The organism is Pseudoalteromonas sp. HF66, assembly GCF_011806445.1.
Classification (GTDB): Bacteria; Pseudomonadota; Gammaproteobacteria; order Enterobacterales; family Alteromonadaceae; genus Pseudoalteromonas; species Pseudoalteromonas apostichopi.
The window spans coordinates 1-57,671 of record NZ_JAATOU010000013.1 but is presented as its reverse complement, the minus strand read 5'-3'; the positions used below and the strand labels follow the sequence as shown (position 1 = coordinate 57,671).

General features: G+C 41.9%; 51 protein-coding genes and 1 other RNA gene (1 of these 52 running past the window's edge). 17 read left to right on the top strand and 35 right to left on the bottom strand.

Features of this window, described 5'->3' with window-relative positions:
- The 5 genes in view from murE to mraZ are tightly spaced (at most 30 nt apart) and all read right to left on the bottom strand, a layout consistent with a single transcriptional unit that may run on beyond the window.
- Positions 1 to 25, bottom strand: the 5' end (the start) of a protein-coding gene (gene murE / locus HCZ11_RS13565) for a UDP-N-acetylmuramoyl-L-alanyl-D-glutamate--2,6-diaminopimelate ligase (protein WP_167658659.1). The gene continues 1,454 nt to the left of window position 1, outside the view; the window shows 25 of its 1,479 coding nt (coding positions 1–25); the start codon lies at positions 23 to 25; its stop codon lies off the left edge, out of view.
- A complete protein-coding gene (locus HCZ11_RS13560; RefSeq protein ID WP_130050544.1) occupies positions 18 to 1,835 on the bottom strand; it encodes a penicillin-binding transpeptidase domain-containing protein in 1,818 nt (605 codons plus the stop codon). The genes murE and HCZ11_RS13560 overlap by 8 nt, the downstream gene beginning before the upstream one ends.
- Positions 1,832 to 2,158, bottom strand: coding sequence for a cell division protein FtsL (ftsL, locus tag HCZ11_RS13555; protein WP_130050543.1), 327 nt, complete (start codon positions 2,156 to 2,158; stop codon positions 1,832 to 1,834). Before ftsL ends, HCZ11_RS13560 begins: the two co-directional genes overlap by 4 nt.
- Entirely contained in the window at positions 2,158 to 3,093 is a 936-nt protein-coding gene (rsmH, locus tag HCZ11_RS13550) for a 16S rRNA (cytosine(1402)-N(4))-methyltransferase RsmH (RefSeq protein WP_130050542.1), read from the bottom strand. Before rsmH ends, ftsL begins: the two co-directional genes overlap by 1 nt.
- A gap of 30 nt (positions 3,094 to 3,123) precedes the next feature.
- The gene (gene mraZ, locus HCZ11_RS13545; protein WP_167658658.1) at positions 3,124 to 3,582 is read right to left on the bottom strand and encodes a division/cell wall cluster transcriptional repressor MraZ; all 459 of its coding nucleotides are present in this window, start codon (positions 3,580 to 3,582) and stop codon (positions 3,124 to 3,126) included.
- Positions 3,583 to 4,043: 461 nt separating this feature from the next.
- On the opposite strand from mraZ, the gene HCZ11_RS13540 reads away from it, so the two are divergent.
- The 4 genes from HCZ11_RS13540 to HCZ11_RS13525 all read left to right on the top strand — a co-directional run bounded on the left by HCZ11_RS13540 (position 4,044) and on the right by HCZ11_RS13525 (position 5,760).
- Entirely contained in the window at positions 4,044 to 4,385 is a 342-nt protein-coding gene (locus HCZ11_RS13540) for a DUF883 domain-containing protein (protein WP_130050540.1), read from the top strand.
- A gap of 5 nt (positions 4,386 to 4,390) precedes the next feature.
- Positions 4,391 to 4,828: a hypothetical protein gene (locus HCZ11_RS13535; RefSeq protein ID WP_130050539.1), complete on the top strand. Its 438-nt coding sequence runs from the start codon at positions 4,391 to 4,393 to the stop codon at positions 4,826 to 4,828.
- A gap of 9 nt (positions 4,829 to 4,837) precedes the next feature.
- Positions 4,838 to 5,095, top strand: a complete 258-nt coding sequence (locus HCZ11_RS13530) for a hypothetical protein (RefSeq protein WP_167658657.1) — start codon at positions 4,838 to 4,840, stop codon at positions 5,093 to 5,095.
- Between the two features lie 89 nt (positions 5,096 to 5,184).
- A complete protein-coding gene (locus HCZ11_RS13525; protein ID WP_233786762.1) occupies positions 5,185 to 5,760 on the top strand; it encodes an AAA family ATPase in 576 nt (191 codons plus the stop codon).
- 41 nt (positions 5,761 to 5,801) lie between these two features.
- On the opposite strand, the gene HCZ11_RS13520 is transcribed toward HCZ11_RS13525, so the two are convergent.
- From HCZ11_RS13520 to HCZ11_RS13510, 3 genes are all read right to left on the bottom strand, one after another.
- Positions 5,802 to 6,773, bottom strand: coding sequence for a glutathione S-transferase family protein (locus tag HCZ11_RS13520; RefSeq protein ID WP_130050536.1), 972 nt, complete (start codon positions 6,771 to 6,773; stop codon positions 5,802 to 5,804).
- Positions 6,774 to 6,782: 9 nt separating this feature from the next.
- Complete coding sequence (locus HCZ11_RS13515) at positions 6,783 to 7,625, bottom strand: pirin family protein (protein ID WP_130050535.1); 843 nt, start codon at positions 7,623 to 7,625, stop codon at positions 6,783 to 6,785.
- A 73-nt stretch (positions 7,626 to 7,698) separates the two neighbouring features.
- Entirely contained in the window at positions 7,699 to 8,676 is a 978-nt protein-coding gene (locus HCZ11_RS13510) for a YihY/virulence factor BrkB family protein (RefSeq protein ID WP_167658656.1), read from the bottom strand.
- Positions 8,677 to 8,798: 122 nt separating this feature from the next.
- Between HCZ11_RS13510 and HCZ11_RS13505 the strand changes: the two genes are divergently transcribed.
- Entirely contained in the window at positions 8,799 to 9,878 is a 1,080-nt protein-coding gene (locus HCZ11_RS13505) for a mechanosensitive ion channel family protein (RefSeq protein ID WP_130050533.1), read from the top strand.
- Positions 9,879 to 9,890: 12 nt separating this feature from the next.
- Here HCZ11_RS13505 and tatA read toward each other — a convergent pair whose 3' ends face one another.
- The 3 genes from tatA to agaR form a co-directional block, all read right to left on the bottom strand.
- Positions 9,891 to 10,046 carry a twin-arginine translocase TatA/TatE family subunit gene (gene tatA / locus HCZ11_RS13500; protein WP_082401550.1) on the bottom strand — a complete coding sequence of 52 codons (156 nt, stop codon included), beginning with the start codon at positions 10,044 to 10,046 and terminating at the stop codon, positions 9,891 to 9,893.
- A 71-nt stretch (positions 10,047 to 10,117) separates the two neighbouring features.
- On the bottom strand, positions 10,118 to 12,934 hold the full coding sequence (locus HCZ11_RS13495) for a TonB-dependent receptor (protein ID WP_167658655.1): 2,817 nt from the start codon (positions 12,932 to 12,934) through the stop codon (positions 10,118 to 10,120).
- Between the two features lie 315 nt (positions 12,935 to 13,249).
- Positions 13,250 to 14,014 carry a transcriptional repressor AgaR gene (gene agaR, locus HCZ11_RS13490; protein ID WP_167658654.1) on the bottom strand — a complete coding sequence of 255 codons (765 nt, stop codon included), beginning with the start codon at positions 14,012 to 14,014 and terminating at the stop codon, positions 13,250 to 13,252.
- A gap of 160 nt (positions 14,015 to 14,174) precedes the next feature.
- Here agaR and HCZ11_RS13485 point away from each other — a divergent pair, with 160 nt between their 5' ends.
- Positions 14,175 to 15,503 (top strand): sugar MFS transporter, encoded by a 1,329-nt coding sequence (locus tag HCZ11_RS13485; RefSeq protein ID WP_217702837.1) that lies wholly within the window; start codon positions 14,175 to 14,177, stop codon positions 15,501 to 15,503.
- Between the two features lie 32 nt (positions 15,504 to 15,535).
- Here HCZ11_RS13485 and HCZ11_RS13480 read toward each other — a convergent pair whose 3' ends face one another.
- Genes HCZ11_RS13480 through HCZ11_RS13455 form a run of 6 tightly spaced genes read right to left on the bottom strand, consistent with a single transcriptional unit; the run spans position 15,536 to position 22,236 of the window.
- Entirely contained in the window at positions 15,536 to 16,048 is a 513-nt protein-coding gene (locus HCZ11_RS13480; RefSeq protein ID WP_167658653.1) for a hypothetical protein, read from the bottom strand.
- Complete coding sequence (locus HCZ11_RS13475) at positions 16,041 to 17,735, bottom strand: GMC oxidoreductase (protein ID WP_167658652.1); 1,695 nt, start codon at positions 17,733 to 17,735, stop codon at positions 16,041 to 16,043. The genes HCZ11_RS13480 and HCZ11_RS13475 overlap by 8 nt, the downstream gene beginning before the upstream one ends.
- Before the next feature lie 13 nt (positions 17,736 to 17,748).
- The gene (gene nagA, locus HCZ11_RS13470) at positions 17,749 to 18,912 is read right to left on the bottom strand and encodes an N-acetylglucosamine-6-phosphate deacetylase (RefSeq protein ID WP_167658651.1); all 1,164 of its coding nucleotides are present in this window, start codon (positions 18,910 to 18,912) and stop codon (positions 17,749 to 17,751) included.
- On the bottom strand, positions 18,890 to 19,813 hold the full coding sequence (locus HCZ11_RS13465; protein ID WP_130050526.1) for an ROK family protein: 924 nt from the start codon (positions 19,811 to 19,813) through the stop codon (positions 18,890 to 18,892). The genes nagA and HCZ11_RS13465 overlap by 23 nt, the downstream gene beginning before the upstream one ends.
- A gap of 17 nt (positions 19,814 to 19,830) precedes the next feature.
- Positions 19,831 to 20,949, bottom strand: a complete 1,119-nt coding sequence (locus HCZ11_RS13460) for an SIS domain-containing protein (RefSeq protein ID WP_167658650.1) — start codon at positions 20,947 to 20,949, stop codon at positions 19,831 to 19,833.
- 21 nt (positions 20,950 to 20,970) lie between these two features.
- Complete coding sequence (locus HCZ11_RS13455; RefSeq protein ID WP_167658649.1) at positions 20,971 to 22,236, bottom strand: D-tagatose-bisphosphate aldolase, class II, non-catalytic subunit; 1,266 nt, start codon at positions 22,234 to 22,236, stop codon at positions 20,971 to 20,973.
- A 274-nt stretch (positions 22,237 to 22,510) separates the two neighbouring features.
- Between HCZ11_RS13455 and HCZ11_RS13450 the strand changes: the two genes are divergently transcribed.
- On the top strand, positions 22,511 to 23,971 hold the full coding sequence (locus HCZ11_RS13450) for a Gfo/Idh/MocA family protein (protein WP_055199196.1): 1,461 nt from the start codon (positions 22,511 to 22,513) through the stop codon (positions 23,969 to 23,971).
- Between the two features lie 69 nt (positions 23,972 to 24,040).
- On the opposite strand, the gene HCZ11_RS13445 is transcribed toward HCZ11_RS13450, so the two are convergent.
- The 3 genes from HCZ11_RS13445 to HCZ11_RS13435 form a co-directional block, all read right to left on the bottom strand.
- Entirely contained in the window at positions 24,041 to 26,719 is a 2,679-nt protein-coding gene (locus tag HCZ11_RS13445) for a M14 family metallopeptidase (protein ID WP_167658648.1), read from the bottom strand.
- A gap of 139 nt (positions 26,720 to 26,858) precedes the next feature.
- Entirely contained in the window at positions 26,859 to 29,105 is a 2,247-nt protein-coding gene (locus HCZ11_RS13440) for a S46 family peptidase (protein ID WP_167658647.1), read from the bottom strand.
- Positions 29,106 to 29,286: 181 nt separating this feature from the next.
- Positions 29,287 to 29,529 carry a YdcH family protein gene (locus HCZ11_RS13435; protein ID WP_130050521.1) on the bottom strand — a complete coding sequence of 81 codons (243 nt, stop codon included), beginning with the start codon at positions 29,527 to 29,529 and terminating at the stop codon, positions 29,287 to 29,289.
- Positions 29,530 to 29,775: 246 nt separating this feature from the next.
- Here HCZ11_RS13435 and HCZ11_RS13430 point away from each other — a divergent pair, with 246 nt between their 5' ends.
- Positions 29,776 to 30,405 (top strand): response regulator transcription factor, encoded by a 630-nt coding sequence (locus tag HCZ11_RS13430; RefSeq protein ID WP_167658646.1) that lies wholly within the window; start codon positions 29,776 to 29,778, stop codon positions 30,403 to 30,405.
- Positions 30,392 to 31,957, top strand: a complete 1,566-nt coding sequence (locus tag HCZ11_RS13425; RefSeq protein WP_167658645.1) for an MASE1 domain-containing protein — start codon at positions 30,392 to 30,394, stop codon at positions 31,955 to 31,957. The genes HCZ11_RS13430 and HCZ11_RS13425 overlap by 14 nt, the downstream gene beginning before the upstream one ends.
- Positions 31,958 to 31,967: 10 nt before the next feature.
- On the opposite strand, the gene HCZ11_RS13420 is transcribed toward HCZ11_RS13425, so the two are convergent.
- From HCZ11_RS13420 to rsmI, 3 genes are all read right to left on the bottom strand, one after another.
- Entirely contained in the window at positions 31,968 to 32,489 is a 522-nt protein-coding gene (locus tag HCZ11_RS13420) for a hypothetical protein (protein ID WP_167658644.1), read from the bottom strand.
- A 427-nt stretch (positions 32,490 to 32,916) separates the two neighbouring features.
- An RNA gene (gene rnpB / locus HCZ11_RS13415) (RNase P RNA component class A) lies at positions 32,917 to 33,268 on the bottom strand.
- A gap of 42 nt (positions 33,269 to 33,310) precedes the next feature.
- A complete protein-coding gene (gene rsmI, locus HCZ11_RS13410) occupies positions 33,311 to 34,168 on the bottom strand; it encodes a 16S rRNA (cytidine(1402)-2'-O)-methyltransferase (RefSeq protein ID WP_167658643.1) in 858 nt (285 codons plus the stop codon).
- 61 nt (positions 34,169 to 34,229) lie between these two features.
- Between rsmI and HCZ11_RS13405 the strand changes: the two genes are divergently transcribed.
- The 4 genes from HCZ11_RS13405 to dolP are packed head-to-tail and all read left to right on the top strand — an operon-like array spanning position 34,230 to position 37,704.
- The gene (locus HCZ11_RS13405) at positions 34,230 to 36,107 is read left to right on the top strand and encodes a penicillin-binding protein activator (RefSeq protein WP_167658642.1); all 1,878 of its coding nucleotides are present in this window, start codon (positions 34,230 to 34,232) and stop codon (positions 36,105 to 36,107) included.
- A 39-nt stretch (positions 36,108 to 36,146) separates the two neighbouring features.
- Positions 36,147 to 36,518, top strand: coding sequence for a YraN family protein (locus tag HCZ11_RS13400; RefSeq protein WP_130050516.1), 372 nt, complete (start codon positions 36,147 to 36,149; stop codon positions 36,516 to 36,518).
- A gap of 32 nt (positions 36,519 to 36,550) precedes the next feature.
- Complete coding sequence (locus HCZ11_RS13395; protein WP_130050515.1) at positions 36,551 to 37,138, top strand: SIS domain-containing protein; 588 nt, start codon at positions 36,551 to 36,553, stop codon at positions 37,136 to 37,138.
- A complete protein-coding gene (dolP, locus tag HCZ11_RS13390; protein WP_130050514.1) occupies positions 37,138 to 37,704 on the top strand; it encodes a division/outer membrane stress-associated lipid-binding lipoprotein in 567 nt (188 codons plus the stop codon). The genes HCZ11_RS13395 and dolP overlap by 1 nt, the downstream gene beginning before the upstream one ends.
- Positions 37,705 to 37,931: 227 nt before the next feature.
- Here the strand turns inward: dolP and HCZ11_RS13385 are convergent, their stop codons facing one another.
- The 7 genes from HCZ11_RS13385 to pmbA form a co-directional block, all read right to left on the bottom strand.
- Positions 37,932 to 38,372, bottom strand: coding sequence for a ClpXP protease specificity-enhancing factor (locus HCZ11_RS13385; RefSeq protein ID WP_130050513.1), 441 nt, complete (start codon positions 38,370 to 38,372; stop codon positions 37,932 to 37,934).
- Positions 38,372 to 38,998: a stringent starvation protein SspA gene (gene sspA, locus HCZ11_RS13380; RefSeq protein WP_054554181.1), complete on the bottom strand. Its 627-nt coding sequence runs from the start codon at positions 38,996 to 38,998 to the stop codon at positions 38,372 to 38,374. The genes HCZ11_RS13385 and sspA overlap by 1 nt, the downstream gene beginning before the upstream one ends.
- A gap of 79 nt (positions 38,999 to 39,077) precedes the next feature.
- A complete protein-coding gene (locus HCZ11_RS13375; protein ID WP_130050512.1) occupies positions 39,078 to 39,815 on the bottom strand; it encodes a cytochrome c1 in 738 nt (245 codons plus the stop codon).
- On the bottom strand, positions 39,812 to 41,077 hold the full coding sequence (locus tag HCZ11_RS13370; protein WP_130050511.1) for a cytochrome b N-terminal domain-containing protein: 1,266 nt from the start codon (positions 41,075 to 41,077) through the stop codon (positions 39,812 to 39,814). Before HCZ11_RS13370 ends, HCZ11_RS13375 begins: the two co-directional genes overlap by 4 nt.
- Positions 41,077 to 41,667, bottom strand: a complete 591-nt coding sequence (petA, locus tag HCZ11_RS13365; protein ID WP_063702692.1) for a ubiquinol-cytochrome c reductase iron-sulfur subunit — start codon at positions 41,665 to 41,667, stop codon at positions 41,077 to 41,079. The genes HCZ11_RS13370 and petA overlap by 1 nt, the downstream gene beginning before the upstream one ends.
- A gap of 671 nt (positions 41,668 to 42,338) precedes the next feature.
- Complete coding sequence (locus tag HCZ11_RS13360) at positions 42,339 to 42,755, bottom strand: VOC family protein (protein ID WP_167658641.1); 417 nt, start codon at positions 42,753 to 42,755, stop codon at positions 42,339 to 42,341.
- Positions 42,756 to 42,884: 129 nt separating this feature from the next.
- Complete coding sequence (gene pmbA, locus HCZ11_RS13355; protein WP_130050509.1) at positions 42,885 to 44,222, bottom strand: metalloprotease PmbA; 1,338 nt, start codon at positions 44,220 to 44,222, stop codon at positions 42,885 to 42,887.
- A gap of 137 nt (positions 44,223 to 44,359) precedes the next feature.
- Between pmbA and yjgA the strand changes: the two genes are divergently transcribed.
- Entirely contained in the window at positions 44,360 to 44,881 is a 522-nt protein-coding gene (yjgA, locus tag HCZ11_RS13350; RefSeq protein ID WP_130050508.1) for a ribosome biogenesis factor YjgA, read from the top strand.
- Between the two features lie 289 nt (positions 44,882 to 45,170).
- On the opposite strand, the gene HCZ11_RS13345 is transcribed toward yjgA, so the two are convergent.
- From HCZ11_RS13345 to HCZ11_RS13325, 5 genes are all read right to left on the bottom strand, one after another.
- Entirely contained in the window at positions 45,171 to 45,623 is a 453-nt protein-coding gene (locus tag HCZ11_RS13345; RefSeq protein WP_167658640.1) for a transposase, read from the bottom strand.
- Positions 45,624 to 46,125: 502 nt separating this feature from the next.
- A complete protein-coding gene (locus HCZ11_RS13340; RefSeq protein WP_167658639.1) occupies positions 46,126 to 48,198 on the bottom strand; it encodes a M13 family metallopeptidase in 2,073 nt (690 codons plus the stop codon).
- A 728-nt stretch (positions 48,199 to 48,926) separates the two neighbouring features.
- Entirely contained in the window at positions 48,927 to 49,328 is a 402-nt protein-coding gene (gene mutT, locus HCZ11_RS13335) for an 8-oxo-dGTP diphosphatase MutT (protein ID WP_167658638.1), read from the bottom strand.
- 62 nt (positions 49,329 to 49,390) lie between these two features.
- Positions 49,391 to 52,099: a preprotein translocase subunit SecA gene (gene secA, locus HCZ11_RS13330; RefSeq protein WP_130050504.1), complete on the bottom strand. Its 2,709-nt coding sequence runs from the start codon at positions 52,097 to 52,099 to the stop codon at positions 49,391 to 49,393.
- Between the two features lie 759 nt (positions 52,100 to 52,858).
- Positions 52,859 to 53,332: a DUF721 domain-containing protein gene (locus tag HCZ11_RS13325; protein WP_055022438.1), complete on the bottom strand. Its 474-nt coding sequence runs from the start codon at positions 53,330 to 53,332 to the stop codon at positions 52,859 to 52,861.
- A 390-nt stretch (positions 53,333 to 53,722) separates the two neighbouring features.
- On the opposite strand from HCZ11_RS13325, the gene HCZ11_RS13320 reads away from it, so the two are divergent.
- From HCZ11_RS13320 to HCZ11_RS13310, 3 genes are all read left to right on the top strand, one after another.
- Positions 53,723 to 54,637: an NTP transferase domain-containing protein gene (locus tag HCZ11_RS13320; protein ID WP_167658637.1), complete on the top strand. Its 915-nt coding sequence runs from the start codon at positions 53,723 to 53,725 to the stop codon at positions 54,635 to 54,637.
- Between the two features lie 14 nt (positions 54,638 to 54,651).
- Complete coding sequence (locus tag HCZ11_RS13315; RefSeq protein WP_167658636.1) at positions 54,652 to 55,731, top strand: phosphotransferase enzyme family protein; 1,080 nt, start codon at positions 54,652 to 54,654, stop codon at positions 55,729 to 55,731.
- Positions 55,732 to 56,120: 389 nt separating this feature from the next.
- Positions 56,121 to 57,524, top strand: coding sequence for an MBL fold metallo-hydrolase RNA specificity domain-containing protein (locus HCZ11_RS13310; RefSeq protein ID WP_167658635.1), 1,404 nt, complete (start codon positions 56,121 to 56,123; stop codon positions 57,522 to 57,524).
- Positions 57,525 to 57,671 lie beyond the last annotated feature (147 nt).

Here is a 57,671-nt window from a genome sequence, read left to right as displayed (position 1 = left end):
TAAGAATCGGTTTTAAATCACGCATCGTTATCTTTGCCTTCTACGTACGCAACCGCATCTTTGTCCGGTGCGACGTTTAGAATTCTTAAGGCATTGGAGACAATCTCTGCAAATGCAGGGCCTGCCGTCGCACCGCCGTAATAAACATCTCCACCCGGTTCGTTAATCAATACTACTACTGCTAAACGCGGGTTACTCGCAGGTGCAATACCAGCAAAGTAACCAACGTATTCGTCACCATAACCACCGACAGCCGCTTTCTTAGAAGTACCTGTCTTACCTGCGGCACGATAACCATCAACATGAACTTTTTGTGCAGTACCGCCTTTTTCAAATACGCTTTCCATCATGTGGACAACAGCTTCAACGTCTTTTTGTTGAAAAATACGTTCGCCTTCAGGTACCGAATCTTGTTTAAGTACAGTCAATGGGCGCATGACACCACCTGAACCTAACATGGCATAAAAACGCGCCATTTGTGCGGTGCTTACTGCTAGATTATAACCAAATGATAGTGCAGCAATTTCATGATCAGACCAACGGCGATTTGGGTAAAATAAACCACTACTCTCACCAACCATGCCAGTACCACTATCGCTACCAAAGCCAACTTTTTGATATAGGCCAACAAAGTAATCTTTTGGAAGTTCTTGGCTAACCTTAGTCACCCCCATGTTGCTTGAATATTTTAAGATTTCTCTTAAAGTCATCTCACCATGATTACGAGTATCCTGTACTAGACTACCGCCTACTCGCATCCAGCCGGGGTATGTATCAACGATTGAATCCGGTTGAATTGTGCCGTAGTCTAAACCAGCTAAAATGGCTAGTGGCTTAACAGTGGAGCCAGGTTCAAATAAATCGGTAATCGCTCGGTTACGGCGCTTATGCGGTGCGGCATCATTAAGATTATTTGGGTTAAACGATGGGCTATTTACCATCGCTAACACTTCACCTGTTTTAACATCCACAACCATGGCTGAACCTGAGGTCGCTTTGTAAGATAACACCGCTGATTTTACTGCTTTATAAGCAATTGCTTGAATACGTTGGTCGATACTTAAGTGAATGCTCTCTGGCTCTACGCGCTCACGTTCATCAAGCACCTCTACTTCACGACCTTGGGCATCTTTACGAATAGTGCGCTGACCTTCAACGCCCGTTAACGCCTTTTCATAAAGCTTTTCAATCCCTTCAATACCATGGCCATCAATGTTAGTGAAACCAATAACATGAGCCGTCACTTCACCGGCTGGATAATAACGTTTTGATTCATCCAGTAAATGGATACCCGGTAAACGAAGATCGCCAATATAGTTAGCAACCGCAGGAGTGACTTGACGTTTTAAATAGACAAAGCGTCGCTTTGGATTATCACGAAGACGAGAGTTAATTTTGCTAGGTTCAATACGTAGTACATCCGCAAGCTCACGCCAACGAATATCATTATTGTAATAAGCAGCAATACGTTTGTTTAATTCTGCCGTGTTTTCAGCAAGCGCTTGTTGGTCTTCACCGTTTTTGCGTGCTTGACGCAGTACCTTACTGATCAATGACTTGTTTAACGCTTTAGGGTCGGCATAAACACTCACTACAGGCACACTTACAGCTAGTTCTTTACCATTGCGATCGAAGATCATGCCACGTTGCACATGTTGTTTTTCAACACGTACCGTGCGTTTATCACTTTCTGAGCGCGCTTTATCAGGCTCAATTACTTGTAAAAATGCGGCACGTGCGACCAGCGACATGAATACTAAAAATACGACTGAACACACCAGCGAAAAACGCCATGTGATCAAAGTATTTGTTGGCTTTTTCCCTCTGCTTCTCATTGCAGTATTACCACCTGTTCATCTTTGCTTGTTGGCCGCTTCATTTCTAATTGCATGGTTGCCACTTCTTCAATGCGCGCATGCTGCGAATAAAACTCTTCTTCTACTAGCAAGTAACGCCACTCAAGATCGAGCTCATCGCGCTCTTGCAATAATTTATCTTGCTCTATCAATTGTTGACGCGCTAAGTGCGTCACCTGAACCACACTCAAACTAGAAGCAAGAATCACAACCAATAAGGCCAAGGTCAGCTTATTAGCTCCTAGGCCTTTAAAAATTTCCACAAATAAGTTGGGTTGTCGATTCACCGCTTTAGCTTTCATTACAGCCTCTGTGCAATCCTTAATACCGAACTACGTGAACGCGGATTAGCTTCAATTTCCGCCTTACTTGGCTTAATGGCTTTACCCACTGCCTTTAACGTCAGGTTTTTATTTATTTGTGCATCAGTCAAAGGCAGACCTCTGGGTATCGCCTCTCCCTTACTCTGTTTTTTTATAAACTGCTTAACAATGCGATCTTCTAACGAGTGAAACGAAATAACGACTAAACGTCCACCTGGCTTTAAAACGTCAACAGCGGCTTGCAGTGCAGTTTGAATTTCTTCAAGTTCACTGTTGATATAAATACGGATCGCTTGGAATGTTCGTGTTGCAGGATGCTTATACTTGTCTTTAACCGGCACAGCTTCATCGACTAAATCAGCAAGCTGCTTAGTGCTAGTAATAGGTGTGTGCTCACGAGTCTCAATGATTTTATGGGCAATGCGACGACCAAACTTTTCCTCACCGTAGGTTTTAATCACATGGGTAATATCTTCAAGTTCAGCTTCAGCTAACCATTGTGCAGCACTGCGACCACTGGTTGGGTCCATGCGCATATCGAGCGGGCCATCTTTCATAAAGCTAAAACCGCGTTCAGCATCATCAAGCTGTGGTGAAGAAACACCGATATCTAACAAAATGCCGTCAACCTTACCGATTAAATCATTATCTTCAGCAACGGCTTTAAGATTTGAAAAACGCGTGTGGGCAATCGAAAAACGTGCATCATCAGCAAATTTTTCAGCAGCTTTAATAGCTTGTGGATCTTGATCAATCGCTTGCAAGCGACCTTGTTCACTTAAACGCGCAAGAATTTGCCCTGAGTGTCCGCCGCGACCAAATGTGCCATCCATATAAATGCCTTCGGGTTTAATATCCAAAGCATCTATGGTTTCGTCCATCAGTACAGAGACATGTTCAAATTGCGCTGTCATTAGCTAGTTTTTGCCTTTTTATTATTGTGGTTAGAGTGAGAAGTTATCGAACTCAGGATTCGCCTCAAAATCGCCTTGGCGTTCAATTTCAGTATCTTGGCGCATTTGTTCATGCCAACGATCTTCATCCCAAATTTCAAACTTGTTCATCAAGCCAACCAACATGATTTTTTTTCCAAGTTCTGCGTGTGCTCGTAAAGACGGCGCCAGCAGAATTCGGCCATTTTTATCTAGTTGATACTCTGTAGCGTTACCAAGCAACATACGTTGCATGCGGCGAGCACGTGGATTCATGTTCGAAATCTTTAATAATCGTTCTTCGATTTCGAGCCATTCTGCTAACGGGTATAACCACAAACAAGGTTCGTTTAAGGCCACAGTGCAAATAACCGTTCCCTGATCTTCAGACAAGATCGAATCTCGGTACTTAGTTGGTACCGCAAAGCGTCCTTTATCATCCAAACTCAGAGAGCTCGCACCCCGAAACATAAATTGCCTTAAAAATAGGTTATTAATCGTTAATGATTATTTCCGATCCAGTTTGATCCACTAAAAACCACTTTTTACCACAGTGCTCCAGTTTAGGGCTTGACAAGCCATTTTGTCAAGTAAGCAGATCATCATAAGCGCCTTGTGAAGCCAGAAAAAATAAGGCCTCAGGCAAAGCCTATGAATTACGTGGGAAAAAGTGGAAAACATCGAAAAAAAATTTTTTTTCAATTTTCTTGGTAATGGATTAGGGAAAAATGGTTAATGAATAACCAATGAATAATTACAAAATTATCTTATGCTGTAATTTTTACTTAATCACCCTGCAAGAGTTACGGGAAATATCCATCCTAGAACTCAACTACAATATTAACATATTGAAAAATATACCTTTTGCAATTTGGTATAAAGGTTGCGACAGACTAGCTACCAATTCAATGGCAATTTTTTAAGGAATGATTATGACTACCGCAACTTCAAAATCGAACACAAGTACAGCAACGGACAGCAGTGCAAACTCGAAAGCGGCTCAAGTAGAGGCGCCATTTACAGAAAAAGCAACTGAAGCAGCACATCACGCTGTAGATGCATTATCAACGCGTGCTGCAAGTGCCGAGCAAAGTGTACGTCAAGGTGCGTCTAGCTCTGCCCAAACGCTTTCTGAAAAACAAGCTGTAGCACGTGCTAAAATTAACGAATACAGTGGTAAAACTCGTCAGCTTGCATCAGAAAACCCACTTGCAACAGCGGGTATTGCCTTTGCTGCAGGCATGTTAGTATCTGCGCTTATTCGTCGTAAGTAATTGTTATGCAGCCTTCTCAATCTACAGATGAGAAAACGCAAGGTGCCACTGATCAGCCGCCAAACGCTGATCAGTGGCAAGATCATCTTGCTAAATTATCTGATTACGCCAAACAGCTATACATTGACTACCGTAAACAAACAGGTACTTGCAAAAAGATTGCAGCTGCTGAGTGGCGCCTATCAACACGTTCTCTCGCCTTAACTATTATCTTACTTGTTTGTTTTGCTGGAGGGTTAGTACTGCTTTGGGCTGGTTTACTTGCTACCGTGGGTATCGCCATATTCAGTTTTAGCCAATCATTGTGGCTATCAGCTATCTCACTGATTGCATTACAACTACTTTGCCTTGCTTGGCTTTGGAAAAACATTGGTTATGTAAGTAGTAAGATTGGTTTTGATCACACTCTTAAAAGTGTTCGTCAATTATTGAATATTAAATAAGGATGAGTGATGTTAATTGATTATTTTATCAATAAGCCACAGCATAAAGTAACTGAGCTTAGTCAACAAATGGATCTGCAAGATGAGATTAAACGTCAGCATCATCAGGCATTTAAGTACAGATTAAAGCGATTTGCTGTAAGTAAAGTCGGTATTGCCAGTGCGTTCACTGCAGGTATGGGCTACGAAGCTCTCAATAACTCAGATAACAAAGACGGTAAACTTAAAAAAGTCAGTCGCTTTAGCTGGTTATTACGCTTGTTGTGATCTTTATCATGTAAAGTTTGTTTTTTACTTCTCTTTGCAAGCTATTTTCATTACCTTAAACACAAACTAGTTATGTGTGGAAACTTAAGGTGAAAAAAAGGATTGTATTAACAGGTGGTCCAGGTGGTGGAAAAACAACAGCCATCGACTTGCTAAGACGAGAATTTTCTAAACAAATTGTCGTGGTACCAGAGTCTGCAACCATGCTTTTTGGTGGCGGTATAGAACGTAGTGACTCACCTCATCTTATCAAAGCACACCAGCAAGCCATTTTCAGCTTACAAAAACACCTAGAACATATTCAGCGAACCATGCATCCAAATCGTTTGATGCTTTGCGATCGTGGCAGTTTAGATGGGCTTGCCTATTGGCCTGGTGAACAAGATGAGTTTTTTCAATGCTTAAATACCAGCCTACAAATAGAACTCAACCAATACGATGCAGTGATCTTTTTTGAAACTGCTGCTAAATCTGGGCAAAGCATTCACTCTAACAATCCAGTAAGAAACGAATCTGATCAGCAAGCTATCTTGCTTGATGACAAACTACAAGCAATTTGGTCACAGCACCCTAATTTTAATTTAGTGAAAAGTTCAGAGTCATTTATTCAAAAAGTGATGTTTGGCATCGACACAATTAGCAAGGTCATGGATAGTTATAACTAACAGCTTAATTGCTAAATTAAACTGTTAGTTTTAGTCACTTTTTATCCTCGATTGTGTGGGCGCGAGTAGTCTATTGCTGGCCCTTTAGGCACGATCTGCGTTGGGTTAATCATCGTGTGGCTGAAGTAGTAATGGCGTTTAATATGGTAAAAATCAACCGTCTTACTCACTCCTTCAGTTTGATATAACTCACGCAAATAATTGCTGATCGCAGGGTAACTTTCGATGGTACGCAAATTACATTTAAAGTGACCCACGTAAACACTGTCGAAGCGAATTAAAGTGGTAAACAGTCGCCAGTCGGCTTCAGTCAATGTATCACCCACTAGATAACGATTATCTGTCAAACGCAGCTCAATTTTATCAAGGGCAGCAAATAAGTCGTCATATGCATCTTCATAGGCTTCTTGCGTTGTCGCAAAGCCAGCACGATAAACACCGTTATTGATATTGTTATAAACAAGATCATTAATTTCATCAATTTCAGTACGCAACGACGCAGGGTAAAAGTCGCGCTCATTGCCTGTTAGATCATTAAATGCACTGTTAAACATGCGAATAATCTCTGCAGACTCATTACTCACGATACGCTGAGACTTTTTATCCCAAAGCACAGGAACTGTTACGCGACCAGAGTAGTCAGGTTTATTACGAGTATAAATTTGGTGCAAATAATCAGTATTGAATAATGCATCCCCCGTACTGTGATTATCTTTGTCAAATGTCCAACCATGTTCAAGCATGTCAGGGCTTACTACAGATACACTAATATAGTCTTCAAGGCCTTTTAAATGACGAAATATCAAGGTGCGGTGTGCCCAAGGACAGGCCAAAGATACATAAAGATGATAGCGATCTTTTTCTGCTTTAAAGCCTGCATCACCGCTTTCTCCCGCACTACCATCTGCGGTGACCCAATTACGTAACTGGGCCGCCTCACGCTTGAATTCACCTTGATTGTTATCGGTGTCGTACCATTTATCTTGCCATTGGCCATTTACGAGTAATCCCACAATAACCTCCTATAGAGTGCCAAATTTACCTAACTGATAGTCACGTACTGCTTGCTGTAACTCAGCTTGTGTTGTCATTACAAACGGACCCATATGCGCGATTGGTTGCTTAAGCGGCTCACCAGCAAGCAACAACACGCCCGCACCAGTTTGAGAGTTAAATTCAATATCACTACCAGGCTCCAAAATAAGTAAGCTGCCTGCTTTAACTGGCCCACCCTGCTCAGTATGAATTTCACCTGTGTGGATATAAAGCATCACCTTAGTTTGTGTAAGCGGTGCATGGTAAAACTGTGTTCCAGCCGGTAAAGTCACATCGGCAAGCATGCCGTTAGCGGCGAGATCTTGTAGGCTAGAAACCTGATTTTCATCAGCAAACTCCCAGCTTCCAGCTAACGCTTTTAGCTCAACGCCCTGCTCATTTCGAGTCGTTGGCGCCGGCGCTTCAGTGGTATCTTGGTAACGCGGTTTTCTAAGCTTCTCAGCACTTGGCATATTTAACCAAATCTGAAAGCCATGCATACCCTCTTTGGCATCTGCCAAAGGCATTTCACTGTGGATTACACCAAAACCAGTACTCATCCACTGCACATCGCCAGCACGGATGGCTTTTTTGTTGCCCATTTGGTCTTGGTGCTCGAAGCCGCCTTTAATAATATACGTAAAAGTTTCAATACCACGGTGAGGATGCGCAGGAAAACCACCCATAAAATCACTGTGATCATCTGACTTAAGCTCATCGATCATTAAAAAGGGATCTAAATACTTGCCATCAAAGCCCGGAATACGGCTAATGTTTACGCCATCACCATCTTGTGTGGCATGGCTATTTAACTGTTGAATCACATTCATAACTTTACTCCCGTAAATTGTATGAAATAATTGTAGGAGCTAATTTAGTTAACAACCATGAGTAAAATTCGCGCTAATCATTCTGTTTAAGAGAATGTTTATTTTGCTGCTTGGTTAATTCATCCGCCACAGTCGCTCCGCGTTGACCCACCTCTTTCTCTGGCCCTATAGTGCTATCAACCACAGTTTGCTGCTCGGCACTGGCATTGATTGCTGCACCAAAAATAATGATGTATGCGCTGATATAGAGCCACATCAACATAATCACTACTCCACCTAATGAGCCATACGTTTCGTTATAGCTTGCAAATTGGGAGACATAATATGAAAAACCAATTGATGCGATGATCCACAGCAAAGTAGCCAGTATTGAGCCTGGTGTGATCCAGCGCCATTTTGCCGGAGTTCGATGAGGCGCATAACGATATAAAAATGCCAAAGCGCAATTAAAAGTGATGGCTAACAATGGCCACGTAATGAGCTTGATCAACAAATCAATAAGCTCTGTTAAACCAACTAGGTTAAGCACAATCGGTAAAATACCGATGATCAATAAAGCCACCAGCGCAACAACAATGGCACCTAGCGAAAATAAAAAGCGTACCAGTAAAGCCATAAAAAATTGTCGTTTGTTATGCTGATGATAAGTGATATTACAGGCTGTTATTAGCGCCTGACAGCCCTTACTGCTACTCCAAATCGTTAACAATAAAGTCCCTATGGCACTAACACTTAACACCTTTTGCGATTGCTGAGTCACCTCTGCAACCTGTAGCAAAATAATGTCTCGACTACTTGTTGGTAAAATAGCTGTGACTTTATCAAGCTGCTCATGGATATCGGTCGGGGACGCAAAATAAGCGTAAACAGAGACTGTAGCGGCTAATGCAGGAAAGATCGCAAGCAGAGCATAAAATGCCACACCCGCCGCCACGAAAGATAAGTTGTCTTGTGATAGGTTGTGATAAACCCGCTTGCTAATGTCCCACCAGCCTCGAATTGGGATCTCCATGGGTGAACGAGCTTTGAAACCACGATTATTCTTAGTCATAAGTGACCTAAAAATTTGCCTTAATGGATATAAAGTAGCAAACAACTTGCCAGTAATAATGGCGTCTGATTTGCATTAAGCTAAGCTTATAAAAACTGCAAATAAACCCATGGAGTGGTGCGATGAATTATTATTTAATATTAAAAAATCAAATACATAACTTAGTTACACCAACACTTTCCGTAGCATCGCAACCAGTCTTAGAAAGCTTATCTTGGCAAGACTTAAATTCTCAGGTTACGCATTTTTTACATACTACATGGCAAATGTTACCCGCCCTGACATTAGGTATTGTAGCCATCATTATCTGCTATTTATTGGCCCGTCCTTTATCCTATCTATTGATAAAACCACTTGGTTTTGTAAGTGAAAGCAAACTCTTACATGTCGTCACGAGGCGCTTTTTTAGTATCATTATAATTTTGTTTGGTGTGTACTTATTTTTGCGTCTAGCTGGGCTCACCAGTTTTGCTGTGGCGATTATGAGTGGTACTGGATTAGTCGGGCTTATTTTAGGTTTTGCTTTTCGCGATATCGCCGAAAACTTTATCTCAAGCATGCTGCTCAGTGTGCAACGCCCCTTTCGTATTGATGATGTTATTGAAGTCGATGGTCGTTTAGGGGTAGTTAAAAAGGTTACAGCCCGCGCTACCACCTTAGTTGACTTTGATGGTAATCATATTCAAATTCCCAATGCGACTGTATATAAAAACGTTATTAAAAATCTAACTGCTAACCCTAAAATGCGCGGCCACTTTGCAGTAGGTATTGGTTATGATAATGACATTCGCTATGCCCAGCAATTAGCAATGAAAGTGGTCAATCAACATCCCGCAGTTATTAATGATCCACCCAGCCAAGTTCTGATTGACTCACTAGGTTCAGCGACACTGAATTTAACTATTTATTTTTGGGTAAATAGTGCAGAACATAGTCATATCAAGGTAGCCTCACAGTTGATGCGAGAGCTAGTAAATACCTACTTAGAAGAGCAAATTAGTATGCCAGATGACGCCCGTGAACGTATTATCTTAAATAGCGAGAACGATACAGAGCAACCAAGTATCAATGCAACCGCTGAGCAACAAACACCAAAATCACTCGACGATCATAGCCTTGATGACGTTAGCAGTGACGCCGATGATATTCGCGAACAAGCCGATCAATCTCGCGATCCAGAACAAGGTAGCAATATAATTTAAAATACTTATGGGCTAGGCTTCATCATTAGGTTTATCTTGCATAGCGCGTTTAAACCCTTTGACTGACGTCCCTAAATCTCCACCTATTCGGGATAACTTTTTTGTGCCAAATAACAGCACCACAATTGCAGCAATAATGGCTAATTGCCAAACACTAATTCCTGCCATAACAACCTCATTTTAAAATAAAAGCGCCTTTGCAGGCGCTTGAACAACACTAACAACTGGGAATTCAAAGATTAGAAACTAGCTCGAACACCCAAGGCGACTTGAGTACCAAAGCGCTCAAGATAACTCACTTGGTCAGTACGTTTGGTGTAACCCCAATAACGCTCATTCGTTAAGTTAGTTGCTTCAGCAAACACAGTGAATTGATCACTGATGTTATAGCTCATGCTGGCATCTAACTGACCATAATCAGAGATCCAATAAGGGCCACCCCACGCATCTGGATCCGACAAGAATTTACTACGCCAGTTATAAGCTAAACGCGCTTGGAAACCATATTGTTCATAGTAAACCACAGCATTATAAGAGTTTTTCGACATACCTCTAAATGGTAAGCCTGACTCTTTCAGTTCTGGCTCATCGTAGCTGCTATCAACATAGGTGTAGTTAAGTTGAAACCCTAAACCATTGAAAGGTTCAGGCAGTAAGTTTTCTAGTGATTGCTGATAAGCAAACTCAGCACCTTTGATAGTCGCACCATATTTACTCTTACCCGGGTAAGATGCAAAGTAGCGCACACCTTCAATTTCAACAGGACTTTCAACGTAATCGATAAATGATTTTAGGTCTTTTACAAACACCCCACCACTTAACGAGCTACTGTCTTCAAAGTACCACTCTAGTGTCATATCGGCTTGATTGGCTTCTTCAGGCGTTAACGATGAATCGCCCATAGAAAGTTGAGGTAAACCTTCACGGTAAGTATCAAAGTTTGGCGCAAGCCATGGGCGTAAATAACCTAACGATGGACGGCTAATAACTTGTGCCGCAGAGAAACGGTAAATCAAATCATCAGTAATACTAAGCTTAAAGTTCATGCTGGGTAAAATGTTGCTGTAATCCCCTTTAAATGATTGCTCAACGGTTTCACGCCAACCATTTTCAAGTGGTTTACCATCATCTTGTAAGTCAATTAATGATAAATCGTAAACAGACCCTTTTGAGCTTACTTCAGTTTGCGAGCCGCGAATACCGACATTTAACATGTACGGCATTTTTGCAAGGTTACTTTCGAGCGTCACTTGCGCATATGCAGTCAAGACTTCTTCGGTTACCTCATAAGTACCTGATGAATTAAGCGATGCAACGATACTTTTATCAGTTGCTTCAGCATTAATTGAACGATAGTAAGCAAGTAACTTATCGTAATCAAAACTTGGCCAAGGCTCAGGTGTAATACTACTTTCGCCTTCTAAGAAGTTATCGAAATTGGCCTCAACAAACACATCGCTTGGAATTTCAAATAGGTTAAAGTCACCTACATTCACAACAGTGCTGTCATCAAATTCATAACCATCGCGTTCTAAATATTGACCACCATTACTAAATTGGCTGGCATTTTTTGATGCATATTCAAGTTGGCTCTTAGTTTGCTCAAGATAAGTTAAACCAAAGTCGATACGGGTCACCAAATCACTTTCAGGCACAAACGTACCTGTGAACTTAAAGTCATTAACCGTGTCTTCAACACCTGTACCTGTGTTACGGCTATAGTGAGCTCCGTAAGATTGATCCGCAGTCAAGCCTGGCGATAAGGTAACATCTGGCAGCATGTTGCCAGTGTTGTAATCAATACCTATAGAGTCAATAAAACCACGCGCTACAATAAAGCGGTTATCACCACCGTTTTCGTTTTTCGCTTTTGAATGAGCAACATCCATAGCCAGTGTTAGGCCATCCATTGGATACCATTTTGCATTAAGGGCAAACTGATAAGTATCAGTTTTACGTGGATTCGTTAAGTTGAGTAACTCCACCATAGTGTTACCGGTTTGCGTCATGGAAACAACTCGACCTGTGTCATCAAATTCTGCATCGGTAAAGACTGGCGTGCCTGGCGTCCAGCTTTCATCGTAGTTAACAAAACCGATTTGATAGCGATGACCATCGGTGTTGTAACGTGAATAAAGGGCATCGAAGTTAATATCGAGGGTATCAGTTGGGCGCCACTGCATTGCTAACGTCGCACCGACGCGTTCACGCACATCCTGCGCGTTGGCAAAATACATGTAACTCGGGATTTTTGAGGCAAATATTTCACTTTGCCCATCAATTTCTCCGTTGCCATTCATGTCGACTGGCACACCCGCGCTGTCTGCCCCCCAACCTTCTTCTTCATCAAAAAAGCCGCTTGCTGAGTAAGTATCTGCACGTAAGGTTTTCTTTGAATAAGCACCAGAGAAAAGCACACCAAAGGTATCGTCATTAAAATTGTCACCTATGATGAACGAAGCATGCGGGTGTACATCGCCGGTTCGCGATTCATAAATCCCTTTTGCAGAAGCACTCAAAGTAAAGCCATCTTGATCTAATGGTTTACGAGTTTCGATATCAACAACCGCACCAATGCCCCCTTCAATTAAACGTGCTTCTGGCGACTTATAAACCTGAAGCGCTCCCACTAACTCTGAGGCAATTGTGTCAAAGTTAAAGTCACGTCCTGAGTTTTCAGAAGCCAGTTTACGACCATTCAAAGTGGTAATGTTGTAGCCGCCACCTAAGCCACGCACGAGGATATTTTGCCCTTCCCCCCCATTACGAGTAATCGTAATTCCTGGAATACGCTGTAATGCCTCGGCTAAATTTTCATCAGGGAACTTACCGATGTCATCTGCAACAACAACATCTACTACTGTCGTTGCTTCCTTCTTTCGAAAGTTTGATTCTTTAATACTGCTACGGATCCCTGTGACCTCAATAACCTCAACATCTTCTTCGGCCTTACTATCGTTTTCTTGTTGTTGAGCAGTTGTGGCGAAACTGACTGATGAAGCCAGAATTGAGCTTATCAGCACACTCAAATATTTTTTTCTAGTTGTTGTTGCCATGATGATTTCCTGTTTTTAAATGTTCAGATTTCTTCACCATAAAAATGGTAATGAGTAAGGCCTTACATTTAATTTATAACAAAACGAAACAATCTATCAACAATTAATTACCTAACGAAACTTTCGATAGTTACGAAATGGTATTTCAAAATAATAAAAAAGGCGCTGAACGCCTTTAAAGATAAGGTTTTAATTTCGAAAGTTTCGATAATATTTTTTTTCGAAGATTTTCTGTGAGGTGGGCTAGTTTGGTCTTTTTAGATAATAAAAAAGGCAGCTAAAGCCACCTTTTTGCAATTATTTTTAACTGGAAAGTTAAACTGTAATCACCTCGATACCTAAGCTCATTAATGATTCAATGAACTCCGCTGGCATATTTTTGTCTGTAACCAGCACATCGATTGATTTTAGAGGTAGTACATTATACAAGGCACGCTTACCAAATTTACTTGAGTCGGTCACAGCAATAACTTTATCTGCACGGGTACACATAGTTCGATTCAACATTGCCTCAGGCTCATAATGGGTGGTGATCCCCGCTTCCGAGTCGATACCATCAACCCCTAAAATAACCTTTTTAAAGTTATACTTACTGAGTGCTTGTTCGACTTCATTTGAATAGAAAGACATTGATTTCTTTCGTAATTGTCCACCCAGCATAAACACATTTGCATCATCAATATCAGCCAGCACATGGGCTATATTAAGGCCGTTTGTCATCACCGTAAGGCCCTGCTTATTGGTTAATGCTTTGGCAACTTCTTCTGTGGTGGTGCCAGAATCAATAATTAATGAGTCGCCATCATCAACTAAGTTTGCTACAGCTTTAGCTAGTAGCACTTTCACAGCGTAGTTTTCATTATGCTTATCTTTCACCGAAAGCTCTTTAGCGAGTTTATCGCAAGCAATTGCTCCGCCACGCGAACGAACAACTAAGCCACGCTTACCTAGCTCGTTAAGATCGTGGCGAATGCTAACCTCCGAAATATCAAAGGTTTTAGCAAGTTCTTTAACGTTTACTTTGCCATGTTCCTCGGTCATCAGGACGATTTTTTGTCTTCTTTCTATTGTGGTTAGCATAGCTGGCCTGTTGTTTTAATAGCTGCTTTCAAATTTGTAGTTCAATATTACACAATTTACAGTTTTAAAGCCAAACTTAGTTTCGAAATAAAATAAAACTTTCAAAACTTACGAAATTTGTTTTATGATTGTTTCACAATAAACTTATTTGGTGACAAAAATGACAACACAAAGCTCACTGTTAGAGCAAACAGAACACACCAACCGCACGCAGTTACTGCCGATGTTGATCATTGGTGGCTTGTTTTTCTTATTTGGCTTTATAACTTGGCTTAATGGCTCCTTGATCCCATTTTTACAAATGGTCTGCGATCTCAACCATATAGAAGCCTACATGGTGACTCTGGTGTTTTATATTGCCTATACCGTGATGGCACTGCCAAGCGCTAAGATATTACAAATCTTCAGTTATAAGCATGGTATGTCGTTTGGTTTAGGCACCATGGCATTAGGCGCACTGCTGTTTATTCCTGCGGCACAAACTCAAGCGTATTGGTTATTTTTAGTTGCTTTATTTACCCTAGGTAGTGGCCTCACCTTACTACAAACCGCTGCGAATCCTTACATCGTGCTAATTGGATCTAAAGACACTGCAGCCGTGCGCATTAGTATTATGGGTATTCTTAATAAAAGCGCAGGTGTGGTGGCTCCACTGCTCTTCTCTGCGATTGTGTTTAGCGATATTGCTAGCTTTAGTCCAGAAGCCCTTGCTCAATTGAACAGCATTCAAAAGCAATTACAGTTACAAGAACTGGCAAATCGTTTAATCACACCTTATTTTGTAATGGCAATTGCGTTAGCCATTTTAGCAGCTTTAATCATGCTAGCCCCCTTACCTGATATCGAGCAACCACAATCAAGCAACAACAGCGAGAGTAAATCAGTTCTGCAATTTCCACACTTAGTTTTAGGCGTGATAGCCCTATTCTTTTACATAGGTGCCGAAGTCATTGCTGGCGACACCATTGGCCTTTACGGCAAAGAGCAAGGGGTATTGCAGTTCGCTGAGCTCACCTCTTACACCATGGGCTTTATGGTGCTTGGTTATGTCTTAGGTATTGTGTTAATTCCCCGCTTTTTTAGTCAGCAACAGGCGCTGATATTTTCTGCGTTAAGTGGTTGTGTGTTTTCGTTTGGCATTATTTTGATTGATCCACAACAAACAACGATTGCAAACTTAGTACTCTTTTGGCTTGCTGATAACAGCTTTCCAGATACCGTGTTATTTGTTGCGTTACTTGGCTTATCAAATGCGCTGGTATGGCCAACGATTTGGCCTATGGCCCTTGCAAACCTTGGCGATAAAACCCAAACTGGCGCGGCATTACTCATTATGGGTATTTCTGGTGGTGCTTTGTTACCTTTGGTATACGGTGTATTTGCACAGTACACAGGCAATGCACAACAAGCTTACTATTTGTTGATCCCCTGCTATGCGTTTATTCTTTATTACGCGCTGATTGGTCACAAGCTTACAAGTTGGCGTTAGTAACGTCTTCGCAGGCTCAGTTATTTAGATATTTAACTAGCCTGCAATTTTTCTGATGTGAAATATCCCAATAACAAAAATTCACGCACGGTAAAAATACACTTATAAATTAAATACTCGTCACGCTTGTCAGGGCTTACTTCTGAAATAAATAGGGCTTGCTGCGCCATTATTTGCTGTTGCTGTTGCAACGATATAGAAAATAAACCTTTGAGCTTACATGCTAATTGCGGCAATGAAAGATCACCTGCAGCAATCAGCTCTGCGCCTTTTAAACATGAAGTGCGTTCAGCCGCATTTAGCGTATTTGCTAGCATTAAATCTGTAAATGCGACTAAATCAAAGTACAGCTGCTCATTTGGCTCTAGCTCTAAAATAACCGCCTGCATTTGCGTGACCACATCCCGATGCGCCGCAGCTTTAAGTACCTCAAAATGGCTATCATCCGTTTTATCAAATAATTGAGTCGCAGCCACTGGCGTAATAGCGACACCTAATAATGCTGCTAAACATTTAATCGCATTTCGCCTTTGTAGATCAGCCATTAAACACTCCATTTTGATAATGCCGTACAGCATGATCAGCGGCTCTTGCAGTAAATGCCATATAGGTTAACGAAGGATTCTGATAAGCCGACGAGCACATAAACGAGCCATCAGTGACATAGACGTTACGCACACTATGAATTTGGTTATAACGGTTAAGCACTGAGCTTTTAGCATCATGCCCCATTCGCGCGGTTCCCATCTCGTGAATAGCTTGCCCCGGTGCTGAGCCTTTATCGTAAGCTTGCACATTTTGGTAACCTGCTTTGGTTAGCATCTCGACAGCTTGCGCTTTCATATCCTCGCGCATTCGCTGTTCGTTTTCACCAAACTGGCAATCGAAATTAACTAAAGGTAATCCCCATTGATCTTTTAATACCGGATCTAAGCTCATTTTATTGTGATGATAAGGCAGGCATTCACCAAAACCTATCAATGCAACTTGCCAAGGCCCTGGTTTGGCAAGCTTTTCTCGAAAAGCTTTACCAAAGCTAAGCTCTTTAAAACCGCGTCGCCAATCTTTACGTGTTGCGTATCCTTGATAGCCATAGCCACGAATAAAGCTATGTTGCTCTTTATCATCAAGGTTTCGAAAACGCGGGATATGAAAACCAACGGGTCTGTCGCCATCATTAAAGTCATCAGCAAAACCTTTTGGTTCACCAGTTGCGCCAACCCTAAAATGGTGATCCATAAGGTTATGACCAAGCTCTCCACTATCGTTCCCTAAGCCATTAGGAAAACGTGCAGAGGTTGAATTTAATAACAAGGCTGTTGTGGCTACCGTTGATGCACAGCAAAAAATGATGTTCGCTCGCTCGATACGCTCTTTTTTAGATTCAGCATCTATCACTGTCACACCCGTGGCTTGCCTAGTTTCTGGGTTGTAAATAATCTCTTTAGCAATGGAGTGAGTCTGAATGGTAAGTCGCCCAGTGCGCATTGCTGCAGGCAAGGTCGAGGCTAAACTACTAAAGTAACTACCGGTTGGGCAACCACGCATACAGCGGTTGCGCTTGCTGCATGGGGCACGACCTTGTTCAGGTTTTGCCTTGGTTAAATGCGCCACTCGCCCGATTGTTAGGTGCCGATTAGTGTAGTGGGTTAATAAACTTTGTTTAAGTTGCTGTTCTACTGCATTAAGTGCGAAGGGAGGCAAGTAAGGTCCGTCAGGTAGCTGAGGTAAGTTCAGCGCTTCGCCAATAACCCCAATGTAGGCTTCGACTTTATCGTACCAAGGCGCTATATCTTTGTAGCGCACTGGCCAATCAACGCCGTGACCATCTTGTTTGTTGGCTGCAAAATCAATATCACTGAAGCGTAAGCATTGCCGCCCCCAAGTTAATGAGCGCCCACCAAGGTGATATCCTCGGATCCAATCAAAACGTTGCGATTCTTGATAAGGGTGCTGCAAATCATTCACAAACCAATGTTTTATTGATTGCTTGGTGGCATAGCCAGTGCGTGCTTGTTTAGCTTGGTTGCGCTTTTCTAGCAGGCTAGGCCTGTCACGAAATGGCAGTTGCCAATCTTCTTTAAAGGCAGTGATATAGTCTGTACCGTGCACAACCTGCCTGCCACGTTCTAGTAGCAGTACATTGAGTCCTTTTTCGGTTAGTTCTTTAGCAGCCCAGCCGCCAGTAATGCCACTGCCAATAACAATGGCATCGAATACTTTTGCCTGCATTCTCACTTAACTTTTAAAAGATTTGCTTACCCGCACATATCGTTGCTTGAACAGAAAAGTCTTTATCGAGCAGGGCAAAATTAGCCTGTTTACCTACCGCAATACTACCTATTTGCTCCGCTTTATTTAAAAACTCAGCGGGTACTAAACTGGCCATGTTAGTTGCTTCAACTAGGCTAGCGTCGGTTAGGTTATAAAAACGTTCAACGCCAACTTCCATGGTTAATGTACTGCCAGCTAAAGAGCCGCTTTCAGTTCGCGCAACACCTTGCTCAACCACAATAGGAAGCTCACCTAAACGGTAGCGACCATCTTGTAAACCTCCAGCGCTCACACAGTCTGTAATTAGAGCAATTTTATCTGCTCCTTTTAAACGATATACCATGTTCATTATGCTCGGGTGCAAATGAATACCATCAGGAATAAGCTCAACCATTGCATCCTTGTCCATTAATAGTGCGCCGGTACAACCGGGATCACGATGATGAATACCGCGCATACCATTAAAAATATGCACACCACCACAAGCACCATGAGCAAGTGCTTGTGATGCTTGCTCAAAATTAGCATCTGTATGACCCAGCATTACACGCACACCTTTATCAGTGATATAGCGGATCATGTCGGGTGATTTAAGTAGTTCTGGCGCTAACGCAAATGAGCTTAAACAACCTTCACATGCTGCATAAATTTCATCAAATCGCTGTTTAGTAAGCTCTAAAAAAAATGACTCGTTATGCGCGCCTTTATGCGCTTCTGCAAAGAATAGACCTTCGTTATAAGCTCCCAGTAACTGTGCACCAGCCAAGCCTTTTTTATAAGCAGCCGCCATATTTTTATAAGCTTGAATTGATACGTCCCAGTCTGCGGTCACCGTTGTGCCAACAAAACCCGTAACGCCGTGCTTTGCTAAAGAACGAGAAATAGTCTCTAGTGATTCAGGGGTACCGTCCATAATATCGCAGCCTTCACGGCCATGAATATGTAAATCGATAAAGCCCGGAAATAAACTGTGCTCACCTAAATCTATTACCTCGACCTCGGGCGCTATTTGCTTGGTAATGGCAGTAATTTTACCTTGCTCGACCAAGACCACATGATCGAGTAAAACGACATCATCAGTAACAACTTTTGCGGCTTTTAAGTAATAGCGATTAAGATGCTTTGGAATTAGCATGAACACTTCCTATTATTGCAGCGCCCCGCACGCCGCTAGAATCACCAAATTTTGCACGCTTCACTTCGGGCACGGCAAAACCTGAAAATAAATGAGTTTGAATAGCGTCAGGTAGTTTTTCTACTATTGCATCAATGAGCGACAACCCACCCCCAAGCACGATAACTTCTGGGTGCAAACTTTTACTAATGGCAGCAAAGGTTTCACCAAGAATGTCTAAGTAACAAGCGAGCACCTTTAAAGCTTGCTCATCAGAGCGCTTGATATCGTTCGCCCATTCAATCGCTGATTTAGGGGATTGAGTAATATGCTGATACAAGGTTTGTACACCTGGCCCTGCAATATAACTTTCGACACAGCCATTTAAACCACAGCCACACTTCAAAACTGGCAATTGATATTTTTGTTGCAGATACGCAGACAGCGGTAAATGACCATACTCCCCCGACATACCTAAGCCTTGGTTAAACAAAGTACCATCAATGCACATACCACCTGCCGCACCAGTGCCAACAATTGCACCGAAAACCCGACTATAACCTTCACCGGCTCCGCCATTTGCTTCCGATAAAGCAAAACAACGGGTGTCATTTAATATCGCAACAGGGCGTTTTAATATTGCTTGAAGATCTGTGGCAATCACTTTACCTGTGGCACATGGCACATTAGCCGACAACACTTTACCTGCATCATTAACAATACCAGGCATCCCTATGCCCACAGCACCTTGGCAACCTGTCAGCTTATCGGCTTTGAGCACTTGCTGATAAATTGCTTGCAAAAATTGCTGATAGTCATCGGTTGGCGTGGTAATACGCCAACTTTGCTGTTGCTCTAAATTATCATTAAAAATGGCGGTTTCGATTTTTGTACCGCCAATATCAAGTCCGTAAACAGCCATGCTTTACCCAATACTACTTAGCGAGAAGTTAATGGGTAAATAGTTACCCCTTTTACAACACGGTTAACTTCGCCCGTAGGGCAAGGATTATCAGGTGTTAAACCGAGTGACATTGATTTATAAAATGCAAAAATCTGACAATAGACAATATAATACAGACCTTGCCAAACATCATCTAGCTCGACCAGTTCACTATTTAAAGCCAGCTTTTTGACCGCAGAACATTGTTGGTCATTTAATAGTTCATTATATAAATCAGCATCATACAAACTACTATAAAAATCACTCGAGGCCATCAACAACACTGCTGTTTTATCGTTAATAATAGTTTTAGGGCCATGGCGAAAACCGAGTGGCGTTTCAAAATAACTAATTAAGTCACCATTCGTTAATTCTAAACACTTTAAGGCCGCTTCTTTTGCGTAACCAATTAAGGAACCAGCCCCTAAAAACACCAAGCGTTCAATATCAGTTTGTGCAAAGTTCCTAACCTCATCGAGTTGAGTTTCGAGCAGCTGCTCTGTTTGCCTTGTCACTTGTGTAAGCTGATTAACATCAGGGGTAAAAATACATAACGTTGAAAGCAACATCGAAGTAAAACTACTGGTCATTGCAAAGCTTTCATCAAGGGTTTCTTTCGGCATAAGTACACTAAAGCTATTGCTTTTAATCGCAGCTCTTTTAGCTAACTCACCGCTTTCATTACAGGTAATCACTAAGTGATAGCATTTTTCAACGACTTGCTCAGCGATATCGACCGCAGCGACACTTTCAGGGCTATTACCTGAACGCGCATAAGAAATAAGTAAGGTTGGCGTACCCTTTTGTAAAAAACCATGTGGGTTAGACACAATATCTGTAGTGCTGACTGCGCGCACATTTAAATCTGTTTTGGCAGTTAAGTGTGGTGCTAATACTTCGCCAACATAAGCTGATGTGCCAGCGCCAGTTAATACTATTTGTAATTCCTTTAATGGCAGAAGCGGGGCTAAAAATGCGTTTATTTCTGCTCGATGTGTTTCGATAATAGCGGCGGTATTACACCATGATTCTGGCTGCTGAGAGATTTCTCTTGCTGTCCAATAAGCGTTCTTTTGCTTAAGTTCTGTTTCGTTTAATAATAAATACTGCGTCATAATAAATTCTCTCAACACCACCTATTGATTACAAGCAAGCGAATAGGTATTCGTTACTTCCATTATTTTATTAAGTATTAACTCACGCGGTGATGAGTTAATTTGGCCATTGATTAATGCTTTGTATTGCATTGGCATAAACTGACTAAGCAAGGTTTGTGGAATGATTTGCTCTTCTAAATTATCAAACAAGGTTTCTACCGTTTGCTTTATTTCATCTTCAGGCCAGTAGTAACGAATACGGTCGCTATAACTGTAAGCTCTAAATAACTTCGCTTGAGCACCTTCTGTTGGGTAAAATTTATTCCAGTAATGCGGTTTTTCAAGCATGATCCGCTCACATACATCACGTAAATTAGAACGCTTGGCAGGATCAACTAACTGGTCTTCAATATAAGATAAAGCAAATAGGCCTTCACGAAGTGCATAAGTAAGCTGTGGGCCTACCTTCAATATTGCAAAGTGATCTTGCACTAGCTCATGGTAGCAGTGATCAGGCTGATAATCCGTTGAGTGAGCCTCATAAACTAGGTTGTCGACATGGGTTATAAATTCTTTCAGTTTTTGCGCCTCATTACGTTGATAGTTAAATACTTGATGATTATCAAACTCAACCCCTGGCTGCACAACAACAGCAATAACACGCGACCACACATCACTAATATTAAATTTAGCAAACGCAGCCTGATGTAATTCTATTGTTTGCTGTACACCTTCAACATGCGACACTTCAATCGTATCATGCTCCTCAGTAGCGCCACCCGGAGGAGGAACCTCAGTACCCACTACATAGACAATATCGTTATCTTCTGAGACCGACTCGGCAGCTTGACACATCAATGCTGCACGCTCGGCAATCACAGCATCAGCCAAACGTTCTCCATCGTCATCACATGGCATACTGGCATCTAAATGAATTTTCTTAAAACCAGCGCTTGCATAGGCTTTTACTAGTTCAACAGCTTTTTCCATCGCAACCTCTGCAGGCTCATTCACCCAACACACTGGGCCTAAATGATCCCCACCTAAAATAATGCGCTGGGTACCTAACCCTACCTTTTCGGCTATTGCATGGACAAATTCAACAAAGTCATGGGGCTTCATACCTGTGTAACCACCAAACTGATTAACTTGATTCGCCGTAGCTTCAATTAAAACTTCAGTGTCATCATTGAGAGCTTGCAACATCGCTGCTTCGATAACGAGCGGGTGTGCACAGCACACAGAGTAAATTCCCTGCGCTTGCCCTACTCGATTGTTATTTATAATCGTTTTTAATGCATTCATGGTTTTCTCCAAGCAGCTTACGCTATTGGTTAGATACGTGATTTGAAATTACAGTAGCACAGCGCGAAACACTTCGCAATAAAATGAAAGACAACGAAAGACCGAGAATAAGTTAATAGCACGCTTAATATAGGGTTTAATAAGACTTTAAATGATAAACCCTGCAATTACGAAAGATTTTGAAAGTATTTAATTGTAATTAACTTTGAGTTGCGATATAACAGAAATAACTGAAACCCACTATTAAAATAATCTCAGTGATTTAGGTATCGTTATGACAATAGATAGACGTAGTTTTTTAAAATCTGCCGCAGCCATTACCGCCGCGACAGTCGTGACTGGCTGTGCGAAAAGCCAACAAGGTGATAATCAAAGCACCCCACTTGCTGCACAAGGTAAAAGCGTAATGGGCTTAGCTGTGCCAGCAATGGATGTGGTACGTGTTGGTTTTATCGGAGTTGGTCAACGTGGTAGCGGCCATGTAAAACACCTTTGTCATATTGAAGGTGTTGAAATTAAAGCTATTTGCGATACAGATCAGCTAATGCTTGATAAGTCTGTTAACTATGTTGTTGAAAAAGGCTTACCTAAACCAACTGCTTATACGGGTTCTGATAAAGCCTATTTAGACATGCTTGCTCGCGATGACATCGACATTGTGATCATTTCAACACCTTGGAAATGGCACACACCAATGAGTGTTGAGACCATGGAAAGTGGTAAACATGCCTTTGTTGAAGTACCAGCAGCCACCACAATGGAAGAATGCTGGCAACTAGTGAACACTGCTGAACGCACACAAAAGAACTGTATGATGATGGAAAACGTTAACTACGGTCGCGACGAGTTAATGGTATTAAACATGGTTCGAAAAGGCGTATTTGGCGAGTTACTACATGGTGAAGCCGCTTATATTCATGACCTGCGTTGGCAGATGAAAGAAATCGACCGTAGCACCGGCTCTTGGCGCACTTACTGGCATACGAAAGTAAACGGTAACTTATACCCAACTCATGGTTTAGGCCCGGTTTCTCAGTATATGAACATCAACCGTGGTGACCGCTTTGACTTTGTTACATCAGTCAGCTCTCCTGCGCTTGGCCGCGCAGCCTACGCAGAACGTGAATTCCCTGCAGGCCACGAACGTCGTTCACTTAAATTTACTGCTGGCGACATGAACACCAGCATTATTAAAACAGTGAAAGGTCGTAGTATTATGGTTCAGCACGATACCACTAGCCCTCGTCCGTATAGCCGCCATAACCTAATTCAAGGTACTAATGGTACATTTGCAGGTTTCCCTAATCGTATTGCCCTTGAAGATGTGCCACCAGCTATCGCGAAAATTTATCAACAGCAATATGAAGCAGAGCTCGCTGCGTGGGAAAAAGCCGGCTCGCAAGGTCGTAAGCCACATATGCAAAATTTCCATAGCTGGGATCAAGATATGGAAAAATGGCGTGCCGAATTTGATCATCCACTTTGGAAACGCATGGGTGAAGAAGCGGTTCGTAACGGTGGTCACGGCGGTATGGACTTCATTATGCTTTGGCGCATGATCTACTGCTTGCGCAATAATGAGCCACTTGATCAAGATGTATACGATGCTGCAGCATGGTCATCAATCTTCCCGCAAAGTATGGCATCGGTTGCTGATAGAAGTAATAGCAAAACAATTCCAGACTTTACCCGTGGCGCTTGGCAAACAGGCAAGCCGCTGGGGATTGTGTCTTAACACTTTCTCTCCTTGGAATACTAAAAAGCCCGCCCTTTGCCCTGCGGGCTTTTTTATTAGACTATGACCTTACTGAGCATGTGCTGCAGCACGGAAAATCGTGTTAGTTAAAAGTACATTCATGCCTTCAAGGTAGGCACGATAGGTTGGTGATTGTGTAAAGCCAATCACCATGCCTTTGCCTTGAGGTTGATGCACAAGCAATGGTTTATATGCAAGCTGCGCTTTATTTTGCTGCCAAAGGTAACCACTTGCCAGCACATCGTCTTTACCTGAAAACCACGCTAAGTTTTTACCTGAGTTAAGTTTTATTGGCGTGTAAATATCATTACCATAAGCCACCGCAACGAGGTCTTTATCAACCCCTGCAGTTAACCAATGCTCTTGATCTACTTCAACATTAGCAAGTACACCGGCTACATAGTCTGGCGATGTGTGTGGCTCGATGCTTGCCGCTTTCAAATCATCACGAGAAGTGAATAACTGTCCTGCCACTTTGCTGCTTTTATTATCGCTGCTATCGGCTTTATCTTCTCGGTAAGCTTGCTCTCGCTTCACATCTAATAAGCCGTAATCAACATTGGTGGTAAAACGGTTTGCATTACCTAGGGCAATCAACACGCCGCCCGCTTCAACCCAGCTTTTTAAATTAGCTGCGCCAGATTTACCTAATGCTTGCTCGTAATTACCTTCTGGTAAAATAAGCACTTGGTAATCACTTAAATCAGCCCATGCAAGCATTGGCGTACGAATCGCGGTTACTGGGTAGCCAAGCTGTCTTTCGATAACAAAACGAGTGTTACCGGCGCTTAGCTCACGAGTAGCGGCATCCCATGCAATCGCCACTTTTGGTGCCACCATAGGCACTGTTTTGTTACTTCCAAAGCTTGGGCCTTCAATCACCCAGCTTGAATCCACACCATCAACAATTGCACCAGTTTGCTCAGCAATTTGGCTAATTTTAGTTAGTAAGTCCTTTTCGTTTAGGCGCTTCTCGATTACTAAGCTTCCCGCTGGGTAGTTAGTTTTATCACCTAATACAAATGCTTGGTCAGCACTTTTCAGTTTAATGCCAGCTTGTAGTGCCGCTGTTAAAAATCGTGCTGCGGCCGTATCGCCCCAGGCAACAATATAAGCCACTGAGGCATCTGGGTTATTCACTTTACCAAGCAATGTGTCGTCGGCCTTAACTGCTTTACTGTCTGCGCTAACAGCGCGACCACAACTATCGCTATCAACATTAAACATCATCGGCAGTGACCAACCTGTGACATCGTAAATTTCATCACTCAGGTTACGAGCACGGCGTCTTTCTTGCTCTTTTACAAATGCCTCAGCCATATCTACTTGGTCTGTAAATGTGGTGCGTACAAATACCCCACGTGGCTGGGCGGTATCAATAAAGTAGCTACCCGCTTTATACTTAACGCCACAGGCTTTGAAATCTTCGGTTGCTTGTTTAACTTCAACACCATGTTCAGCCATTAAGGTTGCTAACCTATGAGCTCCTTCACGGTTACTTTGTTTAGGTAAAATATAAACACGCTCTTTGCTATCTTTACCGGAATCAATTGCATCAACTTGATATTGATAAAAGTCACCCAGTAATTTTTCGCGTTGATTGGCTGCACCTTCGGCGGTCGAGATTGAGGCCACAAATTGACGTTTTACAGTATTAAAATAAGTGAGCAGCTCACCAGTGTTTTTCTCAAATACATGACCTCTGGCTGAGCCGACTTCGTAGGTTGATGCAGACGCACCATAAAAAACTGGCCAGCTATCGCCGTAGCCAGGATAAAAGGCGTCAAAAATTTCTCGGGTAAAATAATCAAAGCCAAATTCATCAAAATACTTCGCATGATTTTGACCAATTGCATCCATGTTGGCGATTTGAGTTTTCGTCATATGCGGGTTAAATGGTTGAGCAGCTGGTGCAAAGTAGTAAGATTGATCGCCGCCCATTTCATGAATATCCACCACCACTTGTGGTTTATATTTATTGATTGCTGCCACTTTTCCCTTACTTTCAGGCTGAGTAAGCGCTAACCAATCACGATTCATATCAAACAAATAATGATTTGTTCGGCCTCTTGGCCACGGCTCATTATGTTCTGCACTTAACCTATCAGCACTGTGCTCAAGACCGACGCTTGCATAGTAACGTGTAACAAAGCGCTCACGACCATCTGGGTTTTGTAATGGGTCGATAAAGACCACGGTGTTGTCTAAAATTTTGCTGTTAACGGCATCATTCGGAGCTGCTAATAAGTGATACGCTGTAAATAATGCAGCATCGGTTGAGCTAATTTCATTACCGTGCACTGCATATTGAAGCCACACAGACGTCGGTAAATTTTTTATTAGCGACTTCGCTTCTTTTTCAGAGGTAATACGCGGATCAGCCAAAGCTTGTGTGTCATTCGCAAGGGTTTCTAATGAACGAATATGCTCAGCGGTTCCAACCACCGCATAAACCAGCTCACGACCTTCCCAGCTGTTTGCGTACTTAAACACTTTAATACGATCAGGCGCAGCCTGTTCAAGGGCGCTAAGATAACGGCGCATATCGCTGTAATTAGTGATGCGCTCACCTACGTCGTACCCTAGTACTTGTTTAAATGTCGGTATTTGCTTTTCGTAAGCTGTGCCCGGCCACATTGCTTCAGTATTCGTTGCACTGGCATTAAAGCTTGCCGTTATTGCCACAACACTCACTGAAATGGCTTTTATTATTTGTTTGGCGCTCATTATGTTTCCCAAATAAAAGTATCTATTTTGTACATTACAAAAGTATTGAAAATAAACAAATTAAAAACGTTAGATTGGCATAAATTAAAGACATAAAAAAACCGCAGCGATTGCTGCGGTTATTTTCAAAATAGCGGGGCTATTTAACTAGGGTCATTTCATCAAGTAGGTAACCTGCGTTATCAACTTCTTCCATTAACCAAAGCATGTATCGAATATCAACGTGGATCGCACGGGTGATCTTCGCATTAAAGTACCAATCTTTGGTGATTGATTCATAAGTCGAGTCAAAATTAAGGCCTACTAATTCACCTTTACCATTCATTACTGGCGAACCTGAGTTACCTCCAGTGGTATCAGCGCTACTTAAAAAGTTTACAGGAACTGAGTTTACTTCAAGTGGTTTAGCCGCTTGTGGCTCACAACCAAAGCTGAATAAACTACAGCTGACACCTGGTAAACCTAAGTCACCGCGGTAGTACGCACCAAACGCTTGCTTTTTATATGCTTCAAGTACTTTATCTGTAACAACAAATGGTTTTTCACCTGTGTGTTTAGCTACTAAACCACGTAGTGATGTAAAAGGTGTTTTATACACAGCATCTGCTGCTGGGTAACCATCAACTTGTGCATAGCTTACGCGTAAAGTGCCATTTGCATCTGGGTAAACTGGCTTACCTTTAGCATTATTAAAGGCGATGACTGCTTGCATATATTGCGGACGAATTTCAGCTAAACGACCGGCCATTTCTTTTTCGTCAGCCTCTTGTGCCATATTGGTATCGTATAGCGCAACAGCTAATTTAATGAATGGGTCATTTGATGCTTCAAATTCGGCTACTGATTTACCTATCCAGCTAACACGCGTTGCTGTATCTGTAAGTTCTGTTTTAGCGTAAAAAGAAGCTACAATCGCATCAAGTTCGGCTTGTGTTGTAGTGTCTGTGATACCTAAGCCATTGTTTAATGCCGCTACTTGCGCAGCTTTGTCTTGTGCTAAATAGTTACCTAAGTAGCTTAACCATAAGGCTTTATCGACTTCAGGCGTAAACTGCTTTTGTAAACGCTCTAAACGGGCTTTAAGCATAGGAAGGTCGCGCTCTTGGTAACCCATTTCACGCTCTGCATTAGGTTTTTTGCTCTCTTTTGCTAAGCGGTATAAACGAATTGCAGTGCTTAGTAAGTCTGCTCGTTTTGCATAATCAAAGTAAAAGTGACTTTGTTGCTGAGCATGTGCTTCAACTAATAATGACTTTAATGCGTGATATGATTCTGCATAGGCTTTACGTTCAGCACTTTGTGCAAACCAAGCTAGGTATTCTTGCTCTTGCGCAGCTTTAATTCCCGGAATATCCGTTACTTTAAAACCGTCTTGTAAACCTTCAAGTTTCTTTAAACGGTTGTTGGTGCTTTTTACACGAGAGGCATATTTTACCTGTGCTTCCTCATCGCCTTCACTCTGCTTGGCAATCACATCAAGGGTCATGTTGTAAGTATTAAGCAGTGTCGGGTAATACCAACTCGCTGAATAATTTACTTCGTCTGCTAGTTTATAGCGGCTTGTACGACCCGGATAACCTGCCACCAGCACGCCATCCCCTAAGCTTACGCCACTAGCATTCACTTTTAAGAACGATTTTGGCTCATATGGTACGTTATCTTCGCTGTAATCTGCAGGTTTACCATCTTTACCGACATAGCCACGTACAAACGTAAAATCAGCTGTATGACGTGGGTATTCAAAGTTATCGATGTCACCACCAAAATTACCCAATGCTTCTGCTGGGGCATAAACTAAGCGCACATCTTTGATCATTAGTTGCTTGATCATGAAGTACTCTAAGCCATGGTGAAAATCTCGAACCGTACAACGGTAGTTAGGATCTGATTCACACTCGCTGATCAACGCCTTGCGGTTCGCTTGAATCGCCTCAAAACGTGCTTTGCCGTGTAACTCAGCTGGTAAGTTACCCAGTACGCGCTCGGTTACATCATCAACTTGTTCTGTTACGTATAAGCGCTCTTGCGGGCCAGCTGGTAGTTCTTTAGATAAGCCTGCCGCTAAAAAGCCTTTTTCAATTAAGTTATTTTCTGGCGTACTGTTATTTTGAATCGCACCATAGGCACAGTGATGATTGGTTACCGCTAATCCTTTTGGTGAAACAAATGACGCAGAGCAATAGCCTAAACCAACCACAGCATTCAACGGGTACTGGTTAAGATCTGCAACCTGTGAGGCAGGTAACTCGATACCAACACGGTCAAATTCGCTTTGTAATTGTTTTAATTGATGCGGTTGCCACTGCCCTTCATCAGCGTATGCGCTACCTACAGCGACAACACCCATTATTGCTAATGAAGTAGTAATAATATTTTTTTTAATCATGTTAATCCTAGTCAGTGCAAAGCACTATTCTATTGTTGCCTGAAAAAATCGCGCTAAGACTACCATAACCTTGATTGAGTAAAGGGATATTGCGATTAACTACGATTGAGTAGTAAAAACAGAAAATAAAAAGCCCCTACTATGAGTATGCAATTGGTAGGGGCATTAGCTTTTTAAATTGTTAAGTGTTGGCTTTTAAAAAGTCATAAAGTTCATCTTTTAGCGCGGCGCGTTGGTGTTTCTTTTCATGCATATCCGCATCTTCAATTGGCGAATTTTGCAATTCAAGCTCACGAATTTCTTTATCCATCTCATCATAACGCTGCATGGTTTTCTTGAAGTGAGCATCATTTTTAGCAAGATTATGGATTAATTCATTAAACTCAGGGAATTCGTTCAATAACGAGTGTTTTTCGCCTAGCATGGGCAACTCCTTTGGCTAGAATTTAAGTTCAATTTCACTGTATCACTGTAACAAACAGAGTCAACGCAGCAACCTTGTCCGAGATCAATAATCACAACGATTCAGAAAATGGAGTAGAACTAGAAACACTCCAAGAGTTTCGTTGCTTTAAAATGACAACATATAAACGCAAATTTAATATATAAGAATAATTCCTAGACATAACTCATTGAACTGGGGATATAATAAAAATTCTATGGAGGGATTATGCGTATTGGAATCATTGAAGATCATCAGCTTGTTAGGGATAGTTTTAAAAAATTATTAGAGCTACAAACAGGATGGCAAGTTGTAATAGAAGCCTGCTCAGTCACTGAAGCAAAACTTGCCGTTAGCTTAGAGACACCTGATATATTTATTGTTGATATTTCAATGCATGATGGTGAAAACGGACTCGCATTTCTTTCTTATTTAAACACTCACTTCCCCGAAATAAAAACGATCGTTGCTTCGATGTACGACTACGAACCTTATGTTAGCAATGCTCTAAAGTTGGGCGTACAAGCTTATGTATCTAAACGCTCAGCATCAGAAGCTTTAATTGATGCGGTCAATTCAGTCATTAATGGAGGGCGTTACATCAGTGAAGATGTGAAATTTAATACCACCTCTCCGTCAAGTAAACTCACACTTTTAACACCCAGAGAGAAAGAGGCACTTCCCTTATTTGCCAAAGGCTTGAATGCCAAACAAGTGGCACAACAACTCGATATGATGCCCAAAACAGCCCATGTGCATAAAACAAATATATACAACAAACTTGAAGTTAGTAATTCATTTGAATTATTAAAAATTGCTATAGATTCCGGGATTATCACAATTGATGAACTGGCATAAGCTCGTCTCAAAAGAGTACCCTTCACATAGCTTTATAACTGAAGTATTTAACCAGTTATTGGTGTTTGCGCTTTACTTTCTTGCTTTATATTTATCCTCTTGGGTGAGTAATCATTTAGAAACCGTTACCCAAAGTAGCGCAATTTACCTGCCTGCGGGGGTGAAGCTTGCATTCTTTGTTATATTGCCTGTGCGATTTTGGCCAATGCTTTGGATTGCCTCTAGGCTTTATGCGTCATATTCAGGTGTCTATTACAATGGCGAATGGAGCTTTGATTTATTTCATGGTTTCTTTCAAGAATTAACCTATATGGCTATTGTCTACAGCTTTAAGAAAAGCCGTTGGCCGCCAAAAGTTACCTCCAATTCGGGTGCTTTGTCGCTAATTCTACTTGCCGTTTTTTCAGCTTCTTTCAAATGGTTTTTGTTCTCGAGCGCCTTTGAATTCACAACCTGGTTAGAAGGTAAGCAAGTATTACAATATCAACTCAATATGACATTAGGCGACCTGACGGGGACATTATTAGTCGCCCCAGCATTATTGTTACTTAGTCAAAGTTATAGCCGCCTGTTGTCTCGTCATCATGCGGTTATTTTTTTAAGCTTATTAGCACTGGCGCTTATTTACATATTGAGTTACCTAAGTCACTCAGATCTTTACCCCTTACTTCGCCTTGGCTCACTGCTACCGGTAATCTGGTTCTCTTATAAATTTGGTATTAAAGGAGCGATAGCTAGTGCGTTGGTAAGCAATGCGCTGATCGTTGCACAAGCAGGCCTCACACAAGATGCGACCAATACTTACATTAGCCAATTATTTATCTTAGCGAATTCAGTAACAGGCCTGCTAATAGGGACTGCCACTAACGAATTAAAAATCAAAAATAATCAACTACAAGCCAGCAACGAAAAACTCACGGCACTTCTTGAGAAAAATAAACAACTCGCTAAACGTATGGTGACTGTTCAAGAAAATGAGCGAAAGTACTTGTCTCAAGAACTACATGACGAATTAGGCCAAAACCTGACAGCTCTCAAAACAGACTTAACTGTGCTTTCTATCGCACAACAAAATAATGAAAACGCACTCGTTGATGGCCTAAAAGAAAATGCAAAAGCGATGTATGATTCTGTCTATCAGATTATGCATCATCTCAGACCAAGAGAGCTTGATGAACTAGGCCTTGTGCAGGCACTTAAAGAGGGCCGCTTTAAGTCTTTGCTAAATAAAGCATCTATCAATTACATAGCTGAAATAAGCTTAAAGGAAGCAATATCAGATGAACATCAAACAGCTATCTACAGAATTTGCCAAGAAGCTGTAACAAACTGCATCAAACACAGTACAGCCACAGAGCTAAGGCTTAGCTTGGCCGCTCACGAACAGTATATACACCTTAATATTACAGATAATGGCAAAGCGAAAGCCACACAACAACAATCTGGTGGCTACGGATTATCATTTATTGAAGAGCGAGTTATTGCGCTTGATGGCACGTATACAGTTACTGAAATAGATGGATTTAAAATTGAAGTGCATTTTGGTATTTGAATGCAAAAATTTACATTAAATAAACTTGCTTGGTAAAAAATTTTTTCTTCATATTCGCAAGCTGAATTTCAGCTTGATTGCCAATAAGCTGTAACAACAAGCCATGCGCTATTTCCTTTTCCCCCAACCTAGATTTAACAACCACCTCTTTACCAATCGCACCCTGCAACCTCGGTTTAGGAAAGTTCGCTTTGCTAACAGGTTTAAGGCCTTCATTTTCGACAAACAAGTCAAGACAGTGCTGCTTAGCGGCACAGATCCAGTCATCATGTGATTTAACAATATCGACGTTATTTAGAAAGTGTATTAACGCGCTATTTCGGCTGCTAAATTCACTCGAAACATCAGACATTTTTTTCACTTGCGCCCATTTACGAATAACGACGTATTTACCTTGCTTGAGCCTTGCTAAACTCGTCGATGCGCCCGTCATCCTGCTATACCATTCAATTCTGTAACAAGAAGAACCCAAACTATGAAGCAGGATAGTGGTATTGCCAAACTCCTTAGTACTTCCCTCAATAACACTCATTTTCAATCCTTTAAACATAAGTAAATTAGATTTAAAGGATATAAAGAACAAACCGTTATGGTAATTAGCTACTTTCTTAGTGTGCCTAAGAAAAATTCCTAGTTTGCTAAGAATGATGAAACTACTTAGGAGCAGGGAATTATGATTCAGTTTGAATGTTGAGCAAATTGGATTTTATTTAAGAAAGCAAAAAGCCCCGCATTGCTGCGAGGCTTTTATGATATTTGATGAGTCAGCCAGTAAGCCGTTGTTTTGTATGAGCGGAGTGGATTTTCTCCGCCCAAAAAACAAAAAGCCCACAGTTTTCACTGTGGGCTTTCTTTAATTTAGTGAGTCAGCCAATAAGCCGCTGTTTTATATGCGCGGAGTGGATTTTCTCCACCCTAAAAACAAAAAGCCTCGGTAAATACCGAGGCTCTTGTATAATTTGGTGAGTCAGCCAATAAGCCGGGTTCTGTCGTGGATAATCATTCGTCTAGGCCATAAATTGCTCTATGGCTCAAGCAACCTACCCGGTTCCAACGTGGGCCACGCCATAAGGAACCCTATTTGGTCTTGCTCCGGGTGGAGTTTACCTTGCAACCAACTGTTACCAGTGGCCCGGTGCGCTCTTACCGCACCCTTTCACCCTTACCAACCGAAGTTGGCGGTCTCCTCTCTGCTGCACTTGTCGTAGGCTCGCGCCCCCCAGCCGTTAGCTGGCACCCTGCCCTGTGGAGCCCGGACTTTCCTCCCCCTGCGCATTTTCGTTGCAGGCAGCGATTATCTCGGCTGACTCGGCGCGCAGTATACCTGAGCGCGCACGTCTATGCAGTAAAGAATTAGTCTTTTTCGTCAATAATTGCTTTATAAAGTGCGTTTTTCTTCAAACCAAAATACTCAGCCACCACACCGCAAGCTTTTTTCAGTGGCATTTCAGCTTCAAGCAAACCTAGCATACGACGCGCATCTTCTGGAATATCATCACTTTGCTTTACCTTACCCGGTAACATCAATACGATTTCGCCGCGCTGCTTAGTTGGATCATCCGTTAAAAACTGTTTTAGCTCGGCAACAGTGCCATTGAAAAAGGTTTCGAAGGTTTTAGTTAGCTCTTTTGCAAACACTACAGGCTGCTCTGTACCGAGTGCTTCCTCTAAATCATCAAGGCTCGCCATAATACGGTGGGTACTTTCATACATGATACTAGTAATACCTGAGTTTACCGCTTCGATAAAAAAGGTTTGCCTTGCTTTACTCTTTGCAGGTGTAAAACCAATAAACTGAAAGCGATCTGTCGGTAAACCAGAACAACATACAGCGGTAATTGCTGCACATGCCCCCGGTACTGGCGTGACATGCGCGCCCTGTTCACGGCATAAATTGACTACCGCATAACCTGGGTCGCTGATAAGTGGCGTGCCGGCGTCAGATACCAGAGCAATATTCATTCCTTGCTCTAGCCAATCAACAATTTGTTGCGCTTTTTGTTTCTCGTTATGGTCATGTAAAGCAAAGGTTTTTGCTTTGATATTAAAATGGCTTAACAACTTTCCTGTGTGACGAGTATCTTCAGCGGCTATTAAGTCAACCTCAGATAGGGTTTGAATGGCACGCTGGCTGATGTCGTCAAAGTTACCAATAGGCGTGGCAACAATGTAAAGAGTGCCGATTTTATCTGAATTGTCCTCATTTAACATTGAGGTCTCCTGCGTCAGTCAGTAATATAAGCAAATCGCGTTAACGTATCGGGAAATCATTGTGCGACTTAAACTTGTTAGTCTATTAATTGTATTGTCAGGGTTATCGGCTTGTAGCACAACCGAAAAACAACGAAATAATACAGAAAATCAATCGAGCCAATCGAGTATGGCTCAATCACAACTAACCGACGCACAATCTATGTACCAAGCGGCACTAAATCGTCACGGTGCTGATAAAATTCAGCTTTTATACACTGCACGAGATGCTGCCATTAGCGAAGAGCGCTGGTCACTTTTAGAAAAGGTCTGCCTTGAATTAGAAGCGACTCCGAGCGTAGACCAAATTCAAAACAAACTTTATATTGCACTAGCTCAAGAGCATCAAGGTAAGAGCGACTTAGCTCTGGCACAATTACAACAACTTGAGCCACAGTTAAGCCAACCAGAGCATCAAGCATGGCATCAATACTTAACAGCGCGTGTTTATGCATCGCAAGGCATGCCAAAACAAGCAATGACTTACTTTTTTAAGGCATCAACACTTAGCAGCAAAAACAACTTTACCGTTGCGAATCTCAATAAAGATTTATGGCAAAGCCTAACCCAGCTTTCTTCGTACGCACTCGAACGCTTTAATCGTGGTTCTGTGGTACAACAAGGTTGGGTTAATCTAGCGCTTTACCACCAAGTGTATTTGGGTGCGCCGGTCGAATTACACCAAGCAATGAATAACTGGTTGCGCCGCTACCCTGGCCACCCGGCAGCAGAAGTGCTCCCAAAAAAAGTGACTGAGCTGGTACAAATTGAGCCTTTAAATGTAAAACGCCTAGCTGTATTACTTCCACAATCAGGTGCCAATGAGCGATTAGGTGATGCTTTAAAAGCGGGTGTTCTCGCGGCCCTTGATGGACAATCATTAGAACAAACATTATTTATTGATGAGTCACTATCTGCTGCAGAAATTGCACTTAAACTCAGCGAGTTTAAAGCCGACTTTGTTATTGGCCCATTATTAAAAAGTAACATTGAAAAGTTGACTAGCGCGCAAACGCTTGTTGATTACCCGGTAATGCATTTAAACACCTTTGATGGTGAGCGTATTTCTCAGCAGCATTTTTTCTTTGCATTAAACCCTGAGCATGAAGTTCAACAAGCCTTAGAACGTTTTTTAACTGCAGGCTATCAAAAACCTATGCTTTTGGCACCGAATAACAGTAACGGTCAACGCTTAGTTGAATACTTCAATACGCAATGGCAACGCTACAGCGAAGTTAAACCACAAATCGGATTTTATTCTGGCAAAGACGATATGCCTAAGACTATTACAGGCCTCTTAGAAGTAGACCAAAGTAAAGAGCGCATAAAAGTCGTAAAATCATTATTTAAACAAGAAGTTGAAAGCGAAACCCGCTCACGCAGTGATATCGATGTAGTTTATATTTTAGGTGATGCCACCGAAACACGCCTAATTAAACCATATTTAGATGTTAACGTGAGTACTTTTGCTGATCGTATTCCGCTTTATGCCAGCTCAAAAAGCCACAGTAAACAAATCGATAGAACCGATAAAGGCGATTTAGATGGCCTTTATTTTACGGAACTACCTTGGATGCTTGACGGTCAAATTGCACAACATAATTTACGCCAGCAATACGATAGTTTATGGCCAGAGAATGCTGATATAAGTCAGCGCTTATTCGCAATGGCATTCGATGCAGCCAGTATGTTGGGTGATGTAAAGCAGTTAAGCATGGTACAAGGCAAACGCTTTAGTGGTATTAGTGGTCAATTAAGCATTGCCAGTAATGGTTATGTAACACGCTCTTTAGATTGGGCACAGTACAAGAACAAAAAAATTATTGCTGTTGATTTAGCAACAGAGCAACCAATTCCACTATTCATGCAATCTGCTGTTGGGATTAACGCTGCTAAATAAACGGTTATTTCAAAATACTACTAGCTCAAGGATGAAGCTATGTCGTGGTTTAAGCAATTGTGGCAAAATAGCCGCGAAAAAGGCCTGTATTACGAAAAACAGGCTGAACAGTATTTAATACAACATGGCTTAAAGACCATTGAGCGTAATTATTTTTGTAAATACGGTGAGCTCGACCTGATAATGCGCGACGGGCAAACACTGGTATTTGTAGAAGTAAAATTTAGGAAAAATGCCCTTCGTGGCGGCGCAAACTACGCGCTCAGCAAGCTAAAACAGCAACGATTAAGGCGAACGATTAGCCATTATCTTGCCGAAAAAAAGATCTCAAATCAGTTAATGCGGATAGATTATGTCGCTATAACGGGTGAGCTTAATAGCAGCCTTAACTGGTTTAAAAATGTTTACTAACGCCTTCTGGCGTCGGCTTAATTTGGTAGGTTATGCAAGAAACGATTAAAAAAATCTTTACCGAAAATATTCAAGTTCAAATAGCTGCAGGTGAAGTACTTCCGAGCGCACTTGAATCAGCAGCGTTCACCATCGCGCAAAGCCTAATTAACGGCAATAAATTACTATGCTGTGGCACCCCTAGCTGTCATATGTTGGCACAGCACATGGCAGGGTTATTAATTAACTTTTATGAGACCGAGCGCCCTTGTCTTCCAGCAGTTGCGCTTGCACAAGATCAAGTTAACTTAGGCTCAACGGCAAATAACGATGAGCACGAAACTTTTGCCAGACAAATTCGAGCATTTGCACAACAAGGTGACCTTTTACTAGCAATTGCGGTGAATGGTAATGAAAAGCAGATTATCTCAGCAGTCGAAGCTGCACTGACTCGTGATATGAAAGTCATTGTACTTGTTGGCGATGATGGCGGTGAATTAGTCGGTTTACTTGGGCCAAATGATGTTGAAATTCGTGTGCCTTCAAAACGCCCAAGCCGCATTGTTGAGTCGCACTTAGTCAACTTACACTGTCTAAGTGAGCTTATCGATTTAACCCTATTCCCACAGGAAGAAAATTAATGTTTAAACAGTCTTTAATTGTATTTGGTACCGTTTTATTGCTGCAGGGCTGTGCAGCTGCTGTCGTGGCTGGTACAGCGGGTGCTGTAACAGCCGCGAATGATCGCCGCACAATTGGTTCACAAATCGACGATAACAATATCGAAATTAAAAGCTCAATTGCTATCAGTGAAAATGAGCGCTTACATAAATATGCTAACGTTAACGTCATTAGCGTTAATGGTATTGTGCTTATGATTGGTCAAGTTGCCAATCAAGAAATGAAAGACGAAGCACAACGTGCTATCGAAGGCGTTGATGGCATTCGTAAGATACACAACCAAATTCGCATTGGTTCAAATATTGGTATAAGCACACAAACTCATGACTCATGGCTTACCTCTAAAGTTAAAACCCAATTACTCACCACAGAGAGCATCAGCAGTAATAACATCAAAGTAGTTACAGAGAATGGCGAAGTCTTTTTAATGGGCTTAGTGAGCGACTCTGAAGCAAATTTAGCAGTTGATGTAGCACGTAACGTATCAGGCGTTGAACGTGTTATTAAAGTGTTTGAATATTTATAATCTCATACCAACCCGCAATAATACTTAATCATTTTGAGGGATTAAACCTGTCGCTAACTGCGTTAAAAATTTCTCATTTAGAACAACTAAATAACGAAATTTTCGCCTTGTTATCAACGAGGTTTTATTGCCTCAAAATAGACTACTTAATTAAGCGGATTGGTATCAAACCGTAAATTGATAATAAAAAACCCGCTAATAAGCGGGTTTCTTGTATTTGAATAAGGTTATTTAATCACTCGTAAGTGAGCACCTTTTTTCTTCTCTGGTTTTGTCGGTGGTTCATCATCTGGCGTAATATCGTCAGGTGTTTCAACACTTTCTAATACCGGAGTAAAATCGTCTTCGTCCTCGATGAATTCTTCTGCAGTAAATACAGTCCCTTCACCATTCTCACGTGCATAAATTGCGAGCACAGCACCCATTGGTACGTAAACTTGCATTGGTTGACCACCAAAACGCGCATTAAAGCTAAGTTGTTGGTTGTCCATTGCAAATTGTGTTACCGCTGATGGGCTTATGTTCAAAACGATCTGGCCGTCTTGCACAAACTGTGTTGGTACTTGTACAGCAGGAAAATCAGCGTTAACCACTAAGTGTGGTGTGCACTGATTATCAACAATCCAATCAAAGAAGGCGCGTAGTAAATAAGGACGATTAGGCGTCATTATAAACGGATCTCACGCTCAGCTTCAGTTAGTGAAGCTTGGAATGATTCACGCTCAAATAAACGTAACATGTATTCTTTAAGCTCTTTAGCGCCAGCACCATTAAGCTCAATGCCAAGCTCAGGTAAACGCCAAAGTAGCGGTGCTAAGTAACAATCAACTAAGCTGAACTCTTCGCTCATGAAGTAAGGAGCTTCAGAGAAGATCGGTGCAATTGCAAGTAACGCTTCTGTAAGCTCTTTACGTGCTTGCGCAGCTTCGCTGCTACCGCTAGTGATTTTGTTAGCTAGGCTATACCAATCAGTATCGATACGATGCATCATTAGACGACTACGGCCACGCATAACCGGATAAACTGGCATTAGTGGAGGATGAGGGAAACGTTCATCAAGGTATTCCATGATGATGTTTGCCTGATATAAACCAAGCTCACGATCGATCAGTGTTGGTACTGTACCGTAAGGGTTAATCTCATGAAGTGCTTCTGGCAGGTTATCCTTTTCAGCCAGGTGAATGTCAACACTTACACCTTTTTCAGCAAGTACGATACGTACTTGATGGCTATACATACAGTTAGCACCAGAAAACAGGGTCATTACAGGGCGCTTATTGGCAGCTACGGCCATGCCTACCTCCATTATATTACAAAAACAGCAATAGGGGCTTAAGCCCCTATCACAAAATTACCTTTCAAAATGCCCAGGATTAGTGAACATCTCTCCAGTATTCTTTCTTCAGCATGAATGCCAAGATAAATAGAATCACTAAGAAACCAATTACCTTAAGACCTAACGCTTCTGACTCTAAACGTGACGGTTCGCCAACGTAAGCTAAGAAGTTAGTTAAGTCACGAGCAGCACGATCGTACTCGTCGTCACTCATTTCACCAGAACCATCTGTTTCAGTGCCAACAACTTTAGTCACAGTGTGACCGTGTTCTTCCACTTCTTCAGTGATTGGTGTTGGTAAACCTTGTAGTTCTTGAAGAACGTGCGGCATACCTACCGATGGGAAAACAATATTGTTTACGCCAAACGGACGAGATTCATCTTTGTAGAATGACTTCAGATAAGTGTAGATCCAGTCAGTACCACGAACTCGCGCTACAAGCGTAAGGTCCGGTGGCGCTGCGCCAAACCATTTAGCTGCGTCATCTTTACCAATCGCATTTTTGATGTGGCTACCAACTTTTGAGCCATCAAAAATTAGTTGCTCTTGACCAATCTCAGTAGGAATACCGATATCGCGGAACGTACGCTCATAACGTTGATACTGCATTTGGTGACAACCAAGACAGTAGTTCATGAACAATTTAGCACCGCGTTGTAAAGACGCGTTATCTTTAAGGTCAATGTTCGCATCCATTAAAGGAACCGAAGGACCTGCTGCCATTGTCAACGATGGCAATAATGCGAATAAACCGATAATTAGCTTTTTCATCATTTCGTCAACCTCGTTGGTAATGGCTTAGTTTTCTCATTCTTGCTGTAAACAAATAACAATACGAAGAACATGAAGTATGTCACAGTCGTGATTTGTGATAACAGCGTTTTGAAATCAGTTTGTGGAGTAGCACCAACCCAACCTAAGATAACGAAAGTTACCACAAATTGTGCGATGTTTAACTTGTGTAAACCACAACGATAACGAATAGAACGAACCGAGCCACGGTCAATCCAAGGTAGTAACGCAAGCACTACGATAGATGCACCCATCGCCGCAACACCCATTAACTTGTTAGGGATTGCACGAAGGATTGCATAGAATGGCGTAAAGTACCAAACAGGGAAAATGTGCTCTGGTGTTTTCAGTGGGTTAGCTGCTTCGAAGTTTGGCGCTTCTAAGAAGAAACCATTCATCGCAGGCATAAAGAATACAACCCAGCAGAATAAGATTAAGAAACCAACCACACCCACAATATCTTTCACTGTGTAGTAAGGGTGGAACGGGATTGCATCAACAATGTCTTTCTTGTTGGTGTAATACTCGTGGAATTTGAATTTAGGCTTATCTTCTTCAGCTACAGAACCTTTCTTACGCTTGATTTCAACACCGTCAGGGTTGTTTGAACCCACTTCGTGTAGTGCAACAATGTGTAAGAATACTAAGATAACAATAACTAAAGGTAATGCAATTACGTGTAGTGCAAAGAAGCGGTTAAGCGTAGCACCTGAAATTACGTAGTCACCACGGATCCAAAGCGTTAAATCATCACCAATAACCGGAATCGCACCGAATAGTGAAATGATTACCTGTGCACCCCAGAAAGACATTTGTCCCCAAGGAAGTAAGTAACCCATGAAAGCTTCAGCCATAAGCGCTAAGAAAATGAACATACCGAATAACCACAGTAATTCACGTGGTTTTTGGTAAGAACCGTAGATCATGCCACGGAACATGTGCAGATATACAACGATAAAGAACGCTGAAGCACCTGTTGAGTGAAGGTAACGAAGTAACCAACCGTATTCAACATCACGCATGATGTATTCTACAGATGCGAAAGCACCTTCAGCAGACGGTACGAAGTTCATTGTTAACCAGATACCAGTTACGATTTGGTTAACAAGTACTAACATGGCTAGTGAGCCAAAGAAGTACCAGAAGTTAAAGTTTTTTGGTGCTGGATACTGTGCAATATGCATGTTCCAAACACGTGTCATTGGAATACGATCGTCGATCCAACCAATAATTTTACCAAACATTACGCCACTCCTTTTTCTTCACCGACTAAAATAGTCGTGTCATCAAGGAAGGTATATGGAGGGATTTCTAGATTTAATGGAGCAGGTACAGATTGGAATACACGACCAGCCATATCAAATTTAGAACCGTGACACGGACAGAAGAAACCGTCGTCTGTGCCCTCTACTTTTTCACCAAAGCCACCTTGTAGGAAGCTAGGAGAACAACCTAAGTGCGTACAAATACCAACAGCAACGAAGATCTCAGGACGTTGCGAACGGTATTCATTGGTTGATGATTCAGGTTGTTGAGGCTCTTCAGACGCAGGATCACGAAGTTGACCTTCGTGTTCTTTCATCTGTTCAAGCATTTTAGGTGTACGATTAATAACCCAAACAGGTTTTCCTCGCCACTCAACACGTATTAATTGTCCAGGCTCAAGCTTGCTGATATCTACTTCTACAGGCGCACCCGCAGATTTAGCTCGCTCACTTGGATTCCAAGACGCAATAAAAGGAACAGCAGCCCCAGCCGCACCAACACCACCAACAACAGAGGTAGCTATGGTTAAAAAGCGACGTCGGCCATTGTCTACAGGCGCATTGCTCATCCACTTATCTCCACTATGATTCCCAACACTTGCCATATTGAGAACATCAGTTACAGCAGGTTAATTTTTAGAAATTTCAAAATAGACGCGATCATAATTAAAAGCCTTGATTAAAACAAGGTTATTCACAGTCTCATGCTCGAATAAACCCTATTTAATGAATTATTAATTTAGGTTAGCTCGAGTATGAAGCCGCTGGTTATGATAACGCATATAAAAAAACAATATACTGACCAAGATCAACCTCACTAAGAGGAAACAGAATTCTGCATTAGCTGTTGTTGAACTCACTCACATTACTTGCCCCCCAATTGTAGCAAAAAAATTCATCAATTAACTGATGGATTTAAGCTAATTTTGCTAAATCTTGAAGTTTTTTTACTGTAATACGCAGTAATTATTACTGGTGGTTAAATATCGAACGAAAAAAAGCTAGGTTTTTGCTAGTAGATATAAGCAGGCATTACAAACACTATTCTGGATTACGCATTAAATAACAACTTAGCGCGAAATAAATTTCACGCCTATATCAAACGTAGGAGTACGCCGTCTGAAAAATTAACGAAGGGTATTCGTGCAATAGGAGGAGTTCATATAAACGGCTATAGCCATGCAAAGCAATCTCTTTTTCAGCACTGAAGAACCTCCTACGACGTATTTAGCTTAAAGCTTCAAAACTCATTATTTCTTTCGCTTGGGATATCGCTGAAATACTCGACAAATTCCACCTCGAAACCTGCAGGGTCAATGAAATATACATTTTTACGATAAGGGTTGTCTGGCCCGTGCTTATCAATCTCATAACCGGCTGAAACAAGACGTTCAATGACAGCATTAATATCGTTTGTCACGTAAGCAAAATGGGCAAGGCCAACTTGATGTCCTGCTAAATCACGGTTTTCAGTTTCACCGTTATCGCTTAATGCCAGATACTGGTAATCATCACCAAAGTGCAACCATTTACGCGGTTTGCCAGACCACTTGCTATCGCCTTGGCTACGCACACGCCAGTGCGGGAATGCCGCTTTATAAAAGTGCAGCATGGCATCAACATTACTAACAACAAGGTTTACGTGTTCTAAATACATGGCAGTTTTCCTTTTTATTTTTAAACTACCACTAAGATAAAACCTCAAGTTAAGTTTAGGTAAAGCACTTTTTCAAATAAAAAAGCCCCACTAAAGTGAGGCTTTTAAAAATGATTTGCTATTTATGAATTAACTACCAGCAACTTGCATTTGTTCAATCAATACAGAGCCTGTTTGAATACCGCCACGGCGCTCGATGTCACCACCTAAGCCAACTACCGCTTTAAACATATCTTTTAAGTTACCAGCAATCGTGATCTCACTCACTGGATATTGGATTTCGCCATTCTCGACCCAGAAACCAGCCGCGCCACGCGAGTAATCACCAGTTACGGTATTTACACCTTGACCCATAAGTTCAGTTACTAATAAACCTGTACCCATGGTTTTTAATAATGCTTTTAAGTCAGCATGAGTTTGCTCAACTAGCCAGTTATGAATACCACCAGCATGACCCGTTGGTGCCATAGACAGTTTGCGTGCTGCGTAGCTTGCTAAAAGGTAAGTTTGCAGCTCACCACCTTGAATAATTTCACGGTCTACAGTTTTTAAACCCTCAGCATCAAACGGTGAAGACGCTAAGCCTTTTAATAAATGTGGGCGCTCAGAGATATTCACACAGTCACTGAATACTTTTGTGCCTAAGCTATCAAGCAAAAAGCTTGATTTACGATAAAGCGCTCCACCACCAATCGCCGACACTAAGTGGCCAAATAATGAGTTAGCAATATCTGCTCTGAAGATAACAGGCACTTTCATGGTTCCAAGCTTTTGGCTATTAAGCTTAGCCAAAGTTTCTGTTGCCGCTTCTAGGCCTACTTTTGCAGCGTCATTCAAATCATCTTTATGACGCGCTACGGTATAAGCCGAGTCGCGCTGCATTTGCTCGCCTTCTTTACCAATCACCATAGTGCTAATGCTATGACGAGTGCGTGGGTAACCTGCAATCATGCCATGGCTGTTACCATAAACACGTAAACCTTGGTGAGAAGAAAAACTCGCACCATCCGAATTTACAATGCGCTCATCGGCATTCAGCGCAGCTTGCTCTGCTTGATGGCAAAGCTCAATACCTTGCTCTGGGCTTACTTCCCACGGGTGGTATAAATCTAAATCTTGCGGTGCAAACTCAAGCAACTCTTTATCAGCGATGCCATTAAATGGGTCGTCAGAAGTGAACTTAGCAATATCAATGGCTTTTTCTACCACCGTACGTAATGTTTTAGGGTTTAAATCGGCTGTAGATGCAGAGCCTTTGTTATTACCGACATAAACACTGATACCTAAGCCACCATCTTGGTTAAACTCTATTGTTTCAACTTCGCCCATGCGCGTGCTGACAGACAAACCTGAAGTACTCGACATTGCCGCTTCAGCCGCAGTAGCACCTAACTTTTTTGCATGCTCCAGTACTTCGCTTACCGCGTCTTTCACTTCAGAAATGTGTTGATAAATAGGATCTTTCATCTTGTGTGTCCTAGGTTCTGATATTTTTTATAGTGTAGCGAATGCTAACACACTGAGAGACGTGCATCAGCTAATATTAATCATTAACTAAATGACGTATAATAGTGAATAGTTAAGTTTACTGAATGAGCATCCTTATGGCGAAGAAGAAAAAGCCACTAATTGAAGAAGAAATTATTTACGTATCAAAAAGCGAATTAAAACGTGAAGCCATGCAATATCATGGTTTGGGTGCTGAAATCGCAAAAATGCCGAAAAAGCAACGCGATCGTTTGCCACTCAATCATGAATTAAAAGAAGCGTTAGTTGTTTCGGATAAAGTCAGTGATAAAAGTGATGCTTATCGTCGTAACTTAAACTACATCGCAAAAGTATTACGTACAACAGAAAACGTTGATGAAATCCAAGCAATGATCGACATCATGCTTAACAAAAACAATCAAGCCGATGTTTTGATGAACAAAATCGAAACTCTGCGCGACAATCTGATCAAACAAGGTGATGAGTTGATCAATTCAACAATTGATCAATACCCTGCTCTTGAGCGCCAAAAAATGCGCCAATTAGTGCGTAGCGCCGCAAAAGAAGTGAAAGCAGAAAAGCCTGCCAAAGGTTACAAAGAGTTATTCCAGTATCTAAAAGATGCGATTATGGTTTAATTTGTATGCAGAAAGCCGCTTAATGAAAGTTATGCGGCTTTTTAAAATAACTCCGACAACCCCGTAGGAACAGCTTTAGCCGTGAATATCGCGTACAACAATCACCTAACATTTCGGTGTTAAAACACCTCCTATAACACCATCAACAAACAACAACTCCAAACAATTTCTCGCATCTCGTAGGAACGGCTTTAGCCGTGAATATCGCTTACAACAATCACCTAAATATTTCTGCGTTAAAACACCTCCTACAACCCCGTAGGAACGGCTTTAGCTGTGAATAATTTACCTATAAATAGATACAATCCCAAAAAGGATAATCACGCACACTTTTAACAATTCCAGCCCTCAATGGGTTTGCGATGATGTACCTCGATACTCCAAGTAAATGTTTTTCACTCCTTATTAAAGAATCATAATATCCTGGCTGCCAAATTTTTCGTTTAGAACATAATGACTTGTTTATGAGATATGAACTCTTCCCTTTAACCTCTTGAATCAATCGAGCTAAAGGTACTTTACCTTGTAATTGAAATAACCAATGTAGGTGATCAGGCATTACCACAAAGCAAATAGTTTTAGCTTTAATATCTTCTATAGACCTTAGAGTGTTAATTAAAACTCGTGCATTATTAAAGTCAGAGAAATAACAGTTTCTATCAAGCGTTGAAGTGGTGACAGAGTAATAATGAAATGGGATTGATACCCTATGCTTTCTTAGATTTTGATAATGTGCGGTCATCCATAACCCTCCATTTATTATCTTAAATCTAGACAAATACGAATCAGAATCAAGTTAAATCCTAGTAGTAACGGCTTTAGCCGTGAAAAAGATAAACATGTTCAGTGTTAAAACACCTCCTACAACATCATCAACAAACAACAACTTTAAAACAATTTCTCGCATCTCGTAGGAACGGCTTTAGCCGTGAAAAGATAAGCAGGTTCAGCGTTGAAACACCTCCTACAACATCATCAACAAACAACTTTCAAACAATTTCTCATATCTCGTAGGAACGGCTTTAGCCGTGAAATGATAAGCATGTTCGGTGTTAAAACACCTCCTACAACACCATCAACAAACAACAACTCCAAACAATTTCTCGCACCCGTAGGAACGGCTTTAGCCGTGAAAAAGATAAACATGTTCAGTGTTAAAACGACCCTACGTCAAAAGCTGACAGCTACTAAAACAAAAAAGGCTCTGAGCGTTCATTCAGAGCCTTTTTTAAATCGATAATCAATTACCAAATTTTTACGCGATCTTCTGGTTTGATATACATCTTGTCACCTTCTTTCACATCAAATGCCTGATAGAACTCTGGCATGTTTGAAAGAATACCGATTACACGGTAATGGCTTGGTGAATGAGGGTCTGTCATTAGACGGTTACGTAACTCTTCGTCACGATATTTACGACGCCAAATCTGCGACCAACCCATGAAGAAACGTTGATCACCTGTGTAACCATCAATGATAGGTGCTTTTTCATCACCAAGTGATAACTGGTAAGCAGTATAAGCAACGGTTAAGCCACCTAAGTCACCAATGTTTTCACCTAATGTAAGCTGACCATTTACGCTTGCATCTTCAAATGGTTTGTACTCATTGTATTGAGCAACTAACTGACCTGTGCGCTCTTCAAACTGTTTAAGGTCTGATTCGCTCCACCAGTTACGTAAGTTACCGTCACCATCGTACTTCGCACCTTGGTCATCAAAACCGTGACCTAATTCGTGGCCGATTACCGCACCGATTGCACCGTAGTTAACAGCGTCATCAGCTTCTAGGTTAAAGAATGGCGGTTGTAAGATAGCCGCTGGGAATACGATTTCGTTGTTCACTGGGTTGTAGTAAGCGTTTACTGTTTGTGGTGTCATGTGCCACTCAGAACGGTCAACTGGCTTACCTAGTTTTGCAGTCATGTCTGCATATTCCCACTCGCTGTGGCGAATGTAGTTACCAACTAAGTCGTCACCTTTAACTTCAAGTGCTGAGTAGTCTTTCCATTTATCTGGGTAACCAATTTTTGGCGTGAACTTATCAAGTTTTTCTTTTGCCGCAATTTTTGTTTCTGGGCTCATCCACTCAAGGTTTTCAATCGCAACTGCGTAACCTTTGATTACGTTATCAACTAACTCTTCCATGCGTGCTTTCGCTTCAGGTGGGAAGTTGTCTTTCACGTATACTTTACCAAGTATTTCACCTAACACACCGTTTGATGCATCAACTGCTTTTTTCCAAAGTGGTGATTGCTCTGTTACACCGCGCAGTGTTGTGCTGTAGAAATCAAAGTTAAGGTCTACTAACTCTTTATCTAAAAGGCCTGCATAGTTACTAACAAAGTGGAACTTAAGGTAGTTCTGCCAAGTAGCTAAGTCTGTATCGCTGTAAATACCCGCGAACTTTTCTAGGTAGCTAGGCTGGCGAATAATTACGTCTTCTGTTTTTATACCAGACGCATCAAGATAAGCAGCAAAGTCGAAGTCACCTGTCAGTTTGTTCGCATCAGCAACGCTCATCTTGTTGTAAGACTTAGTTGCATCACGGCTTTCAACACGGCTCCACTGCGCCTCGGCAATGCTTGTTTCAAGATCAATAATAGCTTTAGCCGCAGATTCTGCATCAGCTACACCCGCTTTGCTTAAGATAGCTGTTACATATTCTTGATAAGCTTCACGAATTTTTGTGAATTTCTCGTCATCTTTTAAGTAGTAATCACGATCTGGTAAACCTAAACCTGATTGATAAACATACATCGCGTTTTCGCTAGAGTTTTTCGCATCGTTGTTTACGTACCAACCAAAAGGTAAGCTACCGCCTTTAATGCGAAGTTCAGCCATTAAAGCAACAAGATCAGATTTGTTTTTTACTGCATCAACACTTTCAAGAACTGGCGATAATGGTTTGATGCCTGCCGCTTCACGACCCGCTTCATCCATATAGCTGTTATAGAATGCAGCTAATTTAGCTTCATCAGAGCCCGGCTTAACATTTTTGTTTGCCGCTGCTTTTTCTAGCACTTCTTTCATCGCTTTTTGCGAATCATCGTAAAGCTGAGTAAATGAACCGTAGTTTGATTTATCACCTGGAATTTCAGTTTTCTCTAACCATTCGCCGTTTACGTGATAGTAAAAGTCATCTTGTGCACGAACAGATTTGTCCATGTTCGCAAGTTCAATACCTGAATTTAAAGGTGCTTTTGCTTCAGTTACGGCCGCAGTTGCTGGTGCTTTAGTTTCTTGTTCTTTTTCACCACAACCAACAAGACCGAGCGCAAGTGCGATACTTGCCGCGGTAAGTGTTACTTTTTTCATGGGAGTCCCGTACTAATTATTTTTGAAGTATTTATCGAAAAACTAGTAAACATAATTAATCATTAGTTTTTCGCTTTCCCCATAATAAACCTCTCGCGCTAAACAATAAAACCTAATATGTAACAATTCTTATCAAAACAAGGTGAGCCGCATTTTTGAGCGGTGGGAGGGGGAAATAACGGTAAGTGAGCATTGTAGGCGCGATTTTATATCGCAAAGTGCTCTTAATACTCACAAAGAGGCTAAGAGGCGCTTCGCTTAAGAGGAAGTAAAAATGATCTTGTGGTTCCCTCATTCTTTTCTCATTCACTTCTCTTTGTGTAATTATTTTCACGCGAAATAAATTTCACGCCTACATCAAACGTAGGAACGGCTTTAGCCATGAAGTATTTTTCGGCACTAAAGTACCTCCTACGAGGAGGGCCTACAAACAACATCGTTCGGCTCAAAACTGAAAGCTGACGGCTTACTAAATTTCACGCCTGCACCAAAACGTAGGAATGGCTTTAGCCGTGAAGTATTTTTCGGCACTAAACTACCTCCTACGAGGAGGGCCTACAAACAACATCGCTCGGCTCAAAACTGAAAGCTGACGGCTTACTAAATTTCGCGCCTGCACCAAAACGTAGGAACGGCTTTAGCCGTGAATTGTTTTTCGGCACTAAAGTACCTCCTATGAGGTTGGCCTACAAACAACACCGTTCGGCTCAAAACTGAAAGCTGAAAGCTTATTGCTCAAACCTCTGCTTTATCTTTTCGATAATCTCAACATTGGCAGCTGGGAAGCTGTAATCATCAAGCTCGTTTAGTGCAACCCATTTGCCTTGTTGGCCTTCTGCGCCATGAGCAATGCCTGAGAAATCATCTACAATGTGCACATCTAAGCGCACACATTTATCGCCATAGTCGTGCTCAATAACCATCAGCTCTTCACTGCTATTAACCGTTAGGTTTACTTCTTCTAACAGCTCACGCTTTAGCGCTGCAAATACGCTCTCGCCCTGCTCTACTTTACCGCCTGGAAATTCCCATAAGCCGCCTTGGTGTTTGTCATCTGGACGCTTACAAATAAATAACTGCTGATCTTTATAAATAACGCCGACTGCAACATGCACTACTTTTTTAGTCATTTGTTGTTTCCTTAATCATAAAAAAAGCGACGCAAGCGTCGCTTTTTATCACCATGTTTTGGTTATTTTAATTTACCGCAACACTGCTTATATTTATTACCTGAACCACATGGGCACGGCTCGTTACGGCCAACTTTAGGCTCTGCACGTTGTGTAACTACTGCGCCTTCTGGTGTTTCGCCACCGATGTGCTCAGCTTCTTCGTGTTGATATTCACGAGGTGCATTTTCGCTACGGCGATGTTGCTCTTCAACTTTCTCAACATCTTCTTCAGCGCGAACTTGTACTTTACTTAAAATACCTACAACGTCGATTTTTAAGTTCTCTAACATTTCAGAGAATAGCTCGAACGATTCACGCTTGTACTCTTGCTTAGGATTCTTCTGTGCGTAACCACGTAAGTGGATACCTTGACGAAGGTGGTCCATCGCTGCCAAGTGATCTTTCCAATGTTGGTCTAGGCTTTGTAGCATAATCGCTTTTTCGAATTGACGTAGAACTGACTCGCCTACCATCTCTTCTTTTTGCTTGTATGCTTGCTCAACCGCTTGCTCGATACGCTCACGAAGTTTCTCTTCGTATAGTTTGCTATCGTCAGCTAGCCATTGTGAAATTGGCAGCTCAATTAAGAAATCTTGTTTTAAGCGCTCTTCAAGACCTGGGATATCCCACATTTCCGCTAAGCTTTGCGGTGCAATGTATTGGTCAATCGTGCCGTTTAGAACATCGCTGCGAATTGCAGTGATAGTTTCTGAAATATCGCCTTCTTCAAGTAGTTCGTTACGCTGTGAGTAAACAACACGACGTTGGTCATTTGCTACATCATCGTACTCAAGTAATTGCTTACGAACGTCGAAGTTACGTGCTTCAACTTTACGTTGAGCGTTTTCGATTGCGCGGTTAACCCAAGGGTGCTCAATTGCTTCACCGCGTTGCATACCTAGTTTACGCATCATGTTAGTCATGCGCTCACCAGCGAATATACGCATTAGCGCGTCGTCCATTGATAAGTAGAAACGGCTTGAACCTGCATCACCTTGACGACCTGAACGACCACGTAACTGGTTATCGATACGACGAGATTCGTGACGCTCAGTACCAATGATGTGTAGACCACCCGCTTCGATTACCGCATCGTGGCGTTTTTGCCACTCATCTTTAATCGCTTTGATTTGTTCATCCGTTGGGTTTTCTAGCTTTTCAACTTCGCTGTTCCAGTTACCACCTAACACGATATCGGTACCACGACCGGCCATGTTAGTTGCAATGGTTACTGTGCCAGGTAAACCAGCATCGGCGACAATGTCTGCTTCTTGCGCGTGGAACTTAGCATTAAGTACGTTGTGCTTAATTTTTTCTTTGCGTAAGAACTGCGATAAGTACTCAGAACTTTCGATAGAAATAGTACCAACAAGTACCGGTTGACCTCGCTCTTGACAATCTTTGATATCTGCAAGGATTGCTTCGTACTTTTCTTCTTGTGTTAAGTATACAAGGTCTGCACGATCGTCACGGATCATCGGTTTGTTAGTTGGCATTACAACTGTATCTAGACCATAGATAGACTGGAACTCAAACGCTTCAGTGTCTGCAGTACCTGTCATACCCGCTAGAGTGTCGTATAAACGGAAGTAGTTTTGGAATGTGATTGATGCCAGAGTTTGGTTTTCATTTTGAATGCGTACACCTTCTTTCGCTTCAACAGCTTGGTGTAAACCTTCTGACCAACGACGACCTTCCATTGTACGGCCTGTATGCTCATCAACAATGATAACTTCGTTTTCTTTAACAACGTAATCAACGTCTTTTTGATAAAGCTTGTGAGCACGAAGTGCTGCATACACATGGCTTAATAATGTGATGCTTGATGCAGAGTAAAGTGAATCACCTTCTTGGATTAAACCACGCTCAATCAGTAGCTCTTCAACTTTAATTTGGCCACGTTCAGTTAAGTGAACTTGTTTCGACTTTTCATCGATAGTGAAGTCGCCGTCGCCTTCAACGCCTTCTTCATCTTCTTTTTCTTGTAGCTCAAGTTCTGGCACAATTTTATTAATTTCGATGTAAAGCTCAGAGCTGTCTTCAGCTGGACCTGAGATAATCAGCGGCGTACGCGCTTCATCGATTAGAATTGAATCCACCTCATCCACTACAGCGTAGTAAAGTGGGCGTTGCACACGCTCATCAATGCTAAATGCCATGTTATCGCGAAGATAATCAAAGCCAAATTCGTTATTAGTACCGTAAGTGATGTCAGCAGCGTAAGCTACTTTCTTTTGCTGTGGCATCATGCCAGGTACGTTACAACCGACTGTTAGGCCTAAAAATTCAAATAGTGGGCGGTTAGTTTCGGCGTCACGTTTTGCAAGGTAATCGTTCACGGTAATAACGTGAACACCTTTACCTGTTAAACCACGAAGGTATGCAGGTAATGTTGCTGTTAGTGTTTTACCTTCACCGGTACGCATTTCTGCGATGCGGCCTTGATGTAAAACCATACCACCTAGTAGCTGTACGTCGAAGTGACGCATGCCATTTACACGCTTAGATGCTTCACGTACCACAGCGAATGCTTCTGGTAAAATATCATCTAGGCTTTGTCCGTTATCGTAACGCTCTCTAAATTCAGCTGTTTTTGCTTTTAAATCTTCATCAGAAAGCGCTTCTAATTGCTTTTCAAGCGCATTAATTAGAGCGACCGTCTTTCTTAGGTTTTTAATAGTGCGGTCATTGCGACTACCAAAAATCTTGGTAAATAAATTAGATATCATGATAAAACCGTTACAATATGTTCTTTGTTAGCTAGTCATTAGCCAACCCATTTTCTTCAATTGATAATTAATATGCGCTTATGCTCATGATGTAGGGCATATTAATTAACAATTTGTCAGTACGCTGTTTAAAACACCGCTTATTTCGTGCGCTATCATACCAGAGTCTGCGCAACATCAAACCTTCTGTGTGTGAAGATATGGAATTTCGGCAAGAAAATTTAAAAATCAGCCATAATCTTTGATCTAACCCCATAAAAAGGGTGAAAACAAGATTACTGGATAGATATGGCGACAATAAGAATAAAATCAAGATCAGGGGTGAAAAAAGCGAAGTTAATTAATATTCACAAAGAGGCCAAGAGGCGCTTCGCTTTAGAGGAATAAATTAAGATGTTTTTGGCTTACTTATTCTTTTCTCATTCACTTCTCTTTGCGTAAAAGTTTTTAAATTCGTAGGAACGGCTTTAGCCGTGAATTGCTCTAAACACTTCGGCACTAAAGTACCTCCTACATGCATTACAACAAACGCGACTATTCGGCTTCAAACTGACAGCTGAAAGCTGAAAGCTGACGGCTCGTGATCCACTTCCCTTTGTGCAAATATTTTCGCGCGAAATAAATTTCACGCCTACATCAAACGTAGGCGTCACGCTTGCTTGGCGCGTCTTAATTAAGCACCGAGCCTACAAATTAATACAGAACACGCAAACCACACCGTTCGGCTCAAAATTGACAGCTGAAAGCTGACGGCTTTATTTACTTCTTCCGCCCATGTTGCGCTAAGCGCTCTAATTTGGCTTTTAAAGATGGCGGGGCGTCTGCGGCGATGGCGCTGAGGTAATCAGCAGTTTGCTCGCTCATTTGACGTTTAGAAACAGGCTTTTGCTCTGGCTTATTTGTTGCCGATAAACGCTGTGTTGCCTGTGGATTAGCGGTAATTTTAATTTGCCCAAGCTCAACCATGCCAGCGGCACGAAAATGCGAAAGCATATCCATTTTTAAGTAATTTAAACGCAGTGCAATCGGTGCAGAAACCGCTTCAATCATCAAAGTACCATCACGGTAATTACTTACTCGGCATTTTTTTGAAAGCGTTTCACCTAAAAAGTCATCAAGAATAGTTTGTTGAGAAGACAAGCCTTGGGTTTTACCAGCATAAGATGCTAAGCGACCACTCAAGCCCGCCATAATATCGCCAACAGCCTTTGGCGCGTATCTATCTTTTGCCATTAATCTTCTACCTAAAAGGGTTAATCACCACAAAGAGAATATACCACCTACGTAAATATGAAGCTATTAGGTTTACGGAACGAGATGCGAGATGCGAGATGCGAGATGCGAGATGCGAGGTGCGAGGTGCGAGGTGCGAGGTGCGAGATGCGAGGTGCGAGGTACGAGATGCGAGGTTCGAGGTGCGAGATGCGAGATGCGAGTTATCGTAGGCGTCACGCTTGCTTGGCGCGTCTTGCATTTAGCACCAAGCCTGCAAATTAATACAGAACCAACAAACAACATCGCACGACTTAAAACTTATGAATTAAAGCTTAAAGCTCCCTTCCTCTTCCTCCACCGTGATTGTTTCTGGTACACTTTTCCTTTGTTTTTTATTTAACTTGCGCGATGACTCAACACTCTCTTACTTTAATCGTATTGGCCGGCGGGCTGGGTAGCCGCTTTGGCGGAAACAAACAAATTGCCGAAATTCCGGGTCTGGGCTGTACCATCATGGAACTGAGCATTCAAGATGCGGTTAAAGCAGGTGTGAGCCAAGCGGTAATCATCATTAATAAAAAAATTCGTGCTGAGTTTGAGGCAACAATTTTACCGCGCCTGCCTGAATCGCTTGAAGTAATTCTAGTTGAGCAAGCAATTAGTGCTGTGCCAAATGGTTATGAACACTTAGCCGCTGAACGCCAAAAGCCGTGGGGCACAGGTCATGCATTACTATGTGCAAAACCCTATGTGAATAACCCTGCTATTGTCATTACTGCCGATGATTATTATGGCGAGTCTTCTTTTGCTATTCTTAGCGAACACTTCAAACAGCATAGTAACTGGGCCATGGTAGGTTACCCGATAAAAGATACCCTTTCGGCACAGGGTGGTGTAAACCGTGGTGTATGCTCTGTTAATAGCCAGCTGCATCTAACTGATGTGGTTGAGTACCTAGATATCAAACTCGAAAATAATGTTTTAAAAGGCAACAATCCACATGGTGAGAGATTACAAATTGCCGATGATGCCCTAGGCTCAATGAGCTTTTGGGGAATAACACCTTGTTTATTTAATGACTTAGAAACAGGTTTTACTGAGTTTTTAGAAAATACTGACAACGGTGTCACGAAAGAGTATTATTTACCAAATGAGATACAACTCGCGATTAAAGATAACCGCCAAGCTATAACCGTTTATAATGCACAAGAGCCATGGTATGGCGTGACCTACAAAGCTGAACTGGATGCAATAGCACACACTTTATGTCAGTTACGTCGTAAGCTAAACGATCAAACCCTCGCCTCTTCTTGCAAAAAATAAGTAATGGAAAATTAATGAAGTCGAATCCTGTTGCAACTTATCTTTCTGAGCACTTTGGCTTAAGCACAGATAACGTAACGCTAAAGCCTATTGGCAATGGCCACATCAACACAACCATGTTACTTAAATCAGAAGAAAACGCCTTGGTTGTGCAAAAGTTAAATACCGATGTGTTTCCTAACCCTGAGCACCTAGTTGAAAATGCAAGGTTGATTGAGCAGCACCTAAGTGAAAAACACGACAATGGTGAATACAGCCTCGAAATTATTCGTCATGTTCCAACTATCGAAAGCGACTTTTTAGTTGAATGCGATCAAGGTGTTTGGCGTGCACTCGAATTTATTGGCGGCAGTTATAGTGAAGATGTTGTAGCAACTATCTCGCAAGCACAAACTGCAGCCAATGCATTTGGCCAATTCGCTTTGGCATTACAAGATTTTCAGGCTGAACGGTTACATCATGTGATCCCTGATTTTCATAACTTAGCGATGCGCTTTGACGCTTTCAAAAAAGTCATCGAAAAAGATCCTGTAAACCGTGTGGCACTTTGCCAAGACGACATCGATTTTTGTTTAGCTCAGCAATCACTTGTTGAAGAACTAAAACAGCTTGAAGGAAATATTCCTTTAAGACCATGCCATAACGACACAAAAATCAACAACATGCTGTTTTGCACACAGTCAGGTGATGCAAAAGCAGTCATCGACCTCGATACCTGTATGCCTGGCTATTGGTTATTTGATTTTGGCGATATGGTGCGTACCTTCTGCTCTCCTGAGCAAGAAGATTCAACCAACCTAAGTAATGTACGTGTTCGTGAAGAAATCTTCGCCGCCATAGTTAAAGGTTATGTTGAACCACTACAAGATGTGATCACCGACGCCGAAAAAGAAAGCTTCTGGTTAGGCACCAAAGTCATGACCTTTATGATTGGCCTGCGCTTTTTAACAGACTTTATTGATGGCAATAATTACTTTGCCACCAAACATGCAAACCACAACCTAGAACGCGCCCGCAACCAGTTTGCTTTGTATCGCGACATTCTTGAAAAAGAACATACGTTAAAAGCGATTTTAGAGATAAATAAGGGGTAAAGTTGCGAGTTATCGTAGGCGCGATTTTACATCGCGCAATAAAAAGATAACTCGGGAAATAAATTTCACGCCTACACCACCGTAGGCGTCAAGCTTGCTTGGCGCGTCTGACATACAGCGCCCAGCCCACATATAAATGCATAACCAAAATTGATCTTCAAACTAACAGCTCCTTAAATTATCGGCACTAAAGTACCTCCTACATGCATTACCAACAAACACCACCGTTCATCTGTAAACTGACCGCTAAAAGCTGACAGCTTCTTAAATTTCACGCCTACATCAACACGCAGTAACGGCTTTAGCCGTGAATAGTTGAACGCTCATCCATTGCTCTATTAGTCAATAACTTCTATTCTAAAACCTCGCTTAAAGATCAGGAGATTATTATGCATATAAAACACCACGGAGCGGTGAAAGGCGTAACTGGGTCTTGCCATCAGCTATTTATTGATGATGCAAGTTCTGTACTTGTTGATTGTGGGCTATTTCAAGGGGAAGACAGCAAACAAGACCTAGCAATTGAGTTTGATATATCAACTCTAAAAGCGCTGATTGTCACACACTGCCATATAGACCATGTCGGTCGCATTCCCTACTTACTTGCCGCAGGTTTCAAAGGGCCTATTTTTACCTCTATTGCCACCGCCAAGTTATTACCTATGGTGATTGAAGATGCCTTAAAAGTAGGTGTAACTCGCGATGAAGCAATAATCCGCACTTGCTTAAAGTTACTAAAACAGCAAATTGTCTCTCTCGATTTCAACACATGGTACTCCATTCCCGTAGGAGTGGGCTTTAGCCCCGAAAAAGTAGCCTCAAGCAAGCAAAATTCATTATATAAAATCCGCCTGCAACGCGCCGGTCACATTTTAGGCTCTGCCTATGTTGAAATTGAGCTAGGTACAAAGCCTAACACGCATAGAGTGGTATTTTCAGGTGATTTAGGTGCACCTTACACGCCATTATTACCGACGCCAAAGCCACCTTATCGTGCCGATACATTAGTTATTGAGTCGACCTATGGTGATAAATTCCATCAAGGTCGTAAAGAGCGCGTAGCCGTACTTAAAAAGGTTATAGAACGTGCCGTAAGTGATAATGGCGTGGTACTCATACCGGCCTTTAGCATTGGCCGAACTCAAGAGCTTCTCTATGAGTTTGAACAGCTTATTCACTCTGCAAGCAAACGTTCTATGTGGCATAAACTGCAAATTATTGTAGATTCGCCAATGGCAGCCAACTTCACAAATGAATATTTACACTTTAAAGCGCTATGGGATAACGAAGCAAAAAAACGCGTAAAACAAGGACGCCACCCGCTCGACTTTAACCAACTACACACCATTGATAGCCACCAAGAACACCTTGCCCTCATAAACTTTTTAACCTCAAAACAGCAACCAGCAATAATCATCGCCGCCAGTGGTATGTGTAATGGCGGCAGAATAGTTAATTACCTAGAACGGTTTTTACCCGACAAAACAACCGATGTCATTTTTGTTGGCTACCAAGGGCAAGGAACCTTAGGCCGAGATATTCAAAAGTACGGCCCACGCGGCGGTTATGTATTTATCGATAATCAAAAAGTCATGATTAAAGCGCAAATTCATACCATCAGCGGCTACAGCGCCCATGCAGATCAAAAAGGACTTATCAGATTTGTCACCGGCATGCGCAAAAAGCCAAGTTTAATCAAAATCGTCCATGGTGATGGGCAAGCCAAACAAGCACTAGCAGAAAAGCTTAAAGCAGAGTTAGGCGAAAGAGTAGAGATAGTGGTTAGTGGTTAGTGGTTAGTGGTTAGTGGTTAGTGGTTAGTGGTTAGTGGTTAGTGGTTAGTGGTTAGTGGTTAGTGAGTAACGAGTTGCGAGTTGCGAGTTGCGAGTTGCGAGTTGCGAGTTGCGAGTTGCGAGTTGCGAGTTGCGAGTTGCGAGTTG

What these genes read in the sequence shown, in the direction of transcription:
- HCZ11_RS13560 (WP_130050544.1), bottom strand. Translation starts at nt 1,835, where the DNA reads ATGAGAAGCAGAGGGAAAAAGCCAACAAATACTTTGATCACATGGCGT.
- ftsL (WP_130050543.1), bottom strand. Translation starts at nt 2,158, where the DNA reads ATGAAAGCTAAAGCGGTGAATCGACAACCCAACTTATTTGTGGAAATT.
- rsmH (WP_130050542.1), bottom strand. Translation starts at nt 3,093, where the DNA reads ATGACAGCGCAATTTGAACATGTCTCTGTACTGATGGACGAAACCATA.
- mraZ (WP_167658658.1), bottom strand. Translation starts at nt 3,582, where the DNA reads ATGTTTCGGGGTGCGAGCTCTCTGAGTTTGGATGATAAAGGACGCTTT.
- HCZ11_RS13540 (WP_130050540.1), top strand. Translation starts at nt 4,044, where the DNA reads ATGACTACCGCAACTTCAAAATCGAACACAAGTACAGCAACGGACAGC.
- HCZ11_RS13535 (WP_130050539.1), top strand. Translation starts at nt 4,391, where the DNA reads ATGCAGCCTTCTCAATCTACAGATGAGAAAACGCAAGGTGCCACTGAT.
- HCZ11_RS13530 (WP_167658657.1), top strand. Translation starts at nt 4,838, where the DNA reads ATGTTAATTGATTATTTTATCAATAAGCCACAGCATAAAGTAACTGAG.
- HCZ11_RS13515 (WP_130050535.1), bottom strand. Translation starts at nt 7,625, where the DNA reads ATGAATGTGATTCAACAGTTAAATAGCCATGCCACACAAGATGGTGAT.
- HCZ11_RS13510 (WP_167658656.1), bottom strand. Translation starts at nt 8,676, where the DNA reads ATGACTAAGAATAATCGTGGTTTCAAAGCTCGTTCACCCATGGAGATC.
- HCZ11_RS13505 (WP_130050533.1), top strand. Translation starts at nt 8,799, where the DNA reads ATGAATTATTATTTAATATTAAAAAATCAAATACATAACTTAGTTACA.
- tatA (WP_082401550.1), bottom strand. Translation starts at nt 10,046, where the DNA reads ATGGCAGGAATTAGTGTTTGGCAATTAGCCATTATTGCTGCAATTGTG.
- HCZ11_RS13495 (WP_167658655.1), bottom strand. Translation starts at nt 12,934, where the DNA reads ATGGCAACAACAACTAGAAAAAAATATTTGAGTGTGCTGATAAGCTCA.
- agaR (WP_167658654.1), bottom strand. Translation starts at nt 14,014, where the DNA reads ATGCTAACCACAATAGAAAGAAGACAAAAAATCGTCCTGATGACCGAG.
- HCZ11_RS13485 (WP_217702837.1), top strand. Translation starts at nt 14,175, where the DNA reads ATGACAACACAAAGCTCACTGTTAGAGCAAACAGAACACACCAACCGC.
- HCZ11_RS13480 (WP_167658653.1), bottom strand. Translation starts at nt 16,048, where the DNA reads ATGGCTGATCTACAAAGGCGAAATGCGATTAAATGTTTAGCAGCATTA.
- HCZ11_RS13475 (WP_167658652.1), bottom strand. Translation starts at nt 17,735, where the DNA reads ATGCAGGCAAAAGTATTCGATGCCATTGTTATTGGCAGTGGCATTACT.
- nagA (WP_167658651.1), bottom strand. Translation starts at nt 18,912, where the DNA reads ATGCTAATTCCAAAGCATCTTAATCGCTATTACTTAAAAGCCGCAAAA.
- HCZ11_RS13465 (WP_130050526.1), bottom strand. Translation starts at nt 19,813, where the DNA reads ATGGCTGTTTACGGACTTGATATTGGCGGTACAAAAATCGAAACCGCC.
- HCZ11_RS13460 (WP_167658650.1), bottom strand. Translation starts at nt 20,949, where the DNA reads ATGACGCAGTATTTATTATTAAACGAAACAGAACTTAAGCAAAAGAAC.
- HCZ11_RS13455 (WP_167658649.1), bottom strand. Translation starts at nt 22,236, where the DNA reads ATGAATGCATTAAAAACGATTATAAATAACAATCGAGTAGGGCAAGCG.
- HCZ11_RS13450 (WP_055199196.1), top strand. Translation starts at nt 22,511, where the DNA reads ATGACAATAGATAGACGTAGTTTTTTAAAATCTGCCGCAGCCATTACC.
- HCZ11_RS13445 (WP_167658648.1), bottom strand. Translation starts at nt 26,719, where the DNA reads ATGAGCGCCAAACAAATAATAAAAGCCATTTCAGTGAGTGTTGTGGCA.
- HCZ11_RS13440 (WP_167658647.1), bottom strand. Translation starts at nt 29,105, where the DNA reads ATGATTAAAAAAAATATTATTACTACTTCATTAGCAATAATGGGTGTT.
- HCZ11_RS13435 (WP_130050521.1), bottom strand. Translation starts at nt 29,529, where the DNA reads ATGCTAGGCGAAAAACACTCGTTATTGAACGAATTCCCTGAGTTTAAT.
- HCZ11_RS13430 (WP_167658646.1), top strand. Translation starts at nt 29,776, where the DNA reads ATGCGTATTGGAATCATTGAAGATCATCAGCTTGTTAGGGATAGTTTT.
- HCZ11_RS13425 (WP_167658645.1), top strand. Translation starts at nt 30,392, where the DNA reads ATGAACTGGCATAAGCTCGTCTCAAAAGAGTACCCTTCACATAGCTTT.
- HCZ11_RS13420 (WP_167658644.1), bottom strand. Translation starts at nt 32,489, where the DNA reads ATGAGTGTTATTGAGGGAAGTACTAAGGAGTTTGGCAATACCACTATC.
- rsmI (WP_167658643.1), bottom strand. Translation starts at nt 34,168, where the DNA reads ATGTTAAATGAGGACAATTCAGATAAAATCGGCACTCTTTACATTGTT.
- HCZ11_RS13400 (WP_130050516.1), top strand. Translation starts at nt 36,147, where the DNA reads ATGTCGTGGTTTAAGCAATTGTGGCAAAATAGCCGCGAAAAAGGCCTG.
- HCZ11_RS13395 (WP_130050515.1), top strand. Translation starts at nt 36,551, where the DNA reads ATGCAAGAAACGATTAAAAAAATCTTTACCGAAAATATTCAAGTTCAA.
- dolP (WP_130050514.1), top strand. Translation starts at nt 37,138, where the DNA reads ATGTTTAAACAGTCTTTAATTGTATTTGGTACCGTTTTATTGCTGCAG.
- HCZ11_RS13385 (WP_130050513.1), bottom strand. Translation starts at nt 38,372, where the DNA reads ATGACGCCTAATCGTCCTTATTTACTACGCGCCTTCTTTGATTGGATT.
- sspA (WP_054554181.1), bottom strand. Translation starts at nt 38,998, where the DNA reads ATGGCCGTAGCTGCCAATAAGCGCCCTGTAATGACCCTGTTTTCTGGT.
- HCZ11_RS13375 (WP_130050512.1), bottom strand. Translation starts at nt 39,815, where the DNA reads ATGATGAAAAAGCTAATTATCGGTTTATTCGCATTATTGCCATCGTTG.
- HCZ11_RS13370 (WP_130050511.1), bottom strand. Translation starts at nt 41,077, where the DNA reads ATGTTTGGTAAAATTATTGGTTGGATCGACGATCGTATTCCAATGACA.
- petA (WP_063702692.1), bottom strand. Translation starts at nt 41,667, where the DNA reads ATGAGCAATGCGCCTGTAGACAATGGCCGACGTCGCTTTTTAACCATA.
- HCZ11_RS13360 (WP_167658641.1), bottom strand. Translation starts at nt 42,755, where the DNA reads ATGTATTTAGAACACGTAAACCTTGTTGTTAGTAATGTTGATGCCATG.
- pmbA (WP_130050509.1), bottom strand. Translation starts at nt 44,222, where the DNA reads ATGAAAGATCCTATTTATCAACACATTTCTGAAGTGAAAGACGCGGTA.
- yjgA (WP_130050508.1), top strand. Translation starts at nt 44,360, where the DNA reads ATGGCGAAGAAGAAAAAGCCACTAATTGAAGAAGAAATTATTTACGTA.
- HCZ11_RS13345 (WP_167658640.1), bottom strand. Translation starts at nt 45,623, where the DNA reads ATGACCGCACATTATCAAAATCTAAGAAAGCATAGGGTATCAATCCCA.
- HCZ11_RS13340 (WP_167658639.1), bottom strand. Translation starts at nt 48,198, where the DNA reads ATGAAAAAAGTAACACTTACCGCGGCAAGTATCGCACTTGCGCTCGGT.
- mutT (WP_167658638.1), bottom strand. Translation starts at nt 49,328, where the DNA reads ATGACTAAAAAAGTAGTGCATGTTGCAGTCGGCGTTATTTATAAAGAT.
- secA (WP_130050504.1), bottom strand. Translation starts at nt 52,099, where the DNA reads ATGATATCTAATTTATTTACCAAGATTTTTGGTAGTCGCAATGACCGC.
- HCZ11_RS13325 (WP_055022438.1), bottom strand. Translation starts at nt 53,332, where the DNA reads ATGGCAAAAGATAGATACGCGCCAAAGGCTGTTGGCGATATTATGGCG.
- HCZ11_RS13320 (WP_167658637.1), top strand. Translation starts at nt 53,723, where the DNA reads ATGACTCAACACTCTCTTACTTTAATCGTATTGGCCGGCGGGCTGGGT.
- HCZ11_RS13315 (WP_167658636.1), top strand. Translation starts at nt 54,652, where the DNA reads ATGAAGTCGAATCCTGTTGCAACTTATCTTTCTGAGCACTTTGGCTTA.
- HCZ11_RS13310 (WP_167658635.1), top strand. Translation starts at nt 56,121, where the DNA reads ATGCATATAAAACACCACGGAGCGGTGAAAGGCGTAACTGGGTCTTGC.